The organism is Curvibacter sp. GW821-FHT09D12 (assembly GCF_059416245.1).
The window spans coordinates 1-55,787 of sequence record NZ_JBWKOU010000012.1 but is presented as its reverse complement, the minus strand read 5'-3'; the positions used below and the strand labels follow the sequence as shown (position 1 = coordinate 55,787).

General features: G+C 64.2%; 60 protein-coding genes and 1 tRNA gene (1 of these 61 running past the window's edge). 20 read left to right on the top strand and 41 right to left on the bottom strand.

Annotation, left to right across the window (positions count from 1 at the left end):
* Positions 1–21: the beginning of a M20 aminoacylase family protein gene (locus AC07PT_RS19095; RefSeq protein ID WP_494657728.1), read on the bottom strand. Its footprint begins 1,182 nt before the window's first position; only the first 21 of its 1,203 coding nucleotides appear in the window; it begins with the start codon at positions 19–21; its stop codon lies off the left edge, out of view.
* A 96-nt stretch (positions 22–117) separates the two neighbouring features.
* Here AC07PT_RS19095 and argE point away from each other — a divergent pair, with 96 nt between their 5' ends.
* Positions 118–1,275, top strand: a complete 1,158-nt coding sequence (argE, locus tag AC07PT_RS19090; RefSeq protein ID WP_494657727.1) for an acetylornithine deacetylase — start codon at positions 118–120, stop codon at positions 1,273–1,275.
* A gap of 1 nt (position 1,276) precedes the next feature.
* Here the strand turns inward: argE and AC07PT_RS19085 are convergent, their stop codons facing one another.
* A complete protein-coding gene (locus tag AC07PT_RS19085; RefSeq protein ID WP_494657726.1) occupies positions 1,277–2,401 on the bottom strand; it encodes an ABC transporter substrate-binding protein in 1,125 nt (374 codons plus the stop codon).
* A 150-nt stretch (positions 2,402–2,551) separates the two neighbouring features.
* Between AC07PT_RS19085 and AC07PT_RS19080 the strand changes: the two genes are divergently transcribed.
* Entirely contained in the window at positions 2,552–4,600 is a 2,049-nt protein-coding gene (locus tag AC07PT_RS19080) for a molybdopterin-containing oxidoreductase family protein (RefSeq protein WP_494657725.1), read from the top strand.
* 159 nt (positions 4,601–4,759) lie between these two features.
* Positions 4,760–4,963, top strand: a complete 204-nt coding sequence (gene hemP, locus AC07PT_RS19075) for a hemin uptake protein HemP (protein WP_492349273.1) — start codon at positions 4,760–4,762, stop codon at positions 4,961–4,963.
* A 107-nt stretch (positions 4,964–5,070) separates the two neighbouring features.
* Here hemP and AC07PT_RS19070 read toward each other — a convergent pair whose 3' ends face one another.
* Complete coding sequence (locus AC07PT_RS19070) at positions 5,071–6,006, bottom strand: LysR family transcriptional regulator (RefSeq protein ID WP_494657724.1); 936 nt, start codon at positions 6,004–6,006, stop codon at positions 5,071–5,073.
* A 127-nt stretch (positions 6,007–6,133) separates the two neighbouring features.
* Between AC07PT_RS19070 and ggt the strand changes: the two genes are divergently transcribed.
* Complete coding sequence (gene ggt / locus AC07PT_RS19065) at positions 6,134–7,873, top strand: gamma-glutamyltransferase (protein ID WP_494657723.1); 1,740 nt, start codon at positions 6,134–6,136, stop codon at positions 7,871–7,873.
* Between the two features lie 75 nt (positions 7,874–7,948).
* Here ggt and AC07PT_RS19060 read toward each other — a convergent pair whose 3' ends face one another.
* The 3 genes from AC07PT_RS19060 to AC07PT_RS19050 are packed head-to-tail and all read right to left on the bottom strand — an operon-like array spanning position 7,949 to position 13,851.
* Positions 7,949–9,403 (bottom strand): efflux transporter outer membrane subunit, encoded by a 1,455-nt coding sequence (locus AC07PT_RS19060; RefSeq protein ID WP_494657722.1) that lies wholly within the window; start codon positions 9,401–9,403, stop codon positions 7,949–7,951.
* Complete coding sequence (locus AC07PT_RS19055) at positions 9,396–12,605, bottom strand: efflux RND transporter permease subunit (RefSeq protein ID WP_492349277.1); 3,210 nt, start codon at positions 12,603–12,605, stop codon at positions 9,396–9,398. The genes AC07PT_RS19060 and AC07PT_RS19055 overlap by 8 nt, the downstream gene beginning before the upstream one ends.
* A 13-nt stretch (positions 12,606–12,618) precedes the next feature.
* Positions 12,619–13,851, bottom strand: coding sequence for an efflux RND transporter periplasmic adaptor subunit (locus AC07PT_RS19050; RefSeq protein ID WP_494657721.1), 1,233 nt, complete (start codon positions 13,849–13,851; stop codon positions 12,619–12,621).
* 184 nt (positions 13,852–14,035) lie between these two features.
* On the opposite strand from AC07PT_RS19050, the gene AC07PT_RS19045 reads away from it, so the two are divergent.
* The 4 genes from AC07PT_RS19045 (at position 14,036) to AC07PT_RS19030 (ending at position 19,323) form a co-directional block, all read left to right on the top strand.
* Positions 14,036–14,752: an MgtC/SapB family protein gene (locus AC07PT_RS19045; protein WP_494657720.1), complete on the top strand. Its 717-nt coding sequence runs from the start codon at positions 14,036–14,038 to the stop codon at positions 14,750–14,752.
* A gap of 155 nt (positions 14,753–14,907) precedes the next feature.
* Positions 14,908–15,834, top strand: a complete 927-nt coding sequence (locus AC07PT_RS19040) for a histone deacetylase family protein (RefSeq protein ID WP_492349280.1) — start codon at positions 14,908–14,910, stop codon at positions 15,832–15,834.
* 5 nt (positions 15,835–15,839) lie between these two features.
* Positions 15,840–18,530: a bifunctional acetate--CoA ligase family protein/GNAT family N-acetyltransferase gene (locus AC07PT_RS19035; RefSeq protein ID WP_492349281.1), complete on the top strand. Its 2,691-nt coding sequence runs from the start codon at positions 15,840–15,842 to the stop codon at positions 18,528–18,530.
* A 226-nt stretch (positions 18,531–18,756) separates the two neighbouring features.
* On the top strand, positions 18,757–19,323 hold the full coding sequence (locus AC07PT_RS19030; protein ID WP_494657719.1) for a phosphonate degradation HD-domain oxygenase: 567 nt from the start codon (positions 18,757–18,759) through the stop codon (positions 19,321–19,323).
* A gap of 165 nt (positions 19,324–19,488) precedes the next feature.
* Here the strand turns inward: AC07PT_RS19030 and AC07PT_RS19025 are convergent.
* The 26 genes from AC07PT_RS19025 to AC07PT_RS18900 all read right to left on the bottom strand — a co-directional run bounded on the left by AC07PT_RS19025 (position 19,489) and on the right by AC07PT_RS18900 (position 36,421).
* A tRNA-Met gene (locus AC07PT_RS19025) sits at positions 19,489–19,565 on the bottom strand.
* An 18-nt stretch (positions 19,566–19,583) separates the two neighbouring features.
* On the bottom strand, positions 19,584–19,985 hold the full coding sequence (gene rplQ, locus AC07PT_RS19020; protein WP_492349283.1) for a 50S ribosomal protein L17: 402 nt from the start codon (positions 19,983–19,985) through the stop codon (positions 19,584–19,586).
* 121 nt (positions 19,986–20,106) lie between these two features.
* Positions 20,107–21,096 (bottom strand): DNA-directed RNA polymerase subunit alpha, encoded by a 990-nt coding sequence (locus tag AC07PT_RS19015; RefSeq protein ID WP_019576341.1) that lies wholly within the window; start codon positions 21,094–21,096, stop codon positions 20,107–20,109.
* Between the two features lie 105 nt (positions 21,097–21,201).
* A complete protein-coding gene (gene rpsD / locus AC07PT_RS19010; protein WP_019576342.1) occupies positions 21,202–21,825 on the bottom strand; it encodes a 30S ribosomal protein S4 in 624 nt (207 codons plus the stop codon).
* 84 nt (positions 21,826–21,909) lie between these two features.
* The gene (gene rpsK, locus AC07PT_RS19005) at positions 21,910–22,314 is read right to left on the bottom strand and encodes a 30S ribosomal protein S11 (protein ID WP_019576343.1); all 405 of its coding nucleotides are present in this window, start codon (positions 22,312–22,314) and stop codon (positions 21,910–21,912) included.
* A 13-nt stretch (positions 22,315–22,327) separates the two neighbouring features.
* Positions 22,328–22,693 (bottom strand): 30S ribosomal protein S13, encoded by a 366-nt coding sequence (rpsM, locus tag AC07PT_RS19000; protein WP_019576344.1) that lies wholly within the window; start codon positions 22,691–22,693, stop codon positions 22,328–22,330.
* Positions 22,694–22,716: 23 nt separating this feature from the next.
* Positions 22,717–22,830, bottom strand: a complete 114-nt coding sequence (gene rpmJ, locus AC07PT_RS18995) for a 50S ribosomal protein L36 (protein WP_019576345.1) — start codon at positions 22,828–22,830, stop codon at positions 22,717–22,719.
* A 33-nt stretch (positions 22,831–22,863) separates the two neighbouring features.
* Complete coding sequence (infA, locus tag AC07PT_RS18990) at positions 22,864–23,082, bottom strand: translation initiation factor IF-1 (RefSeq protein WP_019576346.1); 219 nt, start codon at positions 23,080–23,082, stop codon at positions 22,864–22,866.
* 6 nt (positions 23,083–23,088) lie between these two features.
* The gene (gene secY / locus AC07PT_RS18985) at positions 23,089–24,408 is read right to left on the bottom strand and encodes a preprotein translocase subunit SecY (RefSeq protein WP_492349284.1); all 1,320 of its coding nucleotides are present in this window, start codon (positions 24,406–24,408) and stop codon (positions 23,089–23,091) included.
* Between the two features lie 21 nt (positions 24,409–24,429).
* Positions 24,430–24,861 (bottom strand): 50S ribosomal protein L15, encoded by a 432-nt coding sequence (gene rplO, locus AC07PT_RS18980; protein WP_492349285.1) that lies wholly within the window; start codon positions 24,859–24,861, stop codon positions 24,430–24,432.
* Between the two features lie 10 nt (positions 24,862–24,871).
* Positions 24,872–25,054: a 50S ribosomal protein L30 gene (gene rpmD / locus AC07PT_RS18975; protein WP_027476450.1), complete on the bottom strand. Its 183-nt coding sequence runs from the start codon at positions 25,052–25,054 to the stop codon at positions 24,872–24,874.
* A 14-nt stretch (positions 25,055–25,068) separates the two neighbouring features.
* Complete coding sequence (gene rpsE, locus AC07PT_RS18970; RefSeq protein WP_492349287.1) at positions 25,069–25,587, bottom strand: 30S ribosomal protein S5; 519 nt, start codon at positions 25,585–25,587, stop codon at positions 25,069–25,071.
* 17 nt (positions 25,588–25,604) lie between these two features.
* Complete coding sequence (rplR, locus tag AC07PT_RS18965) at positions 25,605–25,970, bottom strand: 50S ribosomal protein L18 (RefSeq protein WP_492349288.1); 366 nt, start codon at positions 25,968–25,970, stop codon at positions 25,605–25,607.
* An 11-nt stretch (positions 25,971–25,981) separates the two neighbouring features.
* Positions 25,982–26,515, bottom strand: coding sequence for a 50S ribosomal protein L6 (rplF, locus tag AC07PT_RS18960; protein ID WP_492349289.1), 534 nt, complete (start codon positions 26,513–26,515; stop codon positions 25,982–25,984).
* A gap of 25 nt (positions 26,516–26,540) precedes the next feature.
* Complete coding sequence (gene rpsH / locus AC07PT_RS18955) at positions 26,541–26,936, bottom strand: 30S ribosomal protein S8 (RefSeq protein WP_494657718.1); 396 nt, start codon at positions 26,934–26,936, stop codon at positions 26,541–26,543.
* A gap of 20 nt (positions 26,937–26,956) precedes the next feature.
* Complete coding sequence (rpsN, locus tag AC07PT_RS18950) at positions 26,957–27,262, bottom strand: 30S ribosomal protein S14 (protein ID WP_027476452.1); 306 nt, start codon at positions 27,260–27,262, stop codon at positions 26,957–26,959.
* Between the two features lie 8 nt (positions 27,263–27,270).
* A complete protein-coding gene (rplE, locus tag AC07PT_RS18945) occupies positions 27,271–27,810 on the bottom strand; it encodes a 50S ribosomal protein L5 (RefSeq protein WP_027476453.1) in 540 nt (179 codons plus the stop codon).
* 2 nt (positions 27,811–27,812) lie between these two features.
* Entirely contained in the window at positions 27,813–28,133 is a 321-nt protein-coding gene (gene rplX / locus AC07PT_RS18940; RefSeq protein WP_492349290.1) for a 50S ribosomal protein L24, read from the bottom strand.
* Positions 28,134–28,144: 11 nt separating this feature from the next.
* Positions 28,145–28,513, bottom strand: a complete 369-nt coding sequence (gene rplN / locus AC07PT_RS18935) for a 50S ribosomal protein L14 (RefSeq protein WP_007861702.1) — start codon at positions 28,511–28,513, stop codon at positions 28,145–28,147.
* Positions 28,514–28,692: 179 nt separating this feature from the next.
* On the bottom strand, positions 28,693–30,285 hold the full coding sequence (locus AC07PT_RS18930; protein WP_494657717.1) for a glycerol-3-phosphate dehydrogenase/oxidase: 1,593 nt from the start codon (positions 30,283–30,285) through the stop codon (positions 28,693–28,695).
* A 132-nt stretch (positions 30,286–30,417) separates the two neighbouring features.
* Positions 30,418–32,148 carry an ABC transporter substrate-binding protein gene (locus AC07PT_RS18925; RefSeq protein WP_492349292.1) on the bottom strand — a complete coding sequence of 577 codons (1,731 nt, stop codon included), beginning with the start codon at positions 32,146–32,148 and terminating at the stop codon, positions 30,418–30,420.
* A 100-nt stretch (positions 32,149–32,248) separates the two neighbouring features.
* Positions 32,249–32,557 (bottom strand): DUF2160 domain-containing protein, encoded by a 309-nt coding sequence (locus AC07PT_RS18920; protein WP_494657716.1) that lies wholly within the window; start codon positions 32,555–32,557, stop codon positions 32,249–32,251.
* Between the two features lie 10 nt (positions 32,558–32,567).
* Positions 32,568–33,380: a carbohydrate ABC transporter permease gene (locus AC07PT_RS18915; RefSeq protein ID WP_494657714.1), complete on the bottom strand. Its 813-nt coding sequence runs from the start codon at positions 33,378–33,380 to the stop codon at positions 32,568–32,570.
* Positions 33,373–34,269, bottom strand: a complete 897-nt coding sequence (locus tag AC07PT_RS18910) for a carbohydrate ABC transporter permease (protein WP_492349294.1) — start codon at positions 34,267–34,269, stop codon at positions 33,373–33,375. The genes AC07PT_RS18915 and AC07PT_RS18910 overlap by 8 nt, the downstream gene beginning before the upstream one ends.
* Positions 34,266–35,342, bottom strand: a complete 1,077-nt coding sequence (locus AC07PT_RS18905; protein ID WP_494657713.1) for an ABC transporter ATP-binding protein — start codon at positions 35,340–35,342, stop codon at positions 34,266–34,268. The genes AC07PT_RS18910 and AC07PT_RS18905 overlap by 4 nt, the downstream gene beginning before the upstream one ends.
* Before the next feature lie 2 nt (positions 35,343–35,344).
* Positions 35,345–36,421, bottom strand: a complete 1,077-nt coding sequence (locus AC07PT_RS18900; protein ID WP_494657712.1) for an ABC transporter ATP-binding protein — start codon at positions 36,419–36,421, stop codon at positions 35,345–35,347.
* A gap of 188 nt (positions 36,422–36,609) precedes the next feature.
* Between AC07PT_RS18900 and AC07PT_RS18895 the strand changes: the two genes are divergently transcribed.
* From AC07PT_RS18895 to AC07PT_RS18875, 5 genes are all read left to right on the top strand, one after another.
* Entirely contained in the window at positions 36,610–37,377 is a 768-nt protein-coding gene (locus AC07PT_RS18895) for a DeoR/GlpR family DNA-binding transcription regulator (RefSeq protein ID WP_492349297.1), read from the top strand.
* Between the two features lie 34 nt (positions 37,378–37,411).
* A complete protein-coding gene (gene glpK, locus AC07PT_RS18890) occupies positions 37,412–38,905 on the top strand; it encodes a glycerol kinase GlpK (RefSeq protein ID WP_492349298.1) in 1,494 nt (497 codons plus the stop codon).
* A 63-nt stretch (positions 38,906–38,968) separates the two neighbouring features.
* Positions 38,969–40,165: an esterase-like activity of phytase family protein gene (locus AC07PT_RS18885; protein WP_494657711.1), complete on the top strand. Its 1,197-nt coding sequence runs from the start codon at positions 38,969–38,971 to the stop codon at positions 40,163–40,165.
* Complete coding sequence (proC, locus tag AC07PT_RS18880; RefSeq protein WP_492349300.1) at positions 40,162–40,977, top strand: pyrroline-5-carboxylate reductase; 816 nt, start codon at positions 40,162–40,164, stop codon at positions 40,975–40,977. The genes AC07PT_RS18885 and proC overlap by 4 nt, the downstream gene beginning before the upstream one ends.
* A gap of 103 nt (positions 40,978–41,080) precedes the next feature.
* On the top strand, positions 41,081–41,290 hold the full coding sequence (locus AC07PT_RS18875; protein WP_492349301.1) for a hypothetical protein: 210 nt from the start codon (positions 41,081–41,083) through the stop codon (positions 41,288–41,290).
* Positions 41,291–41,341: 51 nt separating this feature from the next.
* Here AC07PT_RS18875 and ubiA read toward each other — a convergent pair whose 3' ends face one another.
* The 4 genes from ubiA to recG form a co-directional block, all read right to left on the bottom strand.
* Entirely contained in the window at positions 41,342–42,247 is a 906-nt protein-coding gene (ubiA, locus tag AC07PT_RS18870; protein WP_494657710.1) for a 4-hydroxybenzoate octaprenyltransferase, read from the bottom strand.
* Between the two features lie 92 nt (positions 42,248–42,339).
* Entirely contained in the window at positions 42,340–42,849 is a 510-nt protein-coding gene (locus AC07PT_RS18865) for a Dps family protein (protein ID WP_492349303.1), read from the bottom strand.
* Positions 42,850–42,997: 148 nt separating this feature from the next.
* Positions 42,998–43,954 (bottom strand): LysR substrate-binding domain-containing protein, encoded by a 957-nt coding sequence (locus tag AC07PT_RS18860; RefSeq protein ID WP_492349304.1) that lies wholly within the window; start codon positions 43,952–43,954, stop codon positions 42,998–43,000.
* 45 nt (positions 43,955–43,999) lie between these two features.
* A complete protein-coding gene (recG, locus tag AC07PT_RS18855) occupies positions 44,000–46,144 on the bottom strand; it encodes an ATP-dependent DNA helicase RecG (RefSeq protein WP_494657709.1) in 2,145 nt (714 codons plus the stop codon).
* Between the two features lie 99 nt (positions 46,145–46,243).
* On the opposite strand from recG, the gene queA reads away from it, so the two are divergent.
* On the top strand, positions 46,244–47,293 hold the full coding sequence (gene queA, locus AC07PT_RS18850) for a tRNA preQ1(34) S-adenosylmethionine ribosyltransferase-isomerase QueA (protein WP_494657708.1): 1,050 nt from the start codon (positions 46,244–46,246) through the stop codon (positions 47,291–47,293).
* Here the strand turns inward: queA and AC07PT_RS18845 are convergent, their stop codons facing one another.
* Positions 47,294–47,920, bottom strand: coding sequence for a hypothetical protein (locus AC07PT_RS18845; RefSeq protein WP_494657707.1), 627 nt, complete (start codon positions 47,918–47,920; stop codon positions 47,294–47,296).
* A gap of 85 nt (positions 47,921–48,005) precedes the next feature.
* Between AC07PT_RS18845 and AC07PT_RS18840 the strand changes: the two genes are divergently transcribed.
* From AC07PT_RS18840 to AC07PT_RS18815, 6 genes are all read left to right on the top strand, one after another.
* Positions 48,006–48,578 (top strand): DUF2975 domain-containing protein, encoded by a 573-nt coding sequence (locus tag AC07PT_RS18840; RefSeq protein WP_494657706.1) that lies wholly within the window; start codon positions 48,006–48,008, stop codon positions 48,576–48,578.
* A gap of 14 nt (positions 48,579–48,592) precedes the next feature.
* Positions 48,593–48,835, top strand: coding sequence for a helix-turn-helix domain-containing protein (locus AC07PT_RS18835; RefSeq protein ID WP_494657705.1), 243 nt, complete (start codon positions 48,593–48,595; stop codon positions 48,833–48,835).
* Positions 48,819–49,478 (top strand): hypothetical protein, encoded by a 660-nt coding sequence (locus AC07PT_RS18830; RefSeq protein WP_494657704.1) that lies wholly within the window; start codon positions 48,819–48,821, stop codon positions 49,476–49,478. The genes AC07PT_RS18835 and AC07PT_RS18830 overlap by 17 nt, the downstream gene beginning before the upstream one ends.
* Positions 49,479–49,529: 51 nt before the next feature.
* A complete protein-coding gene (gene tgt / locus AC07PT_RS18825) occupies positions 49,530–50,702 on the top strand; it encodes a tRNA guanosine(34) transglycosylase Tgt (RefSeq protein WP_492349311.1) in 1,173 nt (390 codons plus the stop codon).
* Between the two features lie 108 nt (positions 50,703–50,810).
* Positions 50,811–51,617, top strand: a complete 807-nt coding sequence (locus tag AC07PT_RS18820; protein WP_492349312.1) for a mechanosensitive ion channel family protein — start codon at positions 50,811–50,813, stop codon at positions 51,615–51,617.
* Positions 51,618–51,788: 171 nt separating this feature from the next.
* The gene (locus AC07PT_RS18815) at positions 51,789–52,604 is read left to right on the top strand and encodes a mechanosensitive ion channel family protein (protein WP_492349313.1); all 816 of its coding nucleotides are present in this window, start codon (positions 51,789–51,791) and stop codon (positions 52,602–52,604) included.
* A 40-nt stretch (positions 52,605–52,644) separates the two neighbouring features.
* Here the strand turns inward: AC07PT_RS18815 and AC07PT_RS18810 are convergent, their stop codons facing one another.
* The 4 genes from AC07PT_RS18810 to AC07PT_RS18795 are packed head-to-tail and all read right to left on the bottom strand — an operon-like array spanning position 52,645 to position 55,566.
* Positions 52,645–53,697, bottom strand: coding sequence for a serine endopeptidase (locus AC07PT_RS18810; RefSeq protein ID WP_494657703.1), 1,053 nt, complete (start codon positions 53,695–53,697; stop codon positions 52,645–52,647).
* A gap of 60 nt (positions 53,698–53,757) precedes the next feature.
* Positions 53,758–54,561 carry a DUF2145 domain-containing protein gene (locus tag AC07PT_RS18805; protein WP_492349315.1) on the bottom strand — a complete coding sequence of 268 codons (804 nt, stop codon included), beginning with the start codon at positions 54,559–54,561 and terminating at the stop codon, positions 53,758–53,760.
* A gap of 11 nt (positions 54,562–54,572) precedes the next feature.
* Complete coding sequence (locus tag AC07PT_RS18800) at positions 54,573–55,025, bottom strand: hypothetical protein (protein WP_492349316.1); 453 nt, start codon at positions 55,023–55,025, stop codon at positions 54,573–54,575.
* A gap of 37 nt (positions 55,026–55,062) precedes the next feature.
* Positions 55,063–55,566 (bottom strand): YiaA/YiaB family inner membrane protein, encoded by a 504-nt coding sequence (locus AC07PT_RS18795; protein WP_494657702.1) that lies wholly within the window; start codon positions 55,564–55,566, stop codon positions 55,063–55,065.
* Positions 55,567–55,787 lie beyond the last annotated feature (221 nt).

Sequence of the window (55,787 nt, the reverse complement as noted above, 5' to 3'; positions counted from 1 at the left end):
GATGGAATCAAGGATTTGCATGGTGATGTAGTGGGCGCTGAATGAATCAGTCTAGCAATGGGCAGGGCTTTGCCGCAAGTTCTGCGCCATCTGCGCACATCATCCACAATGCCAACCATGATTTCCGATCGAGCCCTTGCATTGGCACAGACCCTGGTCCGGATGGACACGGTGAGCCGAAACTCCAACCTGGAACTGATCCACTTCGTGCGCGACGAGCTGTTGCGCCTGGGTGTGGCCAGCCGCCTGACCTGGAACGCCGACAAGACCAAGGCCAATCTGTTTGCCACCCTGGGTGAGGGCAAGCCGGCCGGGGTGATTCTGTCGGGCCACACCGACACGGTGCCCTGGGACGGCCAGGCCTGGAGAACAGACCCGCTGTCGGCCATGGTGCGCGATGGCCGCCTGTATGGGCGGGGCTCGGCCGACATGAAGGCCTTCATCGGCATCGCCCTGGCCCAGGCCCAGCACTTTCTGGACAGCCCGGCCCCGTTCGCCATCCATCTGGCGCTGAGTTTTGATGAAGAAGTGGGTTGCCTGGGGGTGAAGGAGTTGATCGCCGACCTGCGTGACGCGCAGATCCAGCCCCTGGCCTGCATCGTGGGCGAACCCACGCTGATGGTGCCGGCCATTGCCCACAAGGGCGTGTACCGCTACCGCTGCTGTGTGCGCGGCAAGGAGGCGCACTCGTCGCTGACGCCTCAATCCGTCAACGCCATCGAGATGGCGGCCCGACTGGTGGGCAATCTGCGTGACATGGCCGAGGGCTTCGAGCGCGACGAGCCCCGCTACGCGGGCTTTGACGTGCCCTACACCACCGCCAGCGTGGGTCAGTTCCACGGCGGCATTGCCGACAACGTGGTGCCGCGCGACGCCGAGTTCCGCTACGAGTTCCGCAACCTGCCCACTGTGGACGCGCTGGCCCTGCAATCGCAGGTGGTGGCAGCGGCCCGTGCCTTGGAGCCCGGCATGCAAAAGGTGAGCCCTGAGACGGGCTTCAGCTTCGAGCCGATCTGCGAGGTGCCGGCCTTCCTGGGCTCGGCCGACGACGCCGTGACCCGCCTGGCGCAGCGCCTGGCCGGCACAGCAGGCACCACACTGGTGGCCTTCGGCACCGAAGCGGGGCTGTTCAAGCAGGCCGGCATCCCCACCGTGGTGTGCGGGCCCGGCAGCATCGAGCAGGCTCACCAGCCCGATGAGTACGTGAGCCTGGAGCAACTGGGCCGTTGCGAACAGTTTCTGCAAGGCCTGGGCGGGGTGCGCGAAATAGCCTGAGTCAGGTTCGAAGCGTGCCGTCGCCCACCAGCGTGGAGAGCTCGACAAAGTGGCTGGCCACGTGGCTGGCCGACCCCAATTCGATCGGAAAGCCTGCAATCTCTCGCCGTCCGAGGGACTCCAACCCCTCGATCAGCCCCTCGCGGCTCAGGCGGCCCCGGCGCTGAGCCTCTTGCAGACCGGCCACCAGCACCGAGGCGGCCAGATACCCTTCGATGGCGGAATAGGTCAGCGCCACACGCCCCCCCGCCCTGTGGGCCGCCGCCCTGAACTGCACGGCCAGCGGATGGACGTTGACGTAGGGTGAGGGCATGACCTGAGAGATCATCAACCCGGCGCCGTCTCGCCCCAGGGTGTCGATCATGTCCTGGGTTCCCACAAAGGACACCGCCGCAAACAAGCCGGCAAAGCCCGCCTTGCGCACCGCCCGCACAAAGGCGGTGGCGGCCTGGTAAGTGCACACCAGCACGATGGCTTCCGGCCGCAAGGGGGCCAGGGCCCGCACCGCGGCGCTGACGTCCAGCGAGTTGCGCTCGATGCTGGCCTGGCCGAGCAGCCCCAGGCCCTGCGCCGCCAGCGCACGGGTCAGGCCGTCCAGGCCGGCATCGCCGTACGAATCCCCCTGGCGCAGCAACGCCACTCGGCGCACCCCTCGGGCGCGCAGGCTGGACACGATCAGCGCCAACTCCTCGCGGTACGAGGCCCGGATGACGAAGACAGGGCGGTGCAAAGGTTCGCGCACGGCTTGCGCGCCGGTGCGGGGAGCCACAAAGGGCACGCGGGCGCCCAGGGCCAGGGGCATGGCGGCCAGGCTGGTGGGCGTCCCGACATACCCGAACAAGGCAAAAACATCATCCTGGATAAAACGACGTGTGTTGTCGGCGCAACGGTCGGCCTCATAACCGTCGTCCTGGATGCGCAATTCGATGGCGCGCCGGGCGATGCCGCCGGCGGCATTGAACTGGTCAAAAGCCAGTTGGGCCCCTTGGACGTAGTTGCGCCCCAAGTGGGCCGTGGGGCCGGTCAGGGGCACCGACTGACCGAGCACCAGCGGGACCTCGCCCGGGCCACGCGCCCAGGCCGGGCCGGCCAGGCTGGCCGCGCAGGCCGAACAGGTCAGTTGCACCAGGCGACGCCTGGACGGATGCCGCGGTGAATCAGCCGGAGAGAGCGACGGTGGTGCGAGCATGGGCTTTCGACCATAACGCCTGTCACGCTGTATGACAATGCGTTGAAACACAGCGGGCCGATGCGGCCCACCGACCCACAACGCCCCATGAACCAGCCCATTGACGACACCCAGGTGCTTGGCGCCTGCCCCCACGACTGCCCCGACACCTGCTCGCTGCTGACCACCGTGAAGGATGGCGTTGCCACGCGCGTGCAAGGCAACCCGGACCATCCGCTGACCGGTGGCGTGCTGTGCGCCAAAGTGTCCAAGTACCCCGAGCGCACCTACCACCCGGATCGCCTGCTGCACCCGATGAAGCGGGTGGGGCCCAAGGGCTCGGGCCAGTTCGTGCAAGTGGGTTGGGATGAGGCCCTGAGCGACATTGCACAACGCCTGACCGCCATCGCAGGCCGCAACCCTGAGGCCGTGCTGCCCTACAGCTACGCCGGCACCATGGGGCTGGTGCAAGGCGACGGCATGGCGGCACGCTTCTTCCATCGGCTGGGCGCCAGCCGGCTGGACCAGACCATCTGCTCGTCGGCAGGCACCGCGGGCCTGGTCCACACCCTGGGCGGCAAGGTGGGCATGAAGGTGCAGTTTTTCGCCGAGGCCCGGCTGATCGTGATCTGGGGCAGCAACTCGATCGGCAGCAACCTGCACTTCTGGCGCATCGCGCAAGAGGCCAAGCGACAGGGCGCCCGCCTGGTATGCATCGACCCGCGCCGCAGCGAGACCGCCGAGAAATGCCATGAGCACATCGCTCTGCGCCCCGGCACCGATGCCGCGCTGGCCCTGGCGCTGATGCAGCAACTGATCGTGCACGACTGGCTGGACCATGACTACATCGAGCGCCACACGCTGGGCTGGGCCGAGTTGCGCGAACGTGCCCTGCAGTGGCCGCCTGAGCGCGCCGCCGAGGTGTGCGGCGTGCCGGTGGAACAGATCACGCGACTGGCACACGACTATGCCCATACCCGGCCGGCGGCCATCCGACTCAACTACGGGGTGCAACGCGTGCGCGGCGGCGCCAATGCGGTGCGCGCCATTGCCTGCCTGCCCGCGCTGACGGGCGCCTGGCGCGAGCGCGGCGGTGGCGTGTTGCTGTCGAGCTCGGGGCAATTCCCGGTGCAGCGCCAGACCTTGCAGCGCCCGGACCTGCTGGGTGAACGCAGACCGCGCCTGATCAACATGTCCACCATCGGCGATGCGCTCAACCAGCCCGCCTCGCCCGCTTTTGGCCCGGCCATCGAGGCCTTGGTGGTCTACAACAGCAACCCCGTGGCCGTGGCCCCGGATTCGGCCCGGGTGGCGGCCGGCTTCGCCCGCGAGGATTTGTTCACCGTGGTGCTGGAGCATTTCCAGACCGACACCGCCGACTACGCCGACTACCTGCTGCCGGCCACCACCCAGCTGGAGCACTGGGACATTCACCTGGCCTATGGCCACACCGACGTGCTGCTGAACCGCCCGGCCATTGCCCCCTTGGGCGAGGCCCTGCCCAACAGCGAGATCTTCCGCCGCCTGGCACAGCGCATGGGCTACACCGAGCCCTGCTTTGCCGAAGACGACGAAACCCTGTGCCGACAGGCTTTTGGCGACCGGATCGACCACGCGCAGTTGCAGCACCAGGGCTTTGCCAGCCTGCCGCTGGCCGATGCGCCCTTTGCCGAAGGGGGCTTTCCCACCCCGTCGGGGCGCTGTGAGTTCCTCAGCCCCGCCCTGGTGGCACAGGGGCTGGACGGCCTGCCCGACCACCTGCCCAATCACGAGCTGCCCAACCCGGCCGGGCCCTGGCCGCTGGCCATGATCTCGCCGCCAGCACGCAACTTTCTGAACTCGACCTTCGTGAACGTGACCAGCCTGCGCCACATCGAGACCGAGCCGGTGCTGGAGATCCACCCCGACGACGCCAGCCCGCGCAGCATCCGCACCGGCGATGTGGTGCGCGTGTTCAACGCCCGCGGCAACTACCACTGCAAGGCCGAGGTCAGCGAACGGGCCCGCCCGGGCGTGGTCAACGGCCTGGGCATCTGGTGGCGCAAATTCGGCCTGAACGGCACCAACGTGAATGAACTCACCAGCCAGGCCCTGACCGATCTGGGGCGCGGCCCCACCTTCTACGATTGCGCCGTGCAGGTCAGCCGGCTGGCCTGATCGCCGTGGCAGGGTTGGAGCCATGGCGACAGCAGGGTTGATTGAATTTTTTAATGAGATTCATTCTCATTTGAGTGCATAATCCACCCATCAGCCAGTCTACAGAGCCGACCATCGGTCCCGCAGACCCAGCCAGCCCCTTTTCATCGACTTGCCGCCATGAACCAGTTCACCGCCCTGTCCACTCCGTTTCAGACCGCACCGGCCCCGTCGCGTGGCCCTTCGGCCTCGGCCGGCTCGGCGCCCCGGGTGGTGCCCAGCCAGGAACTGCTGGCCGGCCAGAAGACGGTCGAGATCTTGCACAACGGCCTGCTGTACCGCCTGCAGGCCACCCGTCTGGGCAAGCTGATCCTGACCAAATAAAGTTTCATCGTGGGGCGACCCTTGCACGGCCACAGCCGTGTCTCCAAGGTCGTTTTGGCCAGCCATCGGGTGCCGCACTGCGGCCCACCTGACCAGCCAAGCCTTTTTTAACCCACGATCTTCCCCGCAGCCGAGCGCGCGAACAGCTCGGCCAGGGCCTCCACCAGCACCGTCACACGTGGCGGCACAAAGCGATTGCTGGGCAGCACCGCATACAGCGGTGCCGGCGCGCCCAGCCAGGTGGGCAGCACACGCTGCAAGCGCCCGTCGGCCAAGGCTGCTGCCAGCTGCAGGGCCGACTGATAGACCACCCCCTGCCCCTGCAAAGCCCAGTCCAGCGCCACCGAGGCATCGTTGCAGCGCAAGGCGCCCCGCACCGGTACGGTGATGGGCGCCGCAGCCCCATCGGCGTCATCCACGGGGCTGAACGCCCAGTCACACAACAGGCGCCCCCGCACTTCATAGGTGAGGCACTCGTGCTGCGTCAGGTCTTGGGGCTGCTGCGGCCAACCCCGGCGCCGCAGGTAGGCCGGGCTGGCGCAGGCGATGCGGTGCGACGGCGCCAGCAAGCGGGCCGCCAGCCCCGAATCGGGCAAGGGCCCATAGCGCACCGCCACATCGATGGCTTCACGCACCAGATCGACATGGGTGTCGGTGACACGCAGGTCGATCTCCAGCCCCGGGTGTTGCGCGGCAAATCCGGGCAACCAGTCGAGCAACAGGCCCCGCGCCAGGGCCGATGAGGTGGTGAGGCGCAGGCTACCGGTGAGCGATGCAGCGCCTCCCCGCACCAGCGCCTGCCCTTCGGCCACCAGCTCCAGCGCACGGCGGGCATGGTCGATCATCACCCGGCCCTCCTGGGTCGGCTGCACGCTGCGCGTGCTGCGCTCGAACAGGCGCACGCCCAGGCTGGTCTCGAGTCGTTTGATGGCCGCGCTGACCGCAGCCGTGCTGAGGCCGCAGCGGCGCCCCGCCGGTGTGAAGCCCCCGGTCTCTGCGGTCGCAACCAACACCTTGAGGTCAGCCAGATTGTCAAATTTCATGAAACAGTCATTTCGCCGCCAAGGGCAATTTCCCTGATCATAAATTGAGCAACGCCCCCTAAACTGGCCCGACCCAGCCCCTGGAGGCCGGGATCCCCCCCGCAAGACATCAACGAGGAGAAGCCGGATGAATTTCCCCCGACGCCTGCCCCGCCTGCGCACCACGGTGCTCACGGGCTGCCTGTTCCTGAGTTTCCACTGGGTCGCGCACGCCGCCTCGGTGGCCCCCGTGGCCGCCGAGAACGGCATGGTGGTGGCTGCCCAGCACCTGGCCACGAAAGTGGGGGTGGATGTGCTCAAGCGAGGCGGCAACGCCGTGGATGCGGCCGTGGCCGTGGGTTACGCGCTGGCCGTGGTGTACCCGGCCGCCGGCAACCTGGGCGGCGGTGGCTTCATGACGCTGCAACTGGCGGACGGACGCAAGACCTTCCTGGACTTCCGCGAGAAGGCCCCACTGGCCGCCACGCCGAACATGTACCTCGACAAGGACGGCAACGTCATCAAAGGCCTGAGCACGCATGGCCACCTGGCCGTGGGTGTGCCCGGCAGCGTGTCGGGCCTGGAATGGGCGCGCGAGAAGTACGGCACGCTCAAGCGCCAGGAACTGCTGGCCCCGTCGATCGCCCTGGCCGAACAGGGCTTTGTGCTGGATCAGGGTGACATCGACATGTTGCACACCGCGACCGCCGACTTCCGCAAGGATCCGGCCTCGGGGGCCATCTTCCTCAAGTCGGGCGAGCCCTACCAGGTGGGTGACAAGCTGGTGCAGAAAGACCTGGCCCGCACCCTGAAGGCGATCAGCGACAAGGGCCCCGAGGGCTTTTACAAAGGCCCGGTGGCCCAGGCCCTGACCCAGTCCAGCCAGGCCGGTGGCGGGCTGATCACCCAGGCCGACCTGGACCAGTACCAAACCCGCGAGATGCCGCCGGTCGAATGCGACTACCGCGGCTACCACGTGGTGTCGGCACCGCCGCCGAGCTCGGGCGGGGTGATCATCTGCGAGATCCTGAACATCCTCGAGGGCTACCCGCTGAAAGACCTGGGGTTCCGCTCGGCCCAGTCGGTGCACTACCAGATCGAAGCCATGCGTCACGCCTATGTGGATCGCAACAGCTACCTGGGCGACCCCGACTTTGTGAAGAACCCCATCGCCCGCCTGACCGACAAGGCCTATGCGGCGCAGGTTCGCGCAGTGATCGACCCGAACAAGGCCGGCGTGTCCAAGGACATCAAGCCCGGTGTGGCGCCGCATGAGGGCAGCAACACCACCCACTACTCGATTGCCGACCGCTGGGGCAATGCCGTGTCGGTCACCTACACCTTGAACGACTGGTTCGGTGCCAAGGTCACGGTGCCTGGCACCGGCGTGCTGCTGAACAACGAGATGGATGACTTCACGGTGAAGATCGGCGTGCCCAACATCTACGGCCTGGTGCAGGGCGAGGCCAATGCCATCGCCCCGGGCAAGCGCCCGCTGTCGTCGATGAGCCCGACCATCGTCAGCAAGGACAACCAGCCCGTGATGGTGGTCGGCACGCCCGGCGGCAGCCGCATCATCACCGCCGTGCTGCACACGCTGCTGAACGTGATCGACTACGGCATGAACGTGCAAGAAGCCGTGGATGCGCCGCGCTTCCACCAGCAATGGCTGCCCGATGTGACCAACATGGAGAACTTCGCCATCTCGCCCGACACCCGCAAGCTGCTGGAAGCTGCCGGCCACAAGCTGGGCGCACCTCAACCCGCCAACCACCTGGCCGCCGTGCTGATCGGCGCGCCCTCGCTGGGCGGCAAGCCGGTGGGCAAGAACCGCTTCTATGGCGCCAATGACCCGCGCCGCAACAGCGGTCTGGCCATGGGTTTCTGAGCGGCGAGAAAGCACCACACCAAAGAGAAGGGGCCGTGAAAACGGCCCCATTTTGCTTTCCGGATTCAGTCAGGTTCAGCGACCGGCCAAGGTTGGCTGATCGCGCCAGCCCCCGCCCAAAGCCTGGTGCAGGGCCACGGTGTCGCCCAGGTAGACCGCCTGCGCCGCCAGGTGGGCCAGGCGAGCTTGCAGCCAGGCCTGCCGTGTGCTGAGCCACTGGGGCTGGGCCACGTAGCCTTGGTCAAACTGCTGACGGGTCAGACCCAGCAGGTTTTGCGCGGCGGCCTCGGCATCGCGGGCCACGCTCAGGGCCTGGCCATCGTGCTGCAGGGCGACCAGGGTGTCGGCCACGTTCTGGAAAGCGGTCAACACCACCCCCTGGTACTGGGCCTGAGCCGCCTCGGCCCCGGCCTCGGCCGCGCGCTTGCGGGCCGACAGGGTGCCGGCAGAGAACAAGGGCGCACTCACACCACCCAGCAGCCCCCAAGCCTTGTTGCCGGCCGACAGCAGCCCGCCCACCGCACCACCGGCATACGCCAGGTTGGCGCTGAGCGAGAACTGCGGCAGCATATTGGCGGTGGCCACACCGATCTGGGCATAGGCCGCATGGAACTGGGCCTCGGCGGCCTGAACATCAGGGCGCCGGCTCACCAGTTGAGAGGGCAAGGCCTGGGGCAACTCGGCCGGCAAGCGGACGGGGGCTTGCTGCACCGCGCCCAGGTCCGCGGCCGGGAAGTCGCCGCACAGCACGGCCAGCAGGTTGCGCGTCTGCTCCAGTTGCTTGTGCAGGGGCGGCAACTGGGCCGCCGTCTGGGCGTAAGCCGATTCCTGCTGGGCCAGATCCAGGCCGCTGGCGTAGCCCTGGGCCTTCAGGCCGCGGGTGTGCTGCAGCTGCTGCTGCGCCAGCTGCAAGGCTTCTTCCAGCACGGCGATCTGCTCGACCAGCAACTGCTCCTGGATCACGGCCGAGGCCACGTTGCTGGCCAGCGTGACACGCAGGGCCTCCAGCTGCAGGCGCTGGCTGTCGGCTGTGGCCTGCAAGGATTCGACCTGACGCTGGTTGCCACCGAAGACGTCGGGCACAAAGCCCACGCTGACCTGGGCCGTGTGCAAGGTGAACAGGCTGGCCCCCGAGGCCAGGGGCGAAGACAACACGCGCCCCGAGTTTTGGCGGTTGGCGCTGTAGCCCGCCTGCACCTGCGGGAAGAACAGGCCGCGCTGGGCCGTGACCAGCTCCTGCGCCTGGCGCAAGTTGGCCAGCCCGGCATCGATGCCGGGGTTGTGCTGGAGGGCGCGTTGCACCAGCCGGTCCAACCGGGGCGAGCCGTAGGCCGACCACCAATCGGGACGAAGCTCGGCCGTGGCGGCGGGGGCCGCTGGATCAGCCTGGCGCGTGAAGGCGCTGACCTGGGGCGCCTGGGGCGCGTGGTAGTCGGGGCCGACGGCGCACGCGGACAGCAGGCCGGCGCTGAGCAGGCCCAGTGCCAGGGTGCGCAGCGGGCCACCGATGTGGCGCGATGAATCAAGCATGGGCATCCTCCTCGTGGGCCAGCGCATCGCCACCCAGGCCTTTGCGGCGTTTCTTGAGTTTCAGGTGGCGCAGCACGGTGAGCCGCATGGCGGGCACCACCAGCAGCAGGAACACCGGCCCCAGCAACATGCCGCCCACCACCACCGTGGCCAGCGGGCGCTGCACCTGGCTGCCGATGCCGTGGCTGAGCGCAGCCGGAAACAAGCCGATGCAGGCCGACAGGGCCGTCATCAACAGAGGCCGCATGCGGTGGATGTAGGCGTCATAGATGGCGTCTTCAGGGCTCTGCCCGGCCAGGCGCAGCTCCTTGAAGTAGCTCAGGATCAGGATGCCGTCCATCACGGAGACCCCGAGCAGTGAGACAAAGCCGATCACCGCCGAGATGCTGATCACCTGGTCGGACACGTACAGGGCCAGGATGCCGCAGGCCACGGTGAAGGGCACGGCCGCCAAGGCCAGCAGGCTGTAGGCAAAGCTGCTGAACAGCGCATACAGCAGCACCAGGATCAGCGCCATCGCCATCGGGATCAGGACGCCCATGCGGGCCTTGGCCTGCTGCAGCGACTCGAACTCGCCCGCGTACTGGATGCGGTAGCCCTCGGGCAGCTTGACCTCGGCGGCCACGCGCTGTTGCAGCTCGGACACCGTGCTGCCCAGGTCGCGCTCGCGCACGCTGAACTTGATCGGGATGTAGCGCTCGTTGCGCTCGTGGTAGATGTAGGTGGCCCCGGTGTCCAGCGTGATGTCGGCGATGTCGCGCAGGGGCACGAAGGCGTTGCCCCCACCGGTGGTGGTGTAGCCGATGCGCAGATCACGCACACTTTGAAGGTCGTGCCGCTGGGCCGACAGGTAGCGCACGCTCAGGCCGTACTGGCGTTCGCCCTCCAGCACCGTGGTGGCCACGGTGCCGCCCATGGCCGCCTGGATGGCGGTGTTGACGTCACCCGTGTTCAGCCCGTAGCGGGCCGCCTTCTGGCGGTCGATCTGGATGTTGAGGTTGGGCTGGCCCAGGGTGTTGAAGATGCCGATGTCGGCGGTGCCCGGAACCTTGCTCATCACGGCGACCACGTCGACGGCCAGCTTCTCCAGCGTGACCAGATCGGGCCCCATGATCTTCACCGAGTTGGCGCCCTTGACGCCCGACAGGCCCTCCTGCACGTTGTCCTGGATGTACTGCGAGAAGTTGAAGCCCACCCCCGGGAACTCGAGGGCGAACTTCTCCTGCAACTCGGCCACCAACTGCTCCTTGCTGACGCCAGCGGGCCATTCGTCAAAGGGTTTGAGCGGGGCGAACAACTCGACGTTGTTGAAGCCCGAGGCGTCCGAACCGTCGTCAGGCCTGCCGTGCTGCGACACCACGGTGATCACCTCGGGATAGCTCTTGATGATCTCGCGCATGCGGTTGGCCTTGGCGGTACCGGCCTCCAGCGAGATGGTGGGCGGCATGGAGGCCCGGATCCACAGGTTGCCCTCTTCCAGGGCCGGCAGGAACTCGCTGCCCAGTCGCGAGGCCAGCACCCCGACCGCGATCAGGAACACCACACCGCCCACGCACACGGTCTTGGCATGCTGCAGTGACCAGCGCAGGGCCGGCTCGTAGGCCTTGCGCACCCACTCGACGATGCGGGTTTCGTGCTCCTGGATGCGGCGCGGCAGCAGGTAGGCGGCCAGCACCGGCGTGACGGTGAAAGTGGCAAGCAGCGCGCCGGCCAGGGCATAGCCATAAGTGCGGGCCATGGGGCCGAAAATCTGACCCTCCACCCCAGTCATGAGGAACAGCGGCGAGAAAGCGGCAATGGTGATGACCGTGGAGAACAGCACCGAGTTGTCGACCTGCAGCGAGCTCATGAAGATCATGCGCAGGCGCTGGGTCCAGCCCAGGGCCGGGTCGGTGACCATGCCGTGCGGGCCGCGGGTCATGGCGCGCAGGGCATTGATGCGTTCACGCGGGCTCTTCTGGAAGTTGCGGAAGATGTTTTCGACCAGGATCACCGCCGAGTCGACGATGATGCCGAAATCAACCGCCCCCAGAGACAGCAGGTTGGCCGACTCCCCCGTGAGCACCAGCATCATGATGCTGAAGAACAACGCAAACGGGATGTTGACGCTCACGATCACTGCACTGCGCAGGTCGCCCAGAAAGATCCACTGAATGACGAACACCAGCAGGCAACCGAAGATCAGGTTGTGGATGACGGTGTGGGTGGTGACGTTGACCAGGGTGGATCGGTCGTAATAAGGCACCAGTTGAACGCCCTGCGGCAGGCTGCCATCGACATTGAGCTTGTCCACCGCCTCCTTGACGCGGGCAATGACCTCCTTGGTCTGCTGCAGGCGGTTCATCACCACCACGCCGGTGACCACGTCGTTCTCGGCATCGCGCCCCGCTTCGCCCAGGCGCGGCACGCTGCCAACGCTGACCGAGGCCACATCCTTGACCAGGACGGGCAAGCCGTTTTGCTGGGTGATGACGATGTTGCCGGCATCGGCCACATCCCGCACCAGCCCCAGGCCGCGCACGTTGACCGATTGCTCGCCCACGCTGAGGTTGCGCCCGCCCACGTTGCTGTTGGCATTGCCCACGGCGCTGAGCACCTGCTGCAGGGTGAGGCCATAGCTTTCGAGTTTGGCGGGGTTGATTTCGACGTGGTACTCCTTGGTGGTGCCGCCCCAGGTAACGACCTGGGCCACCCCGGGCACGGTGAGCAGACGGCGCTGGATGATCCAGTCCTGGATGCCACGCAGATCAGTCAGGCTGTAGGTGGACGGGCCCTTGACCTGGTAGCGCAGGATTTCACCCACCAGGCTGGATGCCTGGATTTGCGGCTGCACGCCGCCAGGCAAGTTGACGTTCTGCTGCAGGTTGAGCGCGGTCTGGGTGAGCGCAGGCACGTACTCGACACCGTACTTGAAGGTGACGCGCACAAAGGCCAGACCATAGAACGAGGTGGAGCGGATGTTGTCCACCCCCATGGTGGTGGCCAGGCCGATCTCCATGGGGCGGGTGTAGTAGCGCTCCATCTCTTCGGCCGACAGACCGGGGGCCTGGGCCGTGATTTCAAGAATCACCGGGGCCGGGTTGGGGTAGGCTTCGACATTGAGTTTGATGAAGGCCAGCACGCCGGCGGCCATGAAGGCCAGCAGCCCCAGCAGCACCACCGGGCGGCGTGTCAGGACGAACGCCAGTAAAGAACGGAACACGGCAGGGCCTCTTTCAGTTCGTGGTGATGAGGTAGAGGTTGCTCAAGAACAAGCCCTTGTCGCGCGCGATCTTCTCGCCCGGGTTCAAGCCCCGGGTGATCTGCACGAGGCCGTCTTGCACCAGGCCGGTCTGCACCACGCGGCGTTTGAAGCGCACGCCATCGGCAGTCACCCAGGCTGACAGGCTGCCGTCGCCCTCGCGGGCCAGCGCGTTTTGCGGCACGGCGGGTGACTCCATCGGGGCCCCGACGCGGATCACAAAGTTGGCCAGCATCTGAGCCTTGAGCAGATGCTGCGGATCGGCCACGTCGGCGCGCACGGGGAGGCGGTGGGTGGCGGGATCGGCCACATCGCCGATGTAGCTGACCTTGCCGTTGAAGCGTTTGTCCGGGTAGGCCGAGACACGCACGGTGACGTTCTGACCTTTCTGGTAGGCCGAGATTTCCGATTCAGGCACGCTGGCCACCATCCACAGCTGCTGCAGGTTGGCCACGGCCACCGGGGCGGTGTTGTTGCCCGGCTGCACCAGTTGGCCCGGCGCGCCAGCGCGCGCGGTGACCCGGCCCGAAAGCGGGCTGCGCACAGGCATCTCGGTGTCGACCTTGCGGGTAGCCTCGATGGTGTCGATGTCTTGCACGCTGAGGCCAAACAGCTCAAGGGTCTTGCGGGCAGCGCGATGGGCCGCGTCGGCCGTCTGCTGGTCGGCCTGGTTCTGCTGCAGTTCCTTTTGCGGAATGCTCTGCGCCTCGGCCAGGGCCTGGGCGCGGCGCAGGGTCTCGTTGGCCACCCGCAGGTTGCCACTGGCCGAGATCAGGGCCGAGGCGACCTGGGCCAGATCGGGGATCTGCACGGTGTAGAGCACCTGGCCCTTGCTCACGTCATCGCCCGCTTTCACGCCGATCTGCCCGATGCGCCCCTGGTAGGGCGAGAACACCTGCACCGCGTTGTCCTGGTTGAGGTCGATGATGCCAATGGCCTCGCGCTGCTGTTCGAAGCGTTGGGTCTTCACCTCGCCCACCTGGAGTTCGGCCACCTGCTCGGGGGCCATCTGCAGCTCATCCACGCCGGTGCGGGTGGCCAGCACCGGGCCGCTCTCGCTCGCAGTCTTGGCCGGGGCCGGGGCCCTGAGCAGATAGACCGCCCCGCCCGCGGCGGCCAACAGCACCAGCCCCACGATCAGACCCATGACCGGGCTGATGCGCCCTTCGTGGCGTGTGGAGCGCCCACGTTTGTCTTGCTTTGCCATCACTGAACCTCTTCTCAACCGGGCAATGACCGAGGGTGGTCTTTGCATTTCGTGGCGGACTGTAAAGAGAACCACCTGACCAAAGACTGACCTGAGACCTGCGCAGAACTACGTACACCTGCCACGCCCCCGACACGCGTCCGGGGCAAAATGAGCCACCCAAAAGACAAACAGACGCCCGCCAATGCAAGCCTTGCAGAACATCAACCTCGCTTCCCTCGCCGACTCGGTGTTGAGCCTGAGCGCCGCCTTTGTGATGGGGGGCCTGATCGGTCTGGAGCGACAGTTCCGGCAACGCACCGCGGGTTTGCGCACCAATGTGCTGGTGGCAGTGGGGGCGGCGATCTTTGTCGACATGGCCAATCGCCTGGGCGGCAGCGATGGTGCCGTGCGGGTGGTGGCCTATGTGGTCTCGGGCATCGGCTTTCTGGGGGCTGGTGTGATCATGCGCGAAGAGGGCAGCGTGCGCGGTTTGAACACCGCCGCCACCTTGTGGGCTTCGGCCGCCGTGGGGGCCTGCGCAGGGGCCGATCTGGTGGTGGAGTCGTTTGTCGGCACGCTGTTCGTGCTGGCCGCCAACACGCTGCTGCGACCGGTGGTGAATCGCATCAACCGCCAACCCATGGGCACGGCCTCGGTGGAGGTGAGCTGCACGGTCTATGTGATTGCACCGCGTGAGCACCAAAAGCTCGCCATGTCGCAACTGCACACACTGCTGGAACAACTGCACCACCCCGTGCGCGACCTGGCGGTGCATGCCTTTGGCGAACACGAGGTGGAAATCGAAGCCACCTTGTCGGCGACCTCGGTCGACGGCAGTGAACTGGATGGGCTGGTGGCGCGCCTGAAAAATGAGAGCTATGTGCAACAGGCCTTCTGGAGCCCGAGCACCACGGAGTAAGACCGGTCGCGGAGGTGAGCCGATCCAGGGTCATCCCCATGGCGAGGGCCGGCGATGTCAGCAAGAGTTGCCTCAAGTCAAGTCTTTATCGCCCGGCGGGGCCTAAAGTGGGCATGAAGAGAGGCCGGGTGTGCCGGTCTCCGACGGAGACCGTTTTGCTGGCAGCGTATATCACCCACACCGACTGTTCCCGTCATGAGATGGGGCCCCACCACCCGGAATGCCCGGAGCGGCTTGCCGCCATCCATGACCACCTGCTCATCAAGGGCCTGCTGGACTACATGCTGCCCTATGACGCCCCCTTGGCCACCGAGGAGCAGTTGGGGCGGGCTCATTCCTCGCTGTATGTGAGCGAGATCCTGGCCGCATCGCCCGCTGAGGGCTACCACCCGGTGGACCCGGACACCAGCATGAACCCGTTCACCGCAACAGCCGCTTTGCGGGCCGCCGGTGCGGCCGTGCAGGCCACAGACTTGGTGCTGGGTGGCGAGGTGAGTGCTGCCTTTTGCAGCGTGCGCCCGCCCGGTCACCATGCCGAATACCGCACCGCCATGGGCTTTTGCTTTTTCAACAACGTGGCGGTGGGTCTGCGCCATGCGTTGGATGTGCACGGGCTGCAGCGGGTGGCCTTGATCGACTTTGATGTGCACCACGGCAACGGCAGCGAGGACATCCTGCGCGACGACGAACGCGTGCTGATGTGCTCGATCTATGAAAAAGGCCTGTACCCCTTCCCGGACGGAGACGACAAGCGCCCCGGCATGGTGAACGTGGGTCTGCCTTCGCGCTCGGGCAGCGAGGCGTTCCGCGATGCAGTGACGCAGCGCTGGCTGCCTGCGTTGGAAGCGTTCCAGCCGCAGTTGATTTACATCTCGGCCGGCTTTGACGGTCACCGCGACGACGACATGGGCAATCTGGCTCTGCTGGAATCGGACTACGAATGGGTGACGCAGCAATTGATGGCCGTGGCGCGGCGCCACTGTCAGGGCCGTGTCATCTCCTGCCTTGAAGGTGGCTATGTGCTCAGCCCCCTGGCACGCAGTGTCGGGGCCCACGTGAAGGTGCTGATCGGCGCCGATTGAAGACCATGGACAAACACTACCTCACCCCCCTGTTCTCTCCTGAATCCATCGTGGTCTTCGCCAACCCGGCGGAGGCCGGCGACGCCACGTCGGCACTCAACCAGGCCTTGCTGGAAGCCCTGAAGGCCCAGCGTTTTTCGGGCACGCTGCAGTTCGTCGACATCCACACCACGGGCACGCTGGCCGATCTGGCCCAGACCGTGGCCGACTTGGCCATCATCGCGCTGCCAGCACAGGACATGAATGCCGCCCTCGAATTGGCGGCGCGCCTGAGTTGCAAAGCGGCTTTGCTGATTTCAACCGGCATCAGCGCCGACAAGGCGGCCGAGTTGAAGAAGATTGCCCGCCGCGAGGGCATCCATCTGCTGGGCCCGAATTGCCTGGGCTTTCAACGCCCCTCGCTGCAACTCAATGCGAGCGCCAGCGGTGGCCTGGCCCGCGCCGGGTCGCTGGCGCTGATCTCGCAGTCGGGGGCCCTGACGGCCTCGATGCTGGATTGGGCGAGCAACAACGCGGTGGGCTTTTCGACCGTGGTGTCACTCGGTCCCAATACCGTGCTCGACATGGCCGATGTGTTGGACTTTCTGGCCAATGATGCAAAGACACACAGCATCATCGTCTACCTGGAAGGGATTTCGAACGCACGCCGTTTCATGAGTGCCCTGCGCTCGGCGGCCAATGCCAAGCCGGTGGTGGTGCTGAAGGCAGGCCGCAAGCCCGCGGGCAATGAGGCGGCGCAAACCCACAGCGGCGCCATTGTGGGCAGCGACGACGTTTTCGACGCGGCCCTGCGTCGTGCCGGTGCGGTGCGGGTGCGCTCCTTTGTGCAGTTGTTCTCGGCAGCCAAGTGCCTGGCCTCGCGCTACCGCCCTGTGGGCAAGCGCCTGGCGATCGTGACCAACGGAGGTGGGCCCGGTGTGCTGGCTGCCGACTGGGTGAACGAAATCAACCTGCAACTGGCCAAGCTGTCGCACGACACAGTTCAGGCGCTGAAGCCCCAGCTGCCGGCCCTGGCCTCGCTGACCGACCTGATCGATCTGTCGGAAGAAGCCGGCCCCGCCCATTACGCAGCAGCCATCGAGGCGGCGCACAAGGACCGTGAGGTGGATGGCGTGCTGGTGATCTGCTCGCCCAAGGTCGGCATGGACACCAGTGCCATTGCTCAAGCCGTGGCGGCCATCAAGCCCAAGGTGGGCAAACCGATGCTGGCTTGCTGGATGGGGGATCGTTCGGTGGTGCCGGCGCGCGCCATCCTGAATGACGCCGCCATCCCGAGCTTTCGCACGCCCGAGGCCGCCGTCGGCGCCTTTGGCAATCTGGCCGCCTTCTATCAGAACCAGCAGTTGCTGCAGCAGACGCCCCCCCCGCTGTCCACCCTCGCCAAGCCCGACATCGAAGGTGCTCGCCTGGTCATTGAAAGCGTGCTGGCCGAGCGCCGAAAGGTGCTGACCGAGATGGAGTCGAAGACGCTGCTGTCGGCGTTTCACATCCCCGTGACCGAGACCCTGCTGGCTCGCAGCGCGACTGAGGCCATGATGATCGCCACCCAGCTGGGCTTTCCGGTGGCCTTGAAAATCGATTCACCCGACATCAGCCACAAATCCGATGTGCAGGGTGTGGTGCTCAACATCATGAGCGGGTCGGCCGCCCGCGATGCCTACAGCGACATGATCGAGCGCGTGACGCGCCTGTTGCCCCAGGCCCGCATCAACGGCGTGACGGTGCAAAGAATGGCGCGCAACCGACGCGGCCGGGAAATCTGCGTCGGCCTGGTGACGGATGCCCCCTTTGGCCCGGTGATCACTTTTGGTGCCGGCGGGACGATGATCGAGTTGATCGACGACCGCGCCATGGAACTGCCGCCGCTGAACCTGTTTCTGGCTCGCCGCATGATCGACCGCTCACGGGTCGCCGAAACCCTGGGTGAGTGGCGCGGCGCCACGGCCGCAGACCGGGATGCGCTTGAGCAGGTGCTGTTGCGCGTGTCGGAAATGGTGTGCGAGCTCCCTCAGTTGCGTGAGATGGACATCAACCCCATCATCGTCGACGAAAGCGGTGCGGTGGCGGTGGATGCGCGCATCGTGATCGACAGTGCACCGCAGGCCTCCAGCGGACGTCTGAGCAATTACCACCACCTGTCCATCCTGCCGTACCCGGCTCGTTACGAGCAGGTGCTGCCTTTGCGCGGCGGTGGCGAGTACACAGTCCGGCCGATTCACCCTGACGACGCGCAGATGCTGCAAGACCTCATGCATCACCTGTCGCAGGAAAGCCGCTATTTCCGCTTTGTGTCTTCGATCGCTGAGTTACCACCCCAGATGCTGGCCCGCTTCACCCTCATCGACTACGACCGGGAGATGGCGCTGGTGGCGGTGGTGAAGGAGCGCACAGCCAACACCGAGGGCGAGATCACAGAGACCGAGCGCATCGTGGGGGTGTCGCGCTACATCACCAACCCGGACCAGACCAGTTGCGAGTTTTCACTGGTGGTGGCGGATGACTTCAATGGCAAGGGTCTGGGGTCACGACTGATGGAATGCATCATGGACGTCGCCCGTGAAAAAGGGCTCAGCGAGATGGATGGACTGGTGCTGGCGAACAATCAACCCATGCTCAAGCTGATGCGCGGACTGGGGTTCAGCGTCAAGGCCTTCCCGGAAGACCCGGAGTTCAAGTTGGTGACGCACCCGCTCTGAGCACCGGGCGACCGCGGCCATCGGTAGAAGCGGGCCGACGGGCTGCGTCGGCCCTCGCATGCGACAGACAGGGACCGTCACGGACGTTTCATGAGGGCTCGCTACCCTGGAGGCTGGCGGCGTGCCTGAGCCCGCACGTCCCTGCCGCCGCAAGACCGATCCATCTGCCTCGGGTCGGATCCTTTGCGGTGAGCATGATGGCCATATGCCTGCACTGGAGCCCCACGTGTCCTTGACCCTGCCCGACATCTCCGCCTTGCTGCTTCGGCGAGGCCACGCCCAATACGGTGACGAAGCCGTGTCGCAGTTGCAGCACGCCCTGCAATGTGCCGCCCTGGCCGAACAGGCCGGCGAAAGCCCTGAGGTGGTCGTCGCAGCCCTGCTGCACGATCTAGGGCACTTGATCGTGGCAGAGCGCGAGGGCCTCGACGAGCCAGACAACAGCCGCGATGAGCTGCACCAGTTTGTCGTGTTGCCCTTTTTGCGGGGAACGTTCCCTGAGGCCGTGCTGGCCCCGATTCGACTGCATGTGGATGCCAAGCGCTTTCTGTGCGCCACAGAGACAGGCTATGCAGAGGGGCTGTCGGCAGCGTCCCAGGCCAGCCTTGCCTTGCAAGGTGGCGCTTTCAGCAGCGACGAGGCCATCAGGTTCATGACTCAAGAACACGCCGCCGTCGCTGTTCGACTGCGCCGTTATGACGACCTGGCCAAAGTTCAGGGCTGGTGTGGTCCCGACCTGACGCATTTCGAACCCTGCATGGCCAGCGTTGCAAACCCCCAAGGCAGCGTGTGAATGCATGCCCCGGCCACTGATTGACACCCCGGGCTCAGCGCGATTCTGGTGCATCCCAGTCATCAGATGACTGGGCGCATCTGACCGGGGCAGCGAGAACTGTCAGAAAACAAAAAAGCCCACCGAAGTGGGCTTTTTGCAAACAGCCAAGAAGCTGCTTTGGATTGGTTGCGCGAGAAGGATTTGAACCTCCGACCTTTGGGTTATGAGCCCAACGAGCTACCAGACTGCTCCATCGCGCGGCAAGATGGAATTATAACTTATTCTGCAGCTGCTTGAGCGGCTTCGGCTGAATTATTTGCTTCAGCGCGTTCAACCAACTCAACCAGGGCCATCGGAGCGTTGTCGCCCACGCGGTAGCCCATCTTCAGGATGCGGGTGTAACCACCAGGACGAGCGCTGTTGCGCTTGCCCAGATCGTTGAACAGCTTGGTGACGCTGTCGCGGTCGCGCAGACGGTCAAAAGCCAGACGACGGTTGGCAACGGTGTCCACCTTGGCCAAGGTGATCATGGGTTCGATCACGCGGCGCAGTTCCTTGGCCTTGGGAACGGTGGTCTTGATGACTTCGTGCGCAATGAGCGAGTTCATCATGTTCTGCAGCATCGCCAGGCGGTGCGAGCTGGTGCGATTCAGTTTACGAAGGCCGTGTCCGTGACGCATAGTGCTTTCCTTTCTTTATTGATGACAACCAGCCGGATCAGGTACTGGTTGATGCACTTTTCATCCGCCATCGTGACGGATGAAGCAGGTTCGCCAAAAAAGCGAAGCCTGCGATTATAACTTAACGCTTGTCGAGACCAGCAGGCGGCCAGCTTTCCAGCTTCATGCCCAGAGTCAGGCCACGAGAGGCCAGAACTTCCTTGATCTCATTGAGCGACTTGCGACCCAGGTTAGGGGTCTTGAGCAGCTCGTTTTCGGTACGCTGAATCAGGTCGCCGATGTAGTAGATGTTCTCGGCCTTCAAGCAGTTGGCCGAACGCACGGTCAGCTCCAGCTCGTCCACAGGACGCAGCAGGATCGGATCGAACGAAGCACCACCGCGCGGAGCCGGCTGATCGAACGCAGCCAGTTCGCCGCCTTCCAGCTGAGCAAACACGGCCAGTTGTTCCACCAGGATCTTGGCCGAAGCGCGCACTGCGTCTTCAGCCGTGATGGCACCGTTGGTTTCGATTTCGACGACCAGTTTGTCCAGGTCGGTACGTTGCTCCACACGAGCGCTTTCGACGGTGTAGCTCACGCGGCGAACCGGCGAGAACGATGCGTCGAGAACAATGCGGCCAATCGACTTGCTGGGCTCATCGGCGAAACGACGAATGTTGCCAGGCACATAGCCACGGCCTTTTTCGACCTTGATCTGCATGTCGAGCTTGCCACCCGCCGACAACGTGGCAATCACGTGCTCGGGGTTGATGATCTCAACATCATGCGGGGTCTGGATGTCGCCAGCAGTGACAACACCTTCACCGTCTTTGCGCAGGCTCAGGGTAACTTCGTCGCGGTTGTGCAGCTTGAACACCACGCCCTTCAGGTTCAGGAGGATGTTGACCACATCTTCTTGAACGCCGTCAATGGAGGAGTACTCGTGCAGAACACCTGCAATCGTGACTTCAGTCGCTGCGTACCCCACCATGGAGGACAGGAGCACTCGCCGGATTGCGTTGCCCAGCGTATGGCCATAGCCACGCTCGAACGGTTCCAGGGCGACCTTGGCGCGGTTGTTGCCAAGCTGTTCCACGGTGATTGCTTTGGGTTTCAGCAAGTTGGTTTGCATTCAGACTTCCTCTCAATACCCCCGGCTCGTTACACCGGTAAGGCTGGTGAAGCACCTATACCGCGGTGCCCCGCGGTATAGGAACGATTTCAATTGAACGGACGATTAACGCGAATACAGTTCAACGATCAGCGATTCGTTGATGTCTGCACCGAATTCATCACGATCCGGGGACTTCTTGAAGGTACCTTCCGCCTTGTCCGCATTGACTTCAACCCAGGCCGGAATGCCGACTTGTTGAGCCAGTTGCAAAGCTTCGACCACACGGCCTTGCTTCTTGGACTTTTCGCGAACAGCCACCACGTCACCGGCCTTGACCAGATACGACGGGATGTTGACCGATTGACCATTCACGGTAATGGCCTTGTGCGAAACCAGCTGACGGGCTTCTGCGCGGGTCGAACCGAAACCCATGCGGTACACCACGTTGTCCAGACGGGACTCAAGGATGAACAGCAGGTTGGCGCCGGTGTTGCCACGGCGACGATCGGCTTCTTCGAAGTAGCGGCGGAATTGCTTTTCCAGCACGCCGTACATGCGCTTGACCTTCTGCTTTTCACGCAGTTGCAGACCGAAGTCAGAAGTACGGGCACCCGAGGTGCGGCCGTGCTGACCAGGCTTGGAGTCGAACTTGGCCTTGTCCGCGATCGAGCGACGGGCGCTCTTCAGGAACAGGTCGGTGCCTTCACGGCGGGAGAGTTTGGCCTTGGGGCCGAGGTAACGTGCCACTTGAGCTTCCTTTTATGTCATCTTCCACACGTTTGAACGTGCGGGAGCCATCGGCGCGATGCCGATGGCGGTGGGCTTAAAAAATCAGATACGACGACGCTTTTGCGGGCGGCAGCCGTTGTGCGGCACCGGCGTCACATCAGAGATGGACGTGATGCGGATGCCCAGGGCACCCAGTGCACGAACGGAAGACTCGCGACCTGGGCCAGGGCCCTTGATCTCAACGTCGAGGTTCTTGATACCTTGCTCAATGGCAGCACGACCAGCCACTTCCGACGCGACCTGGGCCGCAAAGGGCGTGGACTTGCGGGAGCCCTTGAAGCCTTGACCACCCGACGAAGCCCAGGACAATGCATTGCCTTGGCGGTCGGTGATGGTGATGATCGTGTTGTTGAACGAGGCGTGAACGTGGGCAATACCGTCAGAAACGTTCTTGCGGACCTTCTTGCGCACTCGTTGTGCTGCGTTATTGGCGGGTGCTTTTGCCATATTGATCTCTCAATTATTTCTTCAGAGCGGCTGCTGCCTTGCGCGGACCCTTGCGAGTACGAGCATTGGTGCGGGTACGCTGACCACGCATCGGCAGGCCACGACGGTGACGGAAGCCACGGTAGCAACCAATGTCCATCAAGCGCTTGATGTTCATGGTGGTTTCGCGACGCAGATCACCTTCAATGGTGAACTGCTCGATTTGTTCGCGAATCTTTTCCAGATCGCCGTCCGTCAGATCCTTGATCTTCTTGGTGTAAGCGATACCAGTTGCTTCGCAAATCTTGCGAGCGCGGGTGCGACCAATGCCAAAAATGGCGGTCAGACCGATTTCCGCATGCTTGTGCGGCGGAATGTTAATCCCAGCAATACGTGCCATGTGCGTCCTCTATAACTTGTAAATCAGCCTTGGCGCTGCTTGTGACGTGCATCCGTGCAGATCACGCGCACCACACCCTTGCGGCGGATGATTTTGCAGTTGCGGCAAATTTTCTTGACCGAAGCCGAAACTCTCATTTCATTCTCCTAAAACTCTTCAAACCGCAACCATCACTTGGCGCGGAAAACAATACGTGCCCGAGACAGATCGTAGGGCGTCAATTCAACAGTGACCTTGTCGCCGGGAAGAATGCGGATGTAATGCATCCGCATCTTGCCGGAAATATGTCCTAGTACGATATGGCCGTTGTCAAGCTTCACGCGGAATGTCGCGTTCGGCAGGTTTTCAACCACTTCACCCTGCATCTGGATGACATCGTCCTTAGCCATGTCAAATCAACCGCCTATGGATGTCTTGAAGTTGGCTTTCTTGAGCAGTGACTCATACTGCTGCGACATCATGTAGTTTTGAACCTGGGCCATGAAGTCCATGGTCACCACTACGATGATCAGCAGCGAGGTACCACCGAAGTAGAACGGAACGTTGTACTTCAGGATCAGGAACTCTGGCAGCAAGCACACGAATGTGATGTATGCCGCACCAGCCAGGGTCAAACGCACGAGAATCTTGTCGATATAACGCGCTGTTTGCTCACCAGGTCGGATTCCCGGAACAAAAGCCCCACTCTTCTTCAAGTTATCTGCTGTCTCACGGCTGTTGAAAACCAGCGCCGTATAGAAGAAGCAGAAAAATACGATCGCGGCGGCATAGAACATCACATAAATGGGCTGACCTGGGGTCAACGCACCTGCAATATCTTTCAACCAACGCATCGAATCACCAGTGCTGAACCAGCCCACCACCGTTGCCGGAAGCAGAATGATCGACGAAGCAAAGATCGGCGGCACCACACCGGCCATGTTCAGCTTCAAAGGCAGATGAGAGGATTGACCACCATAAACCTTGTTGCCTACCTGACGCCGCGCATAGTTGACAAGGATCTTCCGCTGACCACGTTCGACGAAAACGACGAAGTAGGTCACCAGGATCACCACGACCACGATGAACAGCGCAACCACGATGCTCATCGCACCGGTGCTGACCAGTTCAAGCAAGCCACCGATAGATTTCGGAAGACCTGCCGCGATCCCGGCAAAAATCAGGATCGAGATACCATTGCCCAGACCGCGCTCAGTGATCTGCTCACCCAGCCACATCAGAAACATGGTGCCGGCAGTCAGGCTCACCATCGCGGTCAGGCGGAAGCCAAAACCAGGAGAGATAACCAGACCTGCAGTGCCTTCCAGTGCCACGGCAATGCCGAGCGACTGGAAAAGCGCCAGCCCCAACGTCCCATAACGGGTGTATTGGGTGATCTTGCGACGCCCTGCCTCACCTTCCTTCTTGAGCTGCTCCATGGCAGGAAGGACGTAAGACAGAAGTTGCATGATGATCGACGCCGAGATGTACGGCATGATGCCCAGTGCGAACACCGTGAACCTCGACAGTGCTCCACCGGAGAACATGTTGAAAAGGTTCAGAATCCCACCCTGCTGCCCTTGGAAGAGCTGCTGGAGTTGTGCCGGGTCAATGCCCGGAACTGGGATATGGGCGCCAATGCGATACACCACGAGCGCGAGCAACAGAAACACCAGGCGTCGGCGAAGATCGCCGAACTTCCCAGTCTTTGCCATTTGTGCTGCGCTAGTTGCCACGATGGACGTCTTTCAGACGGATCAGGCGAAGCTGCCGCCGGCAGCTTCGATCACAGCCTTGGCACCAGCAGTGGCGCCAATACCGTTGAGCTTCACAGCCTTGGTGAGTTCACCAGTCTTGATGACCTTGACCACCTTGGCCAATTCGCCAACCAGACCAGCGACCTTCAGAGCGGCAACATCAACTTCGGCTTGACCCAATGCTTCCAGATCAGACAAAGTGATCTCAGCATTGAACTTCAGCAGATGCGACTTGAAACCGCGCTTCGGCAGGCGACGTTGCAGAGGCATTTGACCGCCTTCGAAACCCACCTTGTGGTAGCCGCCGGAACGCGACTTTTGACCTTTGTGACCACGGCCAGCGGTCTTGCCCAGACCGGAGCCAATGCCACGGCCAACGCGACGCTTGGCGTGCTTGGCGCCAGCAGCGGGCTTGATGCTATTGAGTTCCATGTTCTTTCTCTCAGAGCACTTTGACCAGATAGCTGATCTTGTTGATCATGCCGCGCACTTCGGGGCTGTCCTTGAGCTCGCTGACACTGTTCAGCTTGCGCAGGCCCAGACCACGAACGGTCGCACGGTGCGATTCCTTGGTGCCGATCGGGCTGCGAACCAGCTGGATCTTCACGGTATTTTGGGTCGTCATGAAATGACTCCTTCTTAGGCGAAGATCTCTTCGACAGACTTGCCGCGCTTGGCAGCAATGTCCGACGGAGTGGTCGAGTTCTTCAGCGCGTCAAACGTGGCGCGAACCATGTTGTAAGGGTTCGACGAACCATGGCTTTTGGCCACAATATCGGTGATACCCATCACTTCAAACACAGCACGCATCGGGCCGCCAGCAATGATGCCGGTACCCTTGGGAGCCGGAGCCATCATCACAACAGCCGCGCCGTGGTGACCGGTCACGTTGTGGTGGATGGTGCCGTTCCTCAGGGAAACCTTGGTCATGTTGCGACGGGCTTCTTCCATCGCCTTTTGCACGGCAGCAGGCACTTCCTTGGACTTGCCCTTGCCCATGCCAACGCGACCATCGCCATCGCCGACCACGGTCAAGGCAGCGAAACCGAGAATACGGCCGCCCTTGACCACCTTGGTCACGCGATTCACGGCGATCATCTTCTCGCGCATGCCGTCGTCGCGACCTTCGTCTTGAACTTTGGGTTGAAACTTAGCCATTTTTTATTCCCGTCCGCTTAGAACTGCAGGCCTGCTTCACGGGCAGCGTCGGCCAGAGCCTTGACGCGACCGTGGTAAGCGAAACCAGCGCGATCGAATGCAACCTTCTCCACGCCAGCAGCCTTTGCCTTTTCAGCAATGCGCTTGCCGATGATGGCGGCAGCGGCGGCATTGCCACCCTTGCCGGAAGCACCCAGCGAGCTGCGCACTTCGGCTTCGGCAGTCGAAGCGCTGGCCAGCACCTTGGTGCCGCAGCCAGAGATCACTTGAGCATAGATGTGCAGGTTGGTGCGGTTCACGCTCAAACGCGCCACGCCTTGATTGGCAATGCGGATGCGGGTTTGACGTGCACGACGCAGACGCTGCTCTTTTTTGGTCAACATGCTGCAGCTCCTTACTTCTTCTTGGTCTCTTTGATCGTGATCTTCTCGTCCGCATAACGGATGCCCTTGCCCTTGTAAGGCTCGGGGGGACGAACAGCACGGATCTCAGCAGCGATCTGACCCACGCGCTGACGGTCAGCACCCTTGATCAGAATTTCAGTCGCGGTCGGAGTGGCCACGGTGATGCCTTGCGGCATTTCGATGTTGACGGGGTGCGAGTAGCCCACCGCCAGGTTCAGCTTGGTGCCCTGAGCGGCGGCCTTGTAGCCCACGCCGATCAGAGTCAGCTTCTTTTCAAAGCCTTTGCTAACACCCACCACCATGTTGTTGACCAACTGGCGCAGCGTGCCGGACATGGCATTGGCTTCGCGAGAGTCATTCACGGGGGCAAACGTCAGCTTGCCTTCTTCGTTAGAGATCTTGACCAGGGCGTTTTGCGCCAGGGACAGAGTACCGCCGGTACCCTTCACGCTGATCTGGTCTTCCTTGATCGACACATCCACACCTTGGGGGATGGCGACCGGTGCTTTGCCTACGCGGGACATTTCAGTTTCTCCTCAATGTCACGGTTTAAGCCACATAGCACAGCACTTCGCCACCGACACCGGTAGCACGTGCTTTGCGATCGGTCATCACGCCCTTGGGAGTGGTGACGATGGCCACGCCGAGGCCATTCATGACTTGGGGGATGGCGTCACGGCCCTTGTAGACACGCAGACCAGGGCGGCTGACGCGCTCGATGCGCTCAATCACCGGACGACCAGCGTAGTACTTCAGGGAAATTTCAAGTTCGGTCTTGCCTTCGTTGGTCTTCACTTGGAAGCCGTCGATATAGCCTTCATCCTTCAGCACTTGGGCGATGGCAACCTTCACTTTGGACGAAGGAACCAACACGGTAGCCTTGGCCACCATTTGTGCATTGCGGATGCGGGTCAGCAAGTCAGCGATGGGATCACTCATGCTCATGTTTAATCTCTCCTGCCTGCTTACCAGCTGGCCTTGGTGATACCGGGGATATCACCTGCAAAAGCCAGTTCACGAATCTTTGCACGGCCCAGACCGAATTGACGGAATGTGCCACGCGGACGGCCCGTGATTTCGCAACGGTTGCGTTGACGGGTGGGGTTGGCGTTGCGCGGGAGCTTTTGCAGACCCAGACGGGCAGCAGCACGCTCTTCGTCGCTACGCTTGGCATCGTTGGCAACAGCCTTCAGTTCAGCGTATTTCTTCGCGAACTTGGCTGCCAGTTTTTCACGCTTGAGCTCGCGCTCGATCAAAGCTACTTTAGCCACACGACACCTCAGTTCTTGAACGGGAAACGGAAGCCGGCGAGCAGTGCCTTGCACTCTTCGTCCGTCTTGGCCGTCGTGGTGATGCTGATATTGAGACCGCGCAGGGCGTCAACCTTGTCGTACTCAATTTCCGGGAAGATGATCTGTTCTTTGACGCCGATGTTGTAGTTACCACGGCCATCAAAAGCACGACCCGAAATACCACGGAAGTCACGGACGCGGGGCAGAGCCACGGTCACGAAACGATCCAGGAATTCGTACATGTGCACGCCACGCAGGGTCACCATGCAACCGATGGCTTGACCTTCGCGGATCTTGAAACCGGCGATAGCCTTCTTGGCCTTGGTCACCACAGGCTTTTGGCCGGCGATCTTGGTCAGGTCAGCCACGGCGTTGTCCATGACCTTCTTGTCCGAGACAGCTTCGCTCACGCCCATGTTCAGGGTGATCTTGGTCAGACGCGGCACTTGCATCGGAGATGTGTAGCCAAACTTGGCCATCAGCTCCGGAGCCACTTTTTCACGGTAGTGTTGTTGCAGTCGTGCCATGGTCATGCCACCTTGATTTCTTCGCCGCTGGACTTGAAAACGCGAACGCGCTTGCCGTCAGCCAGGAGCTTGATGCCGACGCGGTCAGCCTTGCCGGTGGCAGCATTGAAAATGGCCACGTTGGACTGGTGGATGGGCATGGACTTCTCCACGATGCCACCGGTCGTACCCTTCAGAGGGTTCGGCTTGGTGTGCTTCTTCACCAGGTTGATGCCTTCCACGATCACGTGGGAGTCATCCTTGCGCAGCACCACTTGGCCACGCTTACCCTTGTCGCGCCCTGCGAGCACGATCACTTCATCGCCTTTGCGGATCTTGTTCATGATTCGCGTCCTCAGAGAACTTCAGGAGCCAGGGACACGATCTTCATGAACTTTTCGGTACGCAGTTCACGCGTCACGGGTCCAAAGATGCGGGTGCCGATTGGCTCCAGCTTGGCGTTCAGCAGCACTGCTGCATTGCCATCAAACTTAACGAGCGAGCCATCGCCACGGCGGATGCCCTTGGCGGTGCGAACCACTACTGCACTGTAAACCTCGCCTTTTTTGACGCGGCCACGCGGAGCGGCTTCCTTGATGCTCACCTTGATGATGTCACCGACACTGGCGTAGCGACGCTTGGAACCGCCGAGCACCTTGATGCACAGGACGGACTTGGCGCCAGTGTTGTCGGCAACCTCTAACCGAGATTCTGTCTGGATCATTTCAATATTCCCAACTTGTACCAGGGCTCTTGACCATCAAAAGCACCAGTCAGTCTTGGGCCCGTCGTCCGCGCCGCAAACCATTTTGATGCGCTTCCGTTGGGCAAGAAACTTCACTTTTTACAGCGAAGCCTGTGAGTATTGCAAACTATCCAGAAGATGTCAATCGTTTTTGAAGGTCAGGCGGGCAAGGTGCCGTAGCGTTCAGCCAACGCCAAAAACGGGGCTGTCGCCTGGGGAATGGCCAACTCCTGTTCCAGGATGCGAGCCACCGCCGGGGCGGCTGCAGCGGCAGCCCGGGCATCCAGGAACAGCAGGCGATTGCGCCGTGCCAACACGTCCTCGATGCTTCGCGCATATTCATAGCGCGCAGCAAAGCGAACCATGGCTTCCGTCAGGTTCGGCGCGACAAGGACGTCCGCCCCCGGCAGACTCGCCAGCAAGGCGGCCTCATCACCATACAGATGAGCCCCCGGCGCGTCGCTCAAACGCACAGTGGCGCCGCCTGGCGCCGGTGCGCCGATCAACCGGTGGTGGTCTGTGCTGGAGGCTGCGAGCCTGGGCAGCAAGCCCGCTTCCTGGATTTTACCCAGCACATCCTCGGCCATCGCCCGGTAGGTGGTCCATTTGCCGCCCGTGACGGTGACCAAGCCACTTTTGCTCACCGCCACCGTGTGTTCGCGGCTGATGCCCTTGGTGCTTCCGTCGTCTTCCACCGGCTTGACCAGCGGACGCAACCCCACCCAGACGCTGCGCACATCTTCGCGGCGCGGTGCCCGCTGGAGGTAGCGCGCCGACTCGTCCAGGATGAAAGCCACCTCGTCGGCAAACGGCTCGGGCTCGCGCGCCAGATCCTCGCGGGGCGTGTCGGTGGTGCCCAGAATCACCTTGCCGAGCCAGGGCACGGCAAACAAGACCCGGCCATCTGCGGTCTTGGGCACCAGCAAGGCGTGATCACCCCGCAGAAAATCCCGATCCACCACCAGGTGAACGCCCTGGCTGGGCGCCACCATGGGTTTGGTGGCGCGGCCACTGGCCTGGCCATCAAGTTCACGCAGCGCATCCACCCAGACCCCGGCGGCATTCACCACGCAACGGGCACGCAACTCGAACGAGCGCCCGCTTTCCCGGTCTTCGCAACGCAAGCCTGCCAGTCGGCCCGCCTCGTGGACCAGGCCCGTGGCCTTGCAATAGTTGACCAGCAAGGCGCCCTGTGCCGCGGCCGTGCGCGCCAGCACCAGGGCCAGGCGCGCATCGTCAAATTGACCATCCCAGTATTTGACCCCGCCCCAGAGGTGCTCCTGGATGATCGTGGGCAGGCATTCACGGGTGCGCGCCTTGCCCAGAAATTCGGTGGCACCCAGGCCGGCCTTGCCTGCCAGGGCGTCATACATCTTGAGCCCGATGCCATAGAAGGGCGATTCCCACCAGTGGTAGGACGGCATCACAAAGGGCAAGGGCTGCGCAAGGTGTGGCGCGTTGTGCAGCAAGGTCGTGCGCTCATGCAGGGCCTCACGCACCAGCGACACATTGCCCTGGGCCAGGTAACGAACCCCGCCGTGCACCAGCTTGGTCGCCCGTGACGAAGTGCCCTGTGCAAAGTCGTGCGACTCGACCAGCACGACGCTCAACCCTCTCAGTGCGGCATCAAGCGCCACCCCCAGCCCTGTCGCCCCACCGCCGATGACCGCCAGGTCGTAGGTGCGTGACTCGGCCAATCGCTCGATCAGCCGGGCTCGGTCAGTCGCTTGGGGCAGTGCAGTTTCGCTCATGATCTTGGGGCGGGCCGGTGCACCTGGTGCCACCGGCGCCGCCATTGCTTCAGGGCCTCCCGGGCGCCCTGTTGGAATATCAAACCGGCGGGATGTCAAGCACCCCGCCGGAACCTGTTCGCTGTGCGGGTCTCAGCGAACCTTGCCGTCCTTCCAGGCCTGCAGCAGCTTGTCGTAGTTGATGGTCTCGCCCTTGGGCTTCTCGTTGGCCAACTTGGCCCACGGAGCACCCTTGTCGCTCAACCACTTGGACGGATCGCTCTTCGCATTCAGCTTGGGGGCGCAATGGCTCATGCCAGCGCGCTCCAGACGCCCCATCACCTGGTCCATCTCCTCCGCCAGCGTGTCCATGGCGCCTTGCGGGGTCTTTTCACCCGTCACGGCCTGGGCCACGTTCTTCCACCACAGCTGAGCCAGCTTCGGGTAGTCAGGCACGTTGGTTCCGGTGGGCGTCCAGGCCACGCGGGCCGGGCTGCGGTAGAACTCGATCAGACCACCGTACTTGGCGGCGTTCTTGGTGAAGTACTCATGACGGATATCGCTGTCGCGGATGAAGGTCAGACCCACCACCGACTTCTTGGCCGACACGGTCTTCGAGGTCACGAACTGGGCGTACAGCCAGGCAGCGGCCGTGCGGTTGGGGTCCTGGTCCTTGAAGAAGGTCCACGAGCCCACGTCCTGGTAGCCGTTTTGCATGCCCTGCTTCCAATAGGGACCATTGGGGCCAGGGGCCATGCGCCACTTCGGCGAGCCATCCTCATTCACCACGGGCAGACCCTTCTTGGTCATGTCGGCGGTGAAGGCGGTGTACCAGAAGATCTGCTGTGCGATCTGGCCCTGCGCCGGCACCGGGCCGGCTTCGCCAAAGGTCATGCCCATGGCTTCCTTGGGCGCGTACTTCTTCATCCAATCGATGTACTTGGTCAAGGCATACACAGCCGCCGGCGAGTTGGTCGCGCCACCGCGGGAGACCGAGGCCCCCACCGGAGTGCACTTGTCGTCGGCCACGCGGATGCCCCACTCGTCCACCGGCATGCCGTTCGGGATGCCCTTGTCGGCGGTGCCGGCCATCGACAGCCAGGCATCGGTGAAGCGCCAGCCCAGCGACGGATCCTTCTTGCCGTAGTCCATGTGGCCATAGATTGGCTTGCCGTCGATGGTCTTCACGTCGTTGGTGAAAAACTCGGCGATGTCTTCGTAGGCGCTCCAGTTCTGCGGCACGCCCAGGTCGTAGCCGTACTTGGCCTTGAACTTGTCTTGCAGGTCCTTGCGAGCAAACAGGTCAGCGCGGAACCAGTACAGGTTGGCAAACTGCTGGTCGGGCAACTGGTACAGCTTGCCGTCCGGCGCCGTGGTGAAGCTGGTCCCGATGAAATCCTTCAGATCCAGATCGGGGTCAGTGAACTCTTTGCCAGCGCCGCTCATGTAATCGGTCAGATTCATGATCTTGCCGTAGCGGTAGTGGGTTCCGATCAAGTCGGAATCGCTGATCCAGCCGTCGTAAATCGACTTGCCCGATTGCATCGAGGTCTGCAGCTTCTCGACCACGTCACCTTCCTGGATCAGGTCATGCTTGACCTTGATGCCCGTGATCTCCTCAAAGGCCTTGGCCAGGGTCTTGGACTCGTATTCGTGGGTGGTCAGGGTTTCGGACACCACCGAAATTTCCTTGACGCCCTTGGCCTGCAGCTTCTTGGCGGCCTCCATGAACCACTTCATTTCGGCCAACTGCTTGTCCTTGGAAAGCGACGAAGGCTGGAACTCGTTGTCGACCCATTTCTTCGCCTCAGCCTCTCCCGCGTGGGCGTATGACCCGGCGGCCAGGGCCGCTGCCAGCGCAAGCGCCGTGTAACGCAATTTCATGAGATGTCTCCTCAGATGCAAATCCCCGGTTGATGTTGAAGTCGTCCGGCCCCGGGGAATGGTCGAGCCGAATGCCTGTCTTGATTCGTGGGGGTGGTGCTCAACCCTTGCGCATGACCAGGGCCAGCACGGCCGTGGACAGCACAAAGCTGATCCACACCGAAGGCTCGGCCTCCAGGTGCAACCACCCCTGCAGCTTTTCACTCAGGCCGACAAAGGCCAGGTTCACATAGGCCGCCGACAGCAACCCGATGAACAGACGATCCCCCCGCGTGGTGCGCAGCGGCAAAAAGCCTTTGCGCTCGACCGTGGGCGATCGGATTTCCCACACCGTCATGCCAATCAGCATGAGCACGATGCAACTGAAGAACACGGCGACCGGCAAGGTCCAGGCCATCCACTCAAACATGCCAATCTCCTCAGACTCGACCCATCGCGAAACCCTTCGCGATGTAGTGACGAACAAACCAGATCACGATGGCCCCTGGCACGATGGTCAGCACGCCGGCCGCCGCCAGGGTGGCCCAGTCCATGCCCGAAGCCGACACCGTGCGCGTCATGGTGGCCACGATGGGCTTGGCGTTCACGCTGGTCAGCGTGCGCGCCAGCAGCAACTCCACCCAACTGAACATGAAGCAGAAGAAGGCCGCCACCCCCACCCCGGCCTTGATCAGGGGCAGGAAGATGGTCAGGAAGAAACGCGGAAAGCCGTAGCCGTCGATGTAGGCGGTCTCGTCGATCTCACGCGGGATGCCGCCCATGAAGCCTTCCAGAATCCACACCGCCAGCGGCACGTTGAACAAGAGGTGCGCCAGCGCCACAGCGATGTGCGTGTCCATCAGTCCCACCGTGGTGTAGAGCTGGAAGAAGGGCAGCAGAAACACCGCGGGCGGGGTCATGCGGTTGGTCAACAACCAGAAGAACACATGCTTGTCACCCAGAAAGCGGTAGCGCGAGAACGCATACGCTGCCGGCAAGGCCACGGACACCGAGATCACGGTGTTGATGGCCACATAGATCATCGAGTTGATGTAGCCCGAGTACCACGAGGCGTCGGTGAAGATCAGCCCGTAGTTGGCCCAGGTGAAGTGAACCGGGAAGAACGAGAAGCTCGACAGGATCTCCTCGTTCGTCTTGAAGCTCATGTTGATCATCCAATAGATGGGCAACAGGGCAAACACGATGTACGCCAGCAGGAACAGCGAGCGCTTGTGGAAGCGGTTCTCATGCATGACCGGTCTCCTCCGGGTTCTGCGTGCCCACGCTTTGCATCCAGTTGTAGAGGATGAAGCAGAGCAACAAGATGATCAGGAAATAAATCAGCGAGAAAGCGGCCGCCGGCCCCAGGTCAAACTGACCCACCGCCTTCTGTGTCAGGTACTGGCTCAGGAAGGTCGTGGCATTGCCCGGGCCGCCCCCGGTCAGCACAAAGGGTTCGGTGTAGATCATGAAACTGTCCATGAAGCGCAGCAGCACCGCGATCATCAACACGCCACGCATCTTGGGCAGCTGGATGTAGCGGAACACCGCCAGCTTGCTGGCCCCATCAATGCGGGCCGCCTGGTAGTAAGCATCCGGGATGCTGCGCAGGCCGGCATAGCCCAGCAAGGCCACCAGCGGCGTCCAATGCCAGACATCCATCACCAGCACCGTCAGCCAGGCATGGGTCGAGTTGCCGGTGTAGCTGTATTCGATGCCCATCTGCTGCAACGTGTGGCCCAGCAAACCGATGTCGTCACGGCAGTAGATCTGCCAGATGGTGCCCACCACGTTCCAGGGGATCAGCAAGGACAGCGCCACCACCACCAGCACGGCTGATGATTTCCAGCCCTGCGCCGGCATCGACAGCGCCAGCAGCACACCCAGCGGCAGCTCCACCAGCAGCACCGACAACGAGAACAGCAATTGACGCAGCAACGCGCCATGCAACTCCTCGTCGCGCATCACGGCGGCAAACCATTCGGTCCCCACGAACACGCGGCGCTCGGGCGAGATGATGTCCTGCACCGAATAGTTCACCACCGTCATCAAGGGCAGGATGGCAGAAAACGCCACACACAGGATGACGGGCAAGATCAGGAACCAGGCCTTCTGGTTCACGGGTTTGTTCACGGCGCTCATGACACCAGCTCCTCATTCACGTAAAAGCAGGTGTGCTGCCCCAACAGCTGCAGCCAGACCTCATCGCCCACCGCCAGCTTCAGCCACTCCACCCCCAGACGGGCTTTGAGCACCGTGCCCTGCACCTCCGCGCTCAGCATCAGGTGGGTCCCCACGTCCTGCACTTGGCGCACCCGCGCCGGCACGGCCCCGGGTGTCCCAGCGCTGGCCAGGGTCAGGTACTCAGGGCGAATGCCCAGTTTCAGCGCCCCATCCGGCAGGGCCTTGCCCACTGGCAGCGGCAGGTGCCGCCCCGCCAGCTCCAGCTTGTCACCAGCCACGTCAGCGGCCAGAAAGTTCATGCCGGGCGAGCCGATGAAGTGGCCCACAAACGTGTGCTGAGGGCGCTCGAACAAAGCGTCTGCCGGCCCCACCTGCACGGCCCGGCCACGGGTCATCACCACCACCTGGTCGGCAAAGGTCAGGGCCTCGACCTGGTCGTGCGTCACATAGATCAGGGTCAGCTTGAGCTCGTGGTGGATCTGCTTGAGCTTGCGGCGCAGCTGCCATTTCAAGTGCGGATCGATCACCGTCAGTGGCTCATCGAACAGCACGGCTGACACGTCAGGCCGCACCAGGCCACGGCCCAGGGAGATCTTCTGTTTGGCGTCGGCCGCCAGTCCTGCAGCGCGCTGGTTGAGCTGACCGCTCATGTCCAGCATCTCGGCAATCTCACCCACGCGTTTCTTGATCTGCGCCTCAGGCACCTTGCGGTTGCGCAGCGGGAAAGCCAGGTTCTCGGCCACTGTCATGGTGTCGTAGATCACCGGGAACTGGAACACCTGCGCAATATTGCGTTGCTGCGGGCTCAGGCGGGTCACGTCCTGGCCGTCGAACAGCACCTTGCCATGCGAAGGCTGCAGCAGCCCCGACATGATGTTGAGCATGGTGGTCTTGCCACAGCCCGAAGGCCCCAGCAGCGCATAGGCGCCGCCGTCGTCGAAGGTCATTTTGAGCGGCAGCAGCGCGTAATCGCTGTCCTGCTGCGGGTTGGCGCGGTAGGCATGCGCCAGATCGAGTTCGATGCGGGCCATGCTCAGTGTCCTCCTGCGCGTTCGGGGGCCAGGGCCAGTTGACCGATGGCATCAAAGACATAGGCCTGTGCGGGGCTCACGGACAAGGTGATCGGAGCCCCCAGCTCGAAGTAATGCACCCCGGTCAGTTGCGCCACCAGTTCACCCACCAGCGTGTGCACATGAACATAGGTGTCCGAGCCCGAGATCTCGGCCAACTCCACCGTGCCCGGCAGGCTGACATCACCCGGGCGGCCATGCACCCGCAGCGCACTGGCGCGCAGACCCACCGTCATCTGGGCAGCTCCGGCCGATGCTGGCAGGGCCAGCGGCAACGCCGGCCCGCCGCGCAGGCGCACGCCCCCTTCGCAGGCATCGGCCTGCAGCAGGTTCATCGGCGGGTCGCTGAAAGCGCGTGCCACGCGCAGCGAACGCGGGCGGTGGAACACCTCGGCCGTGGGGCCGTACTGCAGCAGTTCACCCTCATCCAGCACCGCGGTGTAGCCCCCCAGCAGCAGTGCCTCGCCGGGCTCGGTGGTGGCATACACCACGGTCGAGTCACCGCTGGCAAACAGTGAGGTCAGCTCTTCGCGCAACTCCTCGCGCAACTTGTAATCCAGGTTCACCAGGGGTTCGTCCAGCAGCATCAGCGGGGCTTGCTTGGCCAGCGCCCGGGCCAAAGCCACGCGCTGCTGCTGCCCGCCCGACAACTCGGCCGGCAGGCGCTCCAGGAACATCTCGATGTGCAGCTTGGTCGCCAGCTCCCGAACACGCTGATCGATGTTGGGGGCCTTGCGCAACAGCAGCGGCGACGCGATGTTGCGCGCCACCGTCATCGACGGGTAATTGATGAACTGCTGGTACACCATGGACACATCGCGCTCACGCACCGGCATCCCGGTCACGTCTTTGCCATCCACCAGCACACGGCCCTGGCTTGGCGTGTCCAGCCCCGCCATGATGCGCATCAGGCTGGTCTTGCCCGCCTGCGTCGCCCCCAGCAGCACCGTCACAGCGCCGCTTCGCAAGGCCAGATTCATGGGGTGGAGCCAAGTCTCCGCCCCCATCGTCTTGCCGATGCCTTCCAATTCAAGCTGCATCACGCAACCTTTCCACTTGTTTGTCTCGGGTCCCGCTACCAGTTGTTGCGCGCTGGCAGGGGCTTCGAATGTTCGCAACTTTTCGATTATTGTTCCTTTTTTTTCGTTTTTGATTCTGGTTTTCCCCTAACGCGTTCCTTTTTTTTCCCTTTAAAGTCGCTGCCTCGAACCCTGCCAGACTGCGAACCGTGAACTTCAACCCCAGACAACTCAAACTCATTGAAGTGGTCCGCGAGCGCGGCTCGGCCACGGTGGAAGAACTGGCCGAACAGCTGTCAGTCACCCTGCAGACCGTGCGGCGCGACGTGCAAAAAGTGGCCGAGAGTGGCGCCCTGCGCCGCTTCCATGGCGGCGTGCGCGTTCCCAGCTCCACCACTGAAAACATCGCCCACCCGCAACGCCAGGGGCTGCACGCCGAGGGCAAGGCCCGCATTGCGCGCGCCGTGGCCCAGCAGGTGCCCGATGACTGCTCACTGATCCTCAACATCGGCACCACCACCGAGGCGATTGCCGAGGCCTTGCTGCAGCACCAGGGCCTGAGGGTGATCACCAACAACCTCAACGTGGCCACCATCCTGTGCCGCAACCCCAGCTTCGAAGTGATCGTGGCTGGCGGTGTGGTGCGCCCCCGCGACCGCGGCATCGTGGGTGAGGCAGCGGTCGATTTCATCCGGCAATTCAAGGTCGACCTGGCCATCATCGGCATCTCCGGCATCGAGTCCGACGGATCATTGCGTGACTACGATTACAGGGAGGTGAAAGTCGCCCAGACCATCATCGAACACGCACGCGAGGTCTGGCTGGCAGCCGATGCCAGCAAGTTCAATCGCCCCGCCATGGTCGAGGCCGCCACCCTGTCGCAGATCGACCGCCTGTTCACCGACGCCTCCCCCCCCGCCCCCTTCCCCCAATTGCTGGAAGACGCCGGCGTGCGCCTGGACGTCTGCCTGACCTGAACGCCCAGCCCGACCGGATCTCCAGGACCCCGACATGACCTACCTCTTGGCCCTCGACCAGGGCACCTCCAGCTCACGCAGCATTGTTTTTGACGCCCTTGGCCATGTGGTGGCCCAGGCCCAGCAAGAGCTGCCCCAGATCTACCCTCAACCCGGCTGGGTTGAGCATGACCCCATGCTGATCTGGCAGACCCAGCTCGACACCGCTCGCGCCGTGCTGCAGAAGGCCGGCCTCAAGGCGAGTGACATCCATGCCCTGGGCATCACCAACCAGCGCGAAACCACCGTGGTCTGGAACCGCAAGACTGGCCAGCCCATCCACAACGCCATCGTCTGGCAGGACCGCCGAGCCGAACCAGCTTGCGCCCAATTGCGCGAACAAGGCCATTCGGACCTCATCCAGCAGCGCGCCGGCCTGTTGGTGGATGCCTATTTTTCGGGCACCAAGCTGCAATGGATCCTGAACAACGTGCCCGGCGCACGGGCCCAGGCCGAGGCCGGTGAACTGGCCTTCGGCACCGTCGACAGCTGGCTGATGTGGCAACTCACTGGCGGCGCCGTGCACGTCACCGACGTCAGCAATGCCTCGCGCACCATGCTGTTCAACATCCGCACCAATCAGTGGGACGACGACTTGCTGGCCCTGCTCGGCATCCCGCGCCAACTGCTGCCCGAGGTGCGCCCCTCCAACGCCGACTTCGGCCTGGTGCGCCCCGATCTGCTGGGCCAGGCCATCCGCATCAATGGGGTGGCGGGTGACCAGCAAAGTGCCTTGTTCGGGCAGGCCTGTTTCCACCCCGGCATGGCCAAGAACACCTATGGCACGGGCTGCTTCATGCTCATGCACACCGGCGAGCGCTTCCAGACCTCCCAAAATGGGCTGTTGACCACCAGTGCCGCCCAGGCCAGCCCACGTGCCGAGTTCGCCATCGAGGGCAGCGTGTTCGTGGGCGGCGCCGTGGTGCAGTGGCTGCGTGACGGACTCAACGCCATCCAGTCCAGCAGCGAAGTGCAGCAACTGGCCCAGAGCGTGCCTGACGCCGGCGGTGTGATGATGGTGCCCGCCTTCACCGGTCTGGGCGCCCCATATTGGAACCCCGAGGCGCGCGGCACCATCACCGGCATCACCCGTGGCACCACCCTGGCCCACATTGCCCGCGCCGCGCTGGAGAGCATTGCCTTCCAGAGCACCGCCCTGCTTGAGGCCATGAGCCGCGACGCCGTGGCCGCCGGTGGCAGCCCGGTCACCGAACTGCGCGTGGACGGCGGCGCTTGCGTCAACGACCTGCTGATGCAGATGCAGGCCGATCTGCTGGGCATCCCCGTGGTTCGGCCCGCCGTGATCGAAACCACGGCCCTGGGCGCGGCTTACCTGGCCGGGCTGGGCTCGGGCCTTTACGCCGGGCTGGACGAACTCAGCCAACAATGGCGCGCCGAACGCACCTTCGTGCCGCAAATGGCGCGCGACCAGGCCACCGAACGCATCGCCCACTGGGAACGGGCCGTGCGCCAGGCGACTGCGACCTGAAAATCTGCGATGCAGCACCCACCCGCAGGCTAGGCGTTTTAAAAAGCGCCTAGACTTCGGCCCGTGAAATTTCCCAGTAACACCTCCCTTCCGGGCGCCCGGGGACTGTCCCGCCGCCAATGGCTGAAATGGGGCGCTGCCCCTCTGCTGGCCAGTGCCCTGCCAGGCTGCACCCCGTTGGGCCTGCGCCCCGGCAACGCCGGGCTGCGGCCGCAGTTGCGCCTGCTGGGCGAAGAGCGTCTGCCCTACCACCTGAAATTTGAAGACACCACGGTGGGAGGCCTGTCCGGCCTCGACCGCGATCCGGTCAGCGGTCATTGGTATGCCCTGAGCGACGACCGCTCCGACCGCCACCCGGCGCGCTTCTACACCCTCGCCATGAAGGTGTCCGAAGCTGGCATCACCGGCCTGGCCGTCCAGAACGTGACCCTGCTGCGCGACGCCCAGGGCCGCACTTACCCCAACCGCAAACAGGCTGATGCCAGCCGACCCGAGATCCCCGATCCCGAGTCGATCCGATTCCGGCCTGAGACCGGCACCCTGCTCTGGACCAGCGAAGGCGATGTCAACCGCGGCCTGCCGCCCGCGCTGCGCGAAATGTCGCTGGACGGGCGACTGCTGCGTGAGTTCACCCTGCCCGACGTGCTGAAGCTGAGTGCCGACGATGCCCACGGCCCGCGCAACAACCTCGCGTTTGAAGGCCTGGCCCTGAGCCCCAGTGGCCGCTACGCCTGGGTATCCATGGAAGCCCCGCTGGTGCAGGACGGTCCGCTGCCTTCCGCAGGGCAACGCGGCGGCCCTTGCCGGCTGACCCGCTTTGACCTGCGCACCGGTCAGGCCGACCGGCAGATTGCCTACCAGCCCGATGCCGTGCCGCGCAGCCCGCTGCCCCCGGGCGCACCCGCCGACAACGGCATCAGCGAGATCCTCATGGCCGACGAGCACCACCTGCTGCTGCTTGAGCGGGCCTACATGACGGGGGTGGGGGTCTCTCTGGCGCTGTACCGCATCGACACCCGCCAGGCGCCTGATGTGCTGAACCTCGGCACCCTGCCGCCCGGTGCGCCGGTGGCGCCCAAAACCCTGGTCGCTGACTTTGCCAGCCTCGGCATCAGCCGGCTGGACAACAGCGAATGCCTGTGCTGGGGGCCTACCCTGAGCAACGGGCGGCGCAGCCTGGTGGTGCTGAGCGACGACAATTTCAGCCCGATCCAGATCACCCAATTTCTAGCTTTCGAATACCAGGACGCACCCTCATGACCTCCCAAATCGCATTCATCGGCGGCGGCAACATGGCCAGCGCCATCATTGGCGGCCTGCTCAAGCAGGGGCGTCAGGCCTCGGACATTCTCGTCGTCGAGCCCTTTGCCGAGGCCCGCGAGCGCCTGGCCCGTGATTTCGGCATCCAGGCCTTCGAGACCGCCGATGCCCGCCTGGCGCCAGCGGCCCTGGTGGTCTGGGCCGTCAAGCCGCAAACCTTCCGCGACGCGGCCCTGGCGGTGCGTGCCCACACCACCCAGGCCCTGCACCTGAGCGTGGCCGCCGGCATCCGCAGCGACAGCATTGCCCAATGGACCGGCACCGAGCGCGTGGTGCGCTGCATGCCCAACACGCCCGCCCTGGTGGGCAAAGGCATGACCGGCCTGTTTGCCCGCGCCGCGGTCACCCCGACTGACCGCAGTCTGGTCGAGCAGGTGATCCAGACCACCGGCGACTCGCTGTGGGTGAGTGAAGAAAGCCACCTCGACGCGGTCACCGCCCTGTCGGGCTCGGGCCCGGCCTATGTGTTCTATTTCATCGAGGCGATGGCGGCGGCAGGCGCCCAGATGGGGCTGACCGAAGCCCAGGCACTCAAGCTGTCGATCGGCACCTTTGTGGGGGCGGCCGAACTGGCCCGGGCCTCCACCGAGCCGCCCGAGGTGCTGCGCCAACGCGTCACCTCCAAGGGGGGCACCACCTACGCCGCCCTGTGCTCGCTGGAAGAAAGCCAGGTCAAGGCCCATTTCATGCAAGCCATGGAAAAGGCCCGCGCCCGCGCCCAGGAGCTGGGCGATGAATTCGGCGCGGCCTGAACCTGGCGACGGTCCAACTTCAGCGAAAATACCCCCGTCAAGGCGCCAGCAGCCATACGGCACGGTGCCGTGGCGGCCAACCCTCAACCAACCAAGACACAACATGAAAAAACTGCTTACCGCGATTCTCTCGGCCGCCCTGGTGGTCATGCCCCTGGCCCTGACCAGCACCGAAGCCGCCGCCAAGACGCCGCACAGCGCCAAGGCCTCGGGCAAACATGCCAAAAAAGCCGGCAAACACGGCAAGAAGGCCAAGAGCAAGCATGCCAAGCACGCCAAGAGCGCGCACAAGGCCAAGGCTCACACCTTCTGAGGGCCTAAGCGCTCTGCATCGAACAGGCCCGCCCCGAGCGGGCCTTTTCATTCAGGCCAGCCAGCCGGCCAGCAACAGGCTGGCAAACAAGGTCGCGCCCAACCAGTGGTTGGCGCGAAAGGCCTTGAAGCAGCCGTCCCGGCTTCGGTGCCGGATCAGGCCCACATGCCAGCCAACCTGGGCCAGGGCCACCAGCAGCCCCCCACCCAAAAAGACCGCCGGCACGCGCCCTTGCAACACCAGCCCCCAAATCAGCAGGCTCAGCACATAAAAGGCGGTGACGGCCAGCACATCCCACCGGCCCAGCGTGATGGCCGAAGTCTTCATGCCGATCTTCAAGTCATCGTCGCGGTCCACCATGGCGTATTCAGTGTCATAAGCCAGCACCCACAGCAGGTTGCTGAGCACCAACCAGCCCACCAGTGGCGACAAAGGCACATCCTGTGCCGTGAAGGCCATCGGAATGCCAAAACTGAAGGCCACCCCCAGAACGGCCTGCGGCATGGACACCAGGCGTTTGGCAAACGGGTAGAACAAGGTGACCGCCAAAGCACCGAAAGACCACAGGATGGTGGGCCCGTTGGTGGTCAGCACCAAGCCAAAGGCCACCAAGGCCAACACGGCCCCTACCACCAGGGCCTCGCGCACCGAGACGGCCCCCGAGGTGACAGGCCGGTTGGCCGTGCGCTTCACATGGCGGTCAAAGCCGCGGTCGGCCACGTCGTTCACACAGCACCCGGCACTGCGCATCAAGATGGTGCCCAGCGTGAACACCAGCAGCAGGTGCCAGCCCGGGAAGCCGCCCTTGGCCACCCACAGCGCACTCAGCGTGGGCCACAGCAGCAACAGCCAGCCGGCCGGCCTGTCCCAGCGGATCAGGCTGAGGTAAAGCGCCAGTCGGCTCGAAGACGAAGCGGGACTCGGTTTGGGAGAAGAAGGGGGGGCGGAGGCGGTCATCGCGGGCGGACTCGGTCAAAGAAGGGCGGTGGCGATTTTCGCAGCAAGCCGCCCCGGGCCGGATCCACCCGGAACCGTTCAGAACCGCGAAATCACTCTTCGAGCAGCGAGCGCAGCATCCAGGCGGTCTGCTCATGCACCGTCAGGCGCTGGGTCAGCAGGTCGGACGTAGGTTCATCGCTGGCCTTGTCGGCCAAGGGGAACAGCTCGCGCGCCGTGCGCGCCACTGCTTCGTGGCCGGTGACCAGGATGCGCACCATCTCCAGCGCCTTGGGCGGGGTGCCCGGGGCGTCGGGCACGGTGGCCAGCTTGCCAAAATCAGCGTACGAGCCTGGCGCCACATGGCCCAGCGAGCGGATGCGCTCGGCAATCGGGTCCACCGCATTCCACAGTTCGGTGTACTGCACCATGAACATGGTGTGCAGGGTGTTGAACATCGGCCCGGTCACGTTCCAATGGAAGTTGTGCGTGGTCAGGTACAGGGTGTAGGTGTCGGCCAGCAGGCGCGACAGGCCCTTCGCAATGGCGGCTCGGTCCTTGTCACTGATGCCGATGTTGATCGCGGGCACCGACTTGGGGGTGCTGCGGGGGGCTTTGGCCATGGGGTCACTCCTTCAGTGTTGAAAAACAAACCATCCACAAGGGCTTGGACCGCCATGCTCAGGGGGATGGACGGCAAGCCATTTGTAATCAGAGGATTCAATGTAACGGCGCCAGAAGGTCGTACACGTAGGACGAACGCTCAAGGCATCACGACAGGCGTTTGACGCCGGGCAACTCGCAGGCGTAGATCGAGTTGCGCAAGGCGGCAATCGCCTCGTAACGGGTGAAGCTGCGGCGCCAGGCCAGCACCACGCGGCGGTAGGGGACATCGCCTTCAAAGGGCAGGTACACCACGTGGGCCTCGTCGTCACTCTTGCGCCGGCGCGTGCGCGGGGCCAGGGCGTCCTTGGGCACGCTCAGGCGAGGCACCAGGGTCACGCCCATGCCGGCGGCCACCATGTGTTTGATGGTTTCCAGCGAGGAGCCCTCGAAGCTCTTGCGGATGCCCTCCGCATTGCTTGAAAAACGGGCGAACTCGGGGCACACCTCCAGCACATGGTCACGGAAGCAATGGCCGTTGCCCAGCAGCAGCATGGTCTCGCTCTTCATCTCCTCGGCTGTGATGCTCTTGCGCGCAGCCAGCGCATGGGTGCTGGGCACTGCGGCCATGAAGGGCTCGTCGTACAGCGGCGCCAGCGCCAGGCCGGTGTCCGGAAAGGGCTCGGCCATGATGGCGCAGTCGATCTCGCCGGTGCGCAACATCTCCAACAACTTGACGGTGAAGTTCTCCTGCAGCATCAGGGGCATCTGAGGCGTGCGCGAGATGGCTTGGCGCACCAGATCGGGCAGCAGGTAGGGGCCGATGGTGTAGATCACCCCGAGCTTCAAGGCGCCGGCCAAAGGGTCTTTGCCACGCTTGGCGATTTCCTTGATCGCGGCGGCCTGCTCCAGCACGCTCTGCGCCTGGCGCACGATCTCTTCACCCAGCGGGGTGACACTGACCTCGTTGGCGCTGCGCTCGAACAGTTTCACCTCCAGCTCGTCTTCGAGCTTGCGGATCGCCACCGACAAGGTGGGCTGCGAGACAAAGCAGGCCTCGGCCGCTTTGCCAAAGTGCTTTTCGCGCGCCACGGCCACGATGTATTTGAGTTCAGTCAGGGTCATGAAGGTCTTCGCTGCACGCCGGGTCCGAAGGGGCCCGGCCAGTCCTCAGGCTTTGAGGAACTCCGATTTTCCTCCCAACCAGCGGCTCACGTGCGTCTGGGCCTTTTCAGGGTAACGGTCCAGCATCAGCGGCGCGGCCTCCCGGGCCCAGTCCAGCAGCACCGTGTCGGTGGCCAGATCGGCAAAACGCAACAGCGGCGCCCCCGATTGACGCGCGCCCAGGAACTCGCCCGGCCCCCGGATCTCCAGGTCGCGCCGGGCAATCTCAAAGCCGTCGGCGGTCTCGGCCATCGCGCGCAGACGCTCGCGGGCCGTCTCGCCCAGGCGCCCGCTCTCGTTGGTGGCATACAGCAACACACAGGCCGATGCCGCCGCGCCGCGCCCCACCCGGCCACGCAACTGGTGCAGCTGGCTCAGGCCGAAGCGCTCGGCGTGCTCAATCACCATCAGCGAGGCATTGGGCACATCCACCCCCACCTCGATCACGGTGGTGCTGACCAGCACGCCCATCTGGCCGCTGGTGAAGAGTTCCATCACCGCCTTCTTCTCGGCCGTGGGCATGCGCGAGTGCAGCAGCCCCACCATCACGCCGGGCAAGGCATCGCTGAGGTCGGCATGGGTGGCCGTGGCGTTGCTCAGGTCCAGGGCCTCGCTCTCTTCGATCAACGGGCAAACCCAATAGACCTGGCGCCCTTGAGCAATTTGATCGGCAATGCGGGCAACCACCTCATCGCGCCGGCTGTCGGAAACCAGCTTGGTCACGATGGGGGTGCGCCCCGGTGGCAGTTCGTCGATGGTGGACACATCCAGATCGGCGTAATAGCTCATGGCCAGGGTGCGCGGGATGGGTGTCGCACTCATCATCAACAGGTGCGGCTCACGCCCGCTGCCGTCATCGAGCTTGCTGCGCAGGGCCAGGCGCTGGGCCACGCCGAAGCGGTGTTGCTCGTCGATCAGGGCCAGGGCCAGGTTCTTGAACTTGACCTGATCCTGGATCACCGCGTGCGTGCCCACCACCAGGGCGGCCTCGCCGCTTTCGACCAGGGCCAGGGCCGCGCCCCGCTCTTTCTTTTTCTGGGCGCCCGCCAGCCAGGCCACCTTTTTGCCCAGGGGCGCCAGCAGGGGCTCGAGCCAGCCGACCAGCTTGCCGAAGTGTTGCTCGGCCAAGATTTCGGTCGGGGCCATCAAGGCGCATTGCCAGCCGGCGTCGATGCAGATCGCGGCCGCCAGCGCCGCCACCACCGTCTTGCCTGAGCCCACGTCACCTTGCAGCAGCCGGTGCATGGGCACGCCACGCGCCAGATCGTGCGCGATTTCCTCACACACCCGGCGCTGCGCGGCCGTCAGCGCAAAAGGCAGCACCGACAGCAACTGCTCGTGCAAGGACAGCACACCTCGCTGGTGCCGGGGCTGCAGCGCCGGGGCGCGCAGACGCGCCCGCTCGCGCTTGGATTCGAGCTGCGACAGCTGTTGCGCCAGCAACTCTTCGGCCTTCAGGCGCTGCCAGGCCGGGTGGCTGTGGTCCTCCAGCGCGGCCAGCGACACATCCGGTGTGGGGTGGTGCAGAAAGGACAGGGCTGAACGCAGATCCGACAGGCGCAGAAAATCGATGCCCTGCAGCACCTCGGGCGGGATGGTCTCGCTGAGGTCGGCGCGCATCAGACCCGACTGCACGGCACGGCGCAGGTAGGGCTGCGGCAACTGGGCCACCGTGGGGTAGATCGGCGTCAGCGCCGTGGGCAGTTCGCCCCCGGCCAGGCGGAACGCAGGGTGCAGCATCTGCCGCCCCCAGAAGCCGCCCTTGATCTCGCCCCGCACGCGCAACAGCGCACCCGCCGCCAGCGTCTTCTGGTGCGAAGGGTAGAAACTGAAAAACCGCAGTTCGCAACTGCCGCTCTCATCCTCCACCGTCACCACCAACTGGCGGCGCGGGCGCATGGTGATCTCGCTTTTCACCACCGTGACCTCGATCTGCACCGTGTCGCCATCGCGGGCGTTGCGCAGCAAGGTGATGCGGGTCTCGTCCTCGTAGCGCAGCGGCAGGTGCAGGGCCAGGTCGATGTCACGGCGCAGCCCCATCTTGAGCAGGGCTTTTTGCGGCGGCGAGAGTTCACGCCCGGCCGGAGCGGCTGGATCCGCCTTGGCAGGCTTGGCTGGTGACGGCAGTGGGGCGGAGGGCTTGGGGGCCATGACTGTATTTTTACCCAGTCTTTCAAGCTGTGCGTCCACCCCGTGAGAAAATCTCCGCCTTTTCCACCTTGGCACGGGCCTGTCAGGCCCTCAAGCACCATGACGCTTCATCCCGCATCCCGTCCGTTCACCCTGGCTGATTTCGACTTCGAGCTGCCACCTGAACTGATCGCCCAACACCCCGCTGCCGAGCGCAGCGCCTCCCGCCTGCTCGATGGCACCGGCCCCTCGCCCATCGACCGCATCTTCAAAGAACTTCCTGATCTGCTGCGCGCGGGCGACTTGCTGGTGTTCAACGACACCCAGGTGATCAAGGCCCGCCTGTTCGGCGAGAAATCCACCGGCGGCAAGGTCGAATTGCTGGTCGAGCGCGTGCTGCAAGACCACGAGGTGGTGGCCCACATGAAGGTCAGCAAAAAGCCGCCCGTGGGCAGCACGCTGGAGATGGTCGGCGGCTTCAGCGCCACCTTGCTGGGCCGCTGGCCGGATGAGGACGGCGCGTTGTTCCGCTTTCGCTTCAGCGGCGAGCCCCATGCCCTGATGGCCGCCCACGGCCATGTGCCCCTGCCGCCCTACATCGAGCACGGCGACTCGGCCGAGGACGAGCAGCGCTACCAGACCGTGTTCGCCCGCCACCCCGGTGCGGTGGCCGCCCCGACGGCCGCCCTGCACTTTGACGAGCCCCTGCTGGCCCGGTTGGCCGCGCGCGGCATTGAGCGCGCCAGCGTCACCCTGCATGTGGGCGCCGGCACCTTCCAGCCCGTGAAGACCGAGAACCTGGCCGAACACAAGATGCACCGCGAGTGGTACCAGGTGCCGCTCGAGACCCTGGCCGCCCTGGAGCGCTGCCGCCAGCGCGGCGGCCGCGTGGTCGCCGTGGGCACCACCACCGTGCGCACCCTCGAATCCTGGGCCCAGTCGGGCCAGACCTCGGGCGACACGCAGATCTTCATCACGCCCGGCTTTGCCTTCAAGGTGGTCGATGTGCTGATCACCAACTTCCACCTGCCCAAGAGCACGCTGATGATGCTGGTCAGCGCCTTGGCCGGCTACGAACGCATCATGGCCCTGTACCGCCACGCCATCGCCCAGCGGTACCGCTTCTTCAGCTATGGGGATGCGATGCTGCTGGAGCGCCAGCCCGACTGATCACGGGGCACAGCTCGGGAAGCGCCGGGCCTGCTCCTCCTTCGGCAGCAGGGTGCTCAGGTCGGCATCGCGCAGCACGGCGATGTACTCGCCCTGGGCCTGGAAGCGCAGCAGCGTGCTCACCCGCAGGCTGCGCGACGCCCCCGGCGGCTGACAGCCCTCAAAGGCCAGGCCCAGGCCGAGCCGGCGCTTGCCCTCACTGCCTTTCCAGCCCAGGGCCTGGCTGCGCAAGGCCTGCAGGCGGGCCAGGCTGGCCGGTGCGATGCGCCAGACATGCAACTGCAGCCCGGGGCCCACCTCGCCCGCCAAGGGGCTGAGTTCGGCCGCGCCCCGCAACTCTTCGAGCGGCAGCTTCTCCTCCAGCGTCTCCCAGGCGGCCTGCCCGTTCACGGGGGGCAGCTCGCGGGCCACCGTCACGTCCAGGGTCAAGGAAAGCGGGCTCAGGCGCAAGGACGCAGGCGCCACCAGGGCCGCACGCACGGCGCCAGGGTCCAGTTCCTCCAGCTGCAAGGCCCGCAACTTCCACAACGAGGCCAAGGGCACGCTGCCGCAGCCGGCCAACCCCAGCACCAGCAAGGCCACTGAAAAAGCCCGCCCAAGCGGCACACAAAGACGCACAAAAGACATAAGCACACCTCTCATGGTTTGACTAAATTTCTGCAAATCAACAAAATATTATTGTTTTACAGAAATTAATGCCTGTCTACACCCCATGAACAACACGCTCCAATCCCCGGCCTTCCAACGCCTCTCGCGCCTGCTCAACGGCCTGACCTGGGCCTGTGGTCTGCTGGGACTCGGGTTTTCCGTGGCCCGCTGGATCGGCCTGGGTCAAGGTGGCGACAGCCCTTGGCACAGCCTTTTGCTGCCTTTGCAGGCCCAGTTGGCAGGCTTGAAGCCGCCCTCCAGCCTGAGCTGGCCCTGGCAGTTGGCCGGGCTGGGCCTCGAGTGCCTGCCGCTGGCGGCCCTGGCCCTCAGCCTTCTGAGCCTGCGCCGCATCTGCGCCGCCTTCATCGAGGGCCAGGTGTTCTCGGCTCAGGTGGTGTGCGGCTTCAGGCAGTTGGGCCAGGGCCTGATGGCCATGGCGGTGCTCAGCGTGCTTTACGGCGCAGGGGTCACGGCCTTGCTGTCGTGGCTGGCCTCGGGGCAGCACGGCGGCATCGTGACGGTCTCACTGGGCTCCTTCGAGATCAGCCTGCTGATCCTGGGGCTGCTGATGCGCCTGCTGTCCCAGGTCATGGCCGAGGGCCAGCGGCTCAAGGCCGAAACCGAAGCCTTCGTCTGAGACGGGTACAGCCCATGCCCATCCTGGTCAAACTGGACGAAATGCTGGTGCGTCGCAAGGTGAAGTCACGCGACCTGGCCGCCCACATCGGCATCACCGAGGCCAACCTGTCCCTGCTCAAAAGCGGCAAGGTCAAGGGCGTGCGCTTCGACACCCTGGCCGCCATCTGCGACTACCTGGCCTGCCAGCCGGGTGATCTGCTGGCCTGGTCGCCGGGCTCAGAGGAACGCACCGAGCCGGATGCCGCGAGCGACTGAACACCGGCCATCGCGCCAGACCGCCTGGGCCGTCGGCCTGGCCGTCTTGCTGCATGGGCTGCTGCTCCTGGCGTGGCAGGGCCCCTCGGACCCTGCCCCCGCGCTGCCACAGGCCGCCCCCATCGTGATGCAGGCTCGATGGATTGCCGAAGCACCCGCGGCGTCACCACCAGCCCCCTTGAACAAATCAAGCCGGGCGACCCGCACGACGGCGCATGGGCCGCCCACCACGGCAACGATCACGTCCGCAGCGCCGGCGGCAGAGCGGACCGAAGCGCTCTCCATGCCGGCCTTGGCGCCAACGCGCGCCGAGCCCCCACAGGCGGCGCCCGAGTCGGCCCCTCAAACCCGCCCCCAGGCCCTGCGGCTCAGTCCGGAGGCCTTGGCCAACAGCCTGCAACGCGAGCGCCGCTGGCAACAGCAGCACGGCGACGGGCGCCGCTTTCCGGATCGTTTTGCAGCGCCAAGCCCTGGCGAAGCCCCGGGCACGACAAGCCTTCAGGAAAGCGATCGCGGCGACGGTGGCCGGCTGGCACGGGTGCAGGGCCCACTGGGCACCTATTGCGTGCGGCTGCCGCCGCCCGATCGCCCCCTGCCCGACGGGCCGGCCCCCCGCCTGGCGCTGCCCAGCAATTGCCCCTGAGGCCAGGCGCCGCGCGCCCCCTGGCGCCCCACCCCTCCTACAATCCCCGCCATGCTGAATTTCGACCTCCTCGCCACCGACCCCGACAGCCATGCGCGCCGGGGCACGCTCACGCTGAACCACGGTGTGGTGCAAACGCCCATCTTCATGCCCGTGGGCACCTATGGCACGGTCAAGGGCGTGATGCCCCGCAGCCTCGAAGACATGGGCGCACAGATCATCCTGGGCAACACCTTTCACCTGTGGATGCGTCCGGGCCTGGATGTGATGCAAAGCTTTGGCGGCCTGCACCAGTTCGAGAAGTGGAACAAGCCCATCCTCACCGACTCGGGTGGGTTTCAGGTCTGGAGCCTGGGGGCCATGCGCAAGATCAGCGAAGAAGGCGTCAAGTTCGCCAGCCCGGTGAATGGCGACAAGCTGTTTCTCACGCCTGAGATCAGCATGCAGATCCAGACCGTGCTGAACTCCGACATCGTGATGCAGTTCGATGAATGCACGCCTTACGAGACCAAGGGCCACCTGACCACCGAGCGTGAAGCGCGCAGCTCAATGGAGCTGTCACTGCGCTGGGCCCAGCGTTGCAAGACCGAATTTGCCCGGCTGGAAAACCCCAACGCCCTGTTCGGCATCGTTCAGGGCGGCATGTTCGAGAACCTGCGCGAAGAGTCGCTGGCGGCCCTGGTCGAGATGGATTTTCCGGGCTATGCGGTGGGCGGCGTCAGTGTGGGCGAACCCAAGGACGAGATGCTGCGCATCATGGCCCACACCCCGCACCGCCTGCCGGCCCACAAGCCGCGCTACCTGATGGGCGTGGGCACACCGGAAGACCTGGTCGAGGGCGTGGCCCAGGGCGTGGACATGTTCGACTGCGTGATGCCGACCCGCAACGCACGCAATGGCACCATTTTCACGCGCTATGGCGACCTGAAGCTGCGCAATGCCCGCCACAAGAGCGACCCGCAGCCGCTGGATGCCACCTGCACCTGCTATGCCTGCGCCGGGACCTCGGGCGTGAGCTGGGCCGACGGCGGACGCGAGGGCTTCAGCCGCGCCTACCTGCACCACCTGGATCGCTGCGGCGAGATGCTGGGCCCCATGTTGACCACCGTGCACAACCTGCACTACTACCTGAACCTGATGCGCGAGGTGCGCGAATCGCTGGACCAGGGCCAGTTCACGGCCTTCCGCGCCCGCTTCAAGACCGAGCGCGCCCGCGGGGTCTGAACCCGCTCAGGGCCACAGCAGCAATTGCTTACCGCCCGTGTCATGCGCTAACCAGCCTTCTGCCCAGGCTCCCTATGCTGCCCAGCCCGCAGTTGGAAGGAGAGCCCCGTGAACCCCGAAGTCGTCTGGCAGTTTCTGACCACCCAAGGCCTGGAGCTGGCCTTGAAGGTCCTTGGCGCACTCACCACCTGGGTGACCGGGCGCTGGCTGATCAGCCAGCTCACGCGCGTGATCCGACTGGCCCTGCTGCGCGGCCACATGGACCCCACCCTGGCCCAGTACCTGACCTCCATCAGCAAAGGTCTGCTGCACGCCCTGCTGGTGGTGCTGATCCTCGACATCTTCGGCATCAGCACCACCTCGCTGGCGGCGCTGCTGGCCGGTGCCGGCCTGGCCCTCGGCGCAGCCTGGGGCGGCCTGCTGAGCCACTTTGCCGCCGGCCTGTTCCTGCAGGTGCTGCGACCCTACCGGGTCGGCGACCACGTGAACCTGGCCGGCATCACCGGCCGGGTGAGCGAACTGGGACTGTTCAACACCCAGTTGATCAGCAGCGACCAGGTGCTGACCCTGGTGGGCAACAACAAGGTGTTCTCCGAGGTGATCCGCAACTACAGTGCGCTGCCGGCACGCCGGGTGGACTGCCAGCTCAAGCTGGCCCATGGCGTCGACGCGGACGAGGCCATGGCCCGCATCCGTACCGCGCTGACGACCGTGCCCCATGTCTGCACCGAACCGCCGCCCGAGATCGGCATCGCCGAATTCAGCGCCGAAGGCCCGGTGTTGAACGTGCGCCCCTTCACCCACACCGACCATTACTGGCAGGTGTTTTACGACACCCATCGTGTGGTGCTGGGCGCCATGGTCGACGCAGGCTACCCGGTCCCTGAAAAACCCCTGCGTGTGCGCGAGGGATGATTCGCGGTGGCCTCCGAGGCCAGACCGGTGCCAGACCCGCGCCTTCGTCGCTCAAGTGCAAGCAATCCTTGCTTATCTGCCAACTTTTGACGGTTTCAGGCACTTTCGCGAAGGCCAGACGCGCTCCAGAAACGCTACAAAAAGTAAGCTGCGCGCAGGAGGTTCGCCAACATGAACACAGAAGCCATCTGGCATTTCTTGAACACACAGGGGGCCGATTTTGGCCTCAAGGTACTGGGGGCCATCGCGGCCTGGATCGTCGGCCGCTGGCTGATTGGCCTGGTGGTGCGCCTGCTGGGCACGGTGCTGGCCCGGGGCAGCAAAGTGGACGCAACCCTCGCCGAGTACCTGAAATCCATCCTCACGGTGTTGCTGAACATCGTGCTGGTGATGGCCATCCTGGACATCTTCGGCGTCAGCACCACCTCGTTTGCAGCCCTGCTGGCTGGCGCGGGCCTGGCCATCGGCACCGCCTGGGGCGGCTTGCTGACGCACTTTGCGGCCGGCGTGTTCCTGCAGGTGCTGCGACCTTACAAGGTGGGTGATTTCGTCAGCGCGGGCGGCGTGACCGGCACCGTGCGCGAACTGGGCTTGTTCGGCACCACCATCGTCACCCCCGACAACGTGGTCACGATCGTGGGCAACAACAAGGTGTTCTCGGACACCATCCAGAACTTCAGCACGCTGCCGGTGCGGCGGGTGGACTGCGTGGCCAAAGTGGCCAACGGGGTGGACGTGCAAGACGCCATCAACCGCCTGAAGGCCGCCGTGAGCAGCATCCCCAACGTGGCAGCCACCCCTGCCCCCGATGTCGAGATCCTGCAGTTCACCCCTGAGGGCCCCTTGCTCTGTGTGCGCCCCTACACCCACACCGACCACTACTGGCAGGTGTATTTCGACACCCACAAGGCCGTGGTGGCCACCTTTGGTGCCGCGGGCTACCCGGTGCCCGAGACCCCGGTGGCGCATCGCACCCTGGCGGCCTGAGCAAAAGCCGGATCGGATCGGCACCCTCCGCAGGCCGATCTCAGGGCGAAGGCTGCGGTGGCCGTGCCGGCGCACCACAACTGATGCAATAGCGCACCCAGGCGTTTTTGCGGGTGTGACACTGGCCGCAATGGTCGTGCAAGCCGATGCCGCAATGGGGGCAGAAGTCCAGGCCCGGCAGCTTCAGATCGACGGGTCGCTCGCAGCCCGGGCACACGCTTTTGGCCAGGCGGCCCAAGGCCTGGTCGTAGTCCAGGGTATCGCGTCGTCGCTGATCGGGTTCGGCCTCGGCCGCCTGCTGCGCGGCCAGGTAACGGTTCAGCGCCAGGATGGCGTAACGCCCCACCAGCACCGTCACCACGATGCCCACGCCATAGCGCACATAGCCGCCGTAACTGGGCAGGTAGGGCACCAGTTCCACAAAGAACGCGACCAAGGCGAAGCCGATGAAGCCCCACACAAAGGGCCAGGCGCTGCTTTGGCGCTGCTTCACGAACAACCAGCCCGCCAACACCAGCAAAGGCAGGGTGAGCGCCAGGCGGTAAAGGAACACGCGCAGCTCCTGCTGCCGGCTGGCGGCCTGCCAGCCCGACTGGGCATCCCGCTCCAGCTCGCTGAGTTGCTGCTGGGCCTGGCTCTCGTGCTGGCGAGCGTCAAGTTCGGCCTGCTGCTGCGTCTCTACCACGGCCAAGGCCTCGCGCTCGCGCTGCTTGAGCCCGTCGAGCTCCTGGGTGCGCTGCACCAGTTGCGGGTCTTGCTCGGGTCGGGCTGTGGCATGGCGCGTGGACAACCAGTTGTTGAAGGTTTCGCGTGCGGCCTGGTTGTCGGCCTGGGCGCGCGAGTGAGCCAGGCGCGCCTGCTCCAGGGCCTGGGCGGCGTCCTCACGCGCCTGACGGGCCTGCTTTAGCTGGTCGCGCGCCCGGGTGGTGGCCGTGCGGTCCATGAAATCAGCCACCTGAACGTGCCGTTCGACCTTGGGCAGGTCATCGACGATGGCACTGCCCAGGCCGGTCAGAAAGCCGGCAAAGACCAGCGCCACCCCCCACAGGCCACGGCGAAACCATTTTTCGGAAAGACGAAGCGATTGAGACATGACGGAACTCCCTTTTGACACCTTGAATTCTGATCGCAGCAACAGGTCCGAGGCTGGCCCTCAAGGCAGGGTTTCCCGCTGCGGGTCACCCGCCAGGCCGGCACGCGGCAGCCAGGCCAGCACCGAGTCCACTGTGACGGTCACGATGCGGTCGCTGAAGCGCTGATCGGGGGGATGGTCATCGAAAGCCACCTGGGCCCGCGAGACCCGTGCCCCCAGCCGGGTCAACGGTCCCAGACGCAAGACCGTGGGCTGATAACCTTGCAAACGCAGCCAGGCCTGGGCTTGGGCTCGGTCATGCACCTCGGGGGCCATGGCCGCGGCCAGAAATTCAATCGCCCACTGGTTGCTTTGCTGGTACCGCTGCCCCCAGGCATAGCTGACCAGGCTGTAGGCCGGTTCGTGCAGCCAGGCCGTGCGCTGCGGGTTCTGAAGCCCAGGCAGCAGGGCGGCCTGAACCTGCGGGCTGGGCACAGCCCAGACAGCTTCGTAGCGCCACAAGCCATCCAGAAAGAACTCGCCCAGCCCCTGGCGCATGACCAACGAACGGGCCGTGCCGCAGGTGTTGAGCTTGTGCAGCACACGCCATGCACCATCGGCACTTTGATAGGCCCAACCCAGGTGTGAATAGCGCAGGCCATAGGCACTGAGGTCCTGCCCGGCGCGCCCCAGAACCACCACCCGGGCGCCACTCGCGTCGAGCGCTCGGGCCACACGGGCGGCCAGCGCCATGCCCTGGGTGACCGTGGCGACGGTCGGGCCCCGGTCCTGGCAGTCCTGCCCGGCCTGGGCCGGCGCGATGTTCATCATGCAGGCCAGGCTGGCGGCGATCCAGCAGCGGGCGATCTTCAGGTGCAGCAGCATGACCACCCCCTTCACAACACACGCTCGTCATGCAGCAGGGCACGACCCAGCGCATTCGGCACGAAGGCCAACAGTTCACCGGCCACCGACAGCAGGACGCCGGTGCCGATCACGCTGCACACCACGGCGGTCCCCACGCTGCCAGCCACCCGAGCCCCCGCCCGGCCCGTCAGTTGAAGGCTGACCTGGGCGCCATCCGAGGCCCGCTCCAGCACCATCAGCGTGCCGTGCGCCGTCGACTGCACGGCCTGCACGGTGAGCACCGCGCCACCGACCGACAAGGCCACAGGCAGCGCCGCGGCCGCCGAGGCGCCGCCGGCCACCGCCACCACAGACGCCAGAGGCATCAGCGACAAGGCCGCCGAAGCCTCGCTCTGGGCGCAAGCCGTGCCGGTGCCCAGCGCCAGCAGTGCGCACAGGCACAGGCGAGTCCGGACCCGCTGGAAAAGAGAGGAAGAGTTCATGGTGGCTCCAGGCATGACATCGAGATCCGTTCACGGTTCACTGTGCATCGGGCGCCAGGCCTTGCTGCATTTCACGGCGCAGTTGGGCACGGGCGTCAGCTCGGGCCTGGGCCAGCGAGGCCTCGTGGGCATCGCGCAGCGTCTTGGCCAGCGTGAAGGCCGAACTCACCAGATAGAGCCAGCTCACCCCCAGGTAAGCCTTGTAGGTTTCGCTGATGTTCATGCGCAGCAGGCCCCAGCCTGTGAGGCCCATGGCCACGGTAAAACCACCCCAGACCACCAGGCGCCACATCGGGGATTCCGCCGCCGTGGCCTGTTGGTCGCGCACCGACTTGGACAGAACCAACACGGCCGTCAAACAAAACACATAGCCCATCACCATGAAGGCACGGTCCAGGTCCTGGCCCGGCAACCAGGCCAGGCCGATGCTGCACAAGGAGACGGCCAGCGCAAACGAAGCCCAGACCTGCAACTGCCAGGCGCGGGAATCGCGCGCCACAGAGGCGACTGGGTGAGGCACAGGGGCTTGGCGCGAGGACATGAATGACTCCGGGGTGGTGTTGAAGATGAGCAAATGATCTCGTCGCCTCCTCTTGGAATCATCAAATTTGATTACCGGTGATCACCTTTAAGCCATCAAGTACCGTTATTCGATACTTCTTCCCCGAACACAAAAATACACTCGGCCATGAAAAAAGCCACCCGAAGGTGGCCTTTTGAGAGCGGCAGGCACCGCTCAAAATCGCTTGAAGATCGCAGCCG

Bases quoted from the DNA above. Each gene is read 5' to 3' on its own strand.
- argE (WP_494657727.1), top strand. From the start codon at position 118: ATGATTTCCGATCGAGCCCTTGCATTGGCACAGACCCTGGTCCGGATG.
- AC07PT_RS19080 (WP_494657725.1), top strand. From the start codon at position 2,552: ATGAACCAGCCCATTGACGACACCCAGGTGCTTGGCGCCTGCCCCCAC.
- hemP (WP_492349273.1), top strand. From the start codon at position 4,760: ATGAACCAGTTCACCGCCCTGTCCACTCCGTTTCAGACCGCACCGGCC.
- AC07PT_RS19070 (WP_494657724.1), bottom strand. From the start codon at position 6,006: ATGAAATTTGACAATCTGGCTGACCTCAAGGTGTTGGTTGCGACCGCA.
- ggt (WP_494657723.1), top strand. From the start codon at position 6,134: ATGAATTTCCCCCGACGCCTGCCCCGCCTGCGCACCACGGTGCTCACG.
- AC07PT_RS19060 (WP_494657722.1), bottom strand. From the start codon at position 9,403: ATGCTTGATTCATCGCGCCACATCGGTGGCCCGCTGCGCACCCTGGCA.
- AC07PT_RS19050 (WP_494657721.1), bottom strand. From the start codon at position 13,851: ATGGCAAAGCAAGACAAACGTGGGCGCTCCACACGCCACGAAGGGCGC.
- AC07PT_RS19045 (WP_494657720.1), top strand. From the start codon at position 14,036: ATGCAAGCCTTGCAGAACATCAACCTCGCTTCCCTCGCCGACTCGGTG.
- AC07PT_RS19035 (WP_492349281.1), top strand. From the start codon at position 15,840: ATGGACAAACACTACCTCACCCCCCTGTTCTCTCCTGAATCCATCGTG.
- rplQ (WP_492349283.1), bottom strand. From the start codon at position 19,985: ATGCGTCACGGACACGGCCTTCGTAAACTGAATCGCACCAGCTCGCAC.
- AC07PT_RS19015 (WP_019576341.1), bottom strand. From the start codon at position 21,096: ATGCAAACCAACTTGCTGAAACCCAAAGCAATCACCGTGGAACAGCTT.
- rpsK (WP_019576343.1), bottom strand. From the start codon at position 22,314: ATGGCAAAAGCACCCGCCAATAACGCAGCACAACGAGTGCGCAAGAAG.
- rpsM (WP_019576344.1), bottom strand. From the start codon at position 22,693: ATGGCACGTATTGCTGGGATTAACATTCCGCCGCACAAGCATGCGGAA.
- rpmJ (WP_019576345.1), bottom strand. From the start codon at position 22,830: ATGAGAGTTTCGGCTTCGGTCAAGAAAATTTGCCGCAACTGCAAAATC.
- infA (WP_019576346.1), bottom strand. From the start codon at position 23,082: ATGGCTAAGGACGATGTCATCCAGATGCAGGGTGAAGTGGTTGAAAAC.
- rplO (WP_492349285.1), bottom strand. From the start codon at position 24,861: ATGGAACTCAATAGCATCAAGCCCGCTGCTGGCGCCAAGCACGCCAAG.
- rpmD (WP_027476450.1), bottom strand. From the start codon at position 25,054: ATGACGACCCAAAATACCGTGAAGATCCAGCTGGTTCGCAGCCCGATC.
- rpsE (WP_492349287.1), bottom strand. From the start codon at position 25,587: ATGGCTAAGTTTCAACCCAAAGTTCAAGACGAAGGTCGCGACGACGGC.
- rplR (WP_492349288.1), bottom strand. From the start codon at position 25,970: ATGTTGACCAAAAAAGAGCAGCGTCTGCGTCGTGCACGTCAAACCCGC.
- rplF (WP_492349289.1), bottom strand. From the start codon at position 26,515: ATGTCCCGCGTAGGCAAAGCACCGGTCGCCATCCCCCAAGGTGTGGAT.
- rpsH (WP_494657718.1), bottom strand. From the start codon at position 26,936: ATGAGCATGAGTGATCCCATCGCTGACTTGCTGACCCGCATCCGCAAT.
- rplE (WP_027476453.1), bottom strand. From the start codon at position 27,810: ATGGCACGACTGCAACAACACTACCGTGAAAAAGTGGCTCCGGAGCTG.
- rplX (WP_492349290.1), bottom strand. From the start codon at position 28,133: ATGAACAAGATCCGCAAAGGCGATGAAGTGATCGTGCTCGCAGGGCGC.
- rplN (WP_007861702.1), bottom strand. From the start codon at position 28,513: ATGATCCAGACAGAATCTCGGTTAGAGGTTGCCGACAACACTGGCGCC.
- AC07PT_RS18930 (WP_494657717.1), bottom strand. From the start codon at position 30,285: ATGAGCGAAACTGCACTGCCCCAAGCGACTGACCGAGCCCGGCTGATC.
- AC07PT_RS18925 (WP_492349292.1), bottom strand. From the start codon at position 32,148: ATGAAATTGCGTTACACGGCGCTTGCGCTGGCAGCGGCCCTGGCCGCC.
- AC07PT_RS18920 (WP_494657716.1), bottom strand. From the start codon at position 32,557: ATGTTTGAGTGGATGGCCTGGACCTTGCCGGTCGCCGTGTTCTTCAGT.
- AC07PT_RS18915 (WP_494657714.1), bottom strand. From the start codon at position 33,380: ATGCATGAGAACCGCTTCCACAAGCGCTCGCTGTTCCTGCTGGCGTAC.
- AC07PT_RS18910 (WP_492349294.1), bottom strand. From the start codon at position 34,269: ATGAGCGCCGTGAACAAACCCGTGAACCAGAAGGCCTGGTTCCTGATC.
- AC07PT_RS18905 (WP_494657713.1), bottom strand. From the start codon at position 35,342: ATGGCCCGCATCGAACTCGATCTGGCGCATGCCTACCGCGCCAACCCG.
- AC07PT_RS18900 (WP_494657712.1), bottom strand. From the start codon at position 36,421: ATGCAGCTTGAATTGGAAGGCATCGGCAAGACGATGGGGGCGGAGACT.
- glpK (WP_492349298.1), top strand. From the start codon at position 37,412: ATGACCTACCTCTTGGCCCTCGACCAGGGCACCTCCAGCTCACGCAGC.
- proC (WP_492349300.1), top strand. From the start codon at position 40,162: ATGACCTCCCAAATCGCATTCATCGGCGGCGGCAACATGGCCAGCGCC.
- AC07PT_RS18875 (WP_492349301.1), top strand. From the start codon at position 41,081: ATGAAAAAACTGCTTACCGCGATTCTCTCGGCCGCCCTGGTGGTCATG.
- ubiA (WP_494657710.1), bottom strand. From the start codon at position 42,247: ATGACCGCCTCCGCCCCCCCTTCTTCTCCCAAACCGAGTCCCGCTTCG.
- AC07PT_RS18865 (WP_492349303.1), bottom strand. From the start codon at position 42,849: ATGGCCAAAGCCCCCCGCAGCACCCCCAAGTCGGTGCCCGCGATCAAC.
- AC07PT_RS18860 (WP_492349304.1), bottom strand. From the start codon at position 43,954: ATGACCCTGACTGAACTCAAATACATCGTGGCCGTGGCGCGCGAAAAG.
- recG (WP_494657709.1), bottom strand. From the start codon at position 46,144: ATGGCCCCCAAGCCCTCCGCCCCACTGCCGTCACCAGCCAAGCCTGCC.
- queA (WP_494657708.1), top strand. From the start codon at position 46,244: ATGACGCTTCATCCCGCATCCCGTCCGTTCACCCTGGCTGATTTCGAC.
- AC07PT_RS18845 (WP_494657707.1), bottom strand. From the start codon at position 47,920: ATGTCTTTTGTGCGTCTTTGTGTGCCGCTTGGGCGGGCTTTTTCAGTG.
- AC07PT_RS18840 (WP_494657706.1), top strand. From the start codon at position 48,006: ATGAACAACACGCTCCAATCCCCGGCCTTCCAACGCCTCTCGCGCCTG.
- AC07PT_RS18835 (WP_494657705.1), top strand. From the start codon at position 48,593: ATGCCCATCCTGGTCAAACTGGACGAAATGCTGGTGCGTCGCAAGGTG.
- AC07PT_RS18830 (WP_494657704.1), top strand. From the start codon at position 48,819: ATGCCGCGAGCGACTGAACACCGGCCATCGCGCCAGACCGCCTGGGCC.
- tgt (WP_492349311.1), top strand. From the start codon at position 49,530: ATGCTGAATTTCGACCTCCTCGCCACCGACCCCGACAGCCATGCGCGC.
- AC07PT_RS18815 (WP_492349313.1), top strand. From the start codon at position 51,789: ATGAACACAGAAGCCATCTGGCATTTCTTGAACACACAGGGGGCCGAT.
- AC07PT_RS18810 (WP_494657703.1), bottom strand. From the start codon at position 53,697: ATGTCTCAATCGCTTCGTCTTTCCGAAAAATGGTTTCGCCGTGGCCTG.
- AC07PT_RS18805 (WP_492349315.1), bottom strand. From the start codon at position 54,561: ATGCTGCTGCACCTGAAGATCGCCCGCTGCTGGATCGCCGCCAGCCTG.
- AC07PT_RS18800 (WP_492349316.1), bottom strand. From the start codon at position 55,025: ATGAACTCTTCCTCTCTTTTCCAGCGGGTCCGGACTCGCCTGTGCCTG.
- AC07PT_RS18795 (WP_494657702.1), bottom strand. From the start codon at position 55,566: ATGTCCTCGCGCCAAGCCCCTGTGCCTCACCCAGTCGCCTCTGTGGCG.